The 56,162-nt window shown below is 67.2% G+C and carries 58 protein-coding genes (2 of these 58 running past the window's edge); 39 read left to right on the top strand and 19 right to left on the bottom strand.

From position 1 onward, the window contains the following. From sufS to sufU, 3 genes are all read left to right on the top strand, one after another. Positions 1-447 carry the final stretch of a bifunctional cysteine desulfurase/selenocysteine lyase SufS gene (gene sufS / locus C458_RS14050; protein ID WP_008576645.1) on the top strand. 828 nt of this gene lie to the left of the window's left edge, so 447 of the gene's 1,275 nt are visible here — the last part of the coding sequence; its start codon lies beyond the left edge, outside the window; the stop codon is at positions 445-447. A gap of 74 nt (positions 448-521) precedes the next feature. Continuing rightward, positions 522-1,109, top strand: a complete 588-nt coding sequence (locus C458_RS14045; protein ID WP_008576643.1) for a mechanosensitive ion channel domain-containing protein — start codon at positions 522-524, stop codon at positions 1,107-1,109. Between the two features lie 72 nt (positions 1,110-1,181). Continuing rightward, complete coding sequence (gene sufU, locus C458_RS14040) at positions 1,182-1,610, top strand: Fe-S cluster assembly sulfur transfer protein SufU (RefSeq protein WP_004968864.1); 429 nt, start codon at positions 1,182-1,184, stop codon at positions 1,608-1,610. A 58-nt stretch (positions 1,611-1,668) separates the two neighbouring features. Here sufU and C458_RS14035 read toward each other — a convergent pair whose 3' ends face one another. From C458_RS14035 to htpX, 5 genes are all read right to left on the bottom strand, one after another. Next, positions 1,669-2,082 (bottom strand): DUF1641 domain-containing protein, encoded by a 414-nt coding sequence (locus C458_RS14035; protein WP_008576642.1) that lies wholly within the window; start codon positions 2,080-2,082, stop codon positions 1,669-1,671. A 10-nt stretch (positions 2,083-2,092) separates the two neighbouring features. Next, the gene (locus C458_RS14030; RefSeq protein ID WP_008579799.1) at positions 2,093-3,238 is read right to left on the bottom strand and encodes an NAD(P)/FAD-dependent oxidoreductase; all 1,146 of its coding nucleotides are present in this window, start codon (positions 3,236-3,238) and stop codon (positions 2,093-2,095) included. Between the two features lie 225 nt (positions 3,239-3,463). Continuing rightward, positions 3,464-4,495: a DNA repair and recombination protein RadA gene (gene radA / locus C458_RS14025; RefSeq protein ID WP_008576631.1), complete on the bottom strand. Its 1,032-nt coding sequence runs from the start codon at positions 4,493-4,495 to the stop codon at positions 3,464-3,466. 260 nt (positions 4,496-4,755) lie between these two features. Further along, on the bottom strand, positions 4,756-5,361 hold the full coding sequence (locus tag C458_RS14020) for a hypothetical protein (RefSeq protein WP_008576630.1): 606 nt from the start codon (positions 5,359-5,361) through the stop codon (positions 4,756-4,758). A 6-nt stretch (positions 5,362-5,367) separates the two neighbouring features. Next, the gene (htpX, locus tag C458_RS14015; RefSeq protein ID WP_008576628.1) at positions 5,368-6,246 is read right to left on the bottom strand and encodes a zinc metalloprotease HtpX; all 879 of its coding nucleotides are present in this window, start codon (positions 6,244-6,246) and stop codon (positions 5,368-5,370) included. A 124-nt stretch (positions 6,247-6,370) separates the two neighbouring features. Here htpX and C458_RS14010 point away from each other — a divergent pair, with 124 nt between their 5' ends. Further along, positions 6,371-7,012 (top strand): phosphoribosyltransferase, encoded by a 642-nt coding sequence (locus tag C458_RS14010; protein ID WP_008576626.1) that lies wholly within the window; start codon positions 6,371-6,373, stop codon positions 7,010-7,012. Between the two features lie 37 nt (positions 7,013-7,049). Beyond that, positions 7,050-8,177, top strand: a complete 1,128-nt coding sequence (locus C458_RS14005; RefSeq protein ID WP_008576625.1) for a 60S ribosomal export protein NMD3 — start codon at positions 7,050-7,052, stop codon at positions 8,175-8,177. Between the two features lie 136 nt (positions 8,178-8,313). On the opposite strand, the gene C458_RS14000 is transcribed toward C458_RS14005, so the two are convergent. The 3 genes from C458_RS14000 to C458_RS13990 all read right to left on the bottom strand — a co-directional run bounded on the left by C458_RS14000 (position 8,314) and on the right by C458_RS13990 (position 11,108). Then, positions 8,314-8,508 carry a UPF0175 family protein gene (locus C458_RS14000; RefSeq protein WP_004045182.1) on the bottom strand — a complete coding sequence of 65 codons (195 nt, stop codon included), beginning with the start codon at positions 8,506-8,508 and terminating at the stop codon, positions 8,314-8,316. A gap of 404 nt (positions 8,509-8,912) precedes the next feature. Next, positions 8,913-10,823 carry a helicase C-terminal domain-containing protein gene (locus tag C458_RS13995; protein WP_008576624.1) on the bottom strand — a complete coding sequence of 637 codons (1,911 nt, stop codon included), beginning with the start codon at positions 10,821-10,823 and terminating at the stop codon, positions 8,913-8,915. A gap of 81 nt (positions 10,824-10,904) precedes the next feature. Beyond that, a complete protein-coding gene (locus tag C458_RS13990; RefSeq protein WP_004045177.1) occupies positions 10,905-11,108 on the bottom strand; it encodes a hypothetical protein in 204 nt (67 codons plus the stop codon). A gap of 117 nt (positions 11,109-11,225) precedes the next feature. Here C458_RS13990 and C458_RS13985 point away from each other — a divergent pair, with 117 nt between their 5' ends. The 3 genes from C458_RS13985 (at position 11,226) to C458_RS13975 (ending at position 13,942) form a co-directional block, all read left to right on the top strand. Next, positions 11,226-12,110 (top strand): YkgJ family cysteine cluster protein, encoded by an 885-nt coding sequence (locus C458_RS13985; protein WP_008576623.1) that lies wholly within the window; start codon positions 11,226-11,228, stop codon positions 12,108-12,110. A 109-nt stretch (positions 12,111-12,219) separates the two neighbouring features. Next, on the top strand, positions 12,220-13,152 hold the full coding sequence (locus C458_RS13980; RefSeq protein WP_008576622.1) for an NAD(P)H-binding protein: 933 nt from the start codon (positions 12,220-12,222) through the stop codon (positions 13,150-13,152). A gap of 94 nt (positions 13,153-13,246) precedes the next feature. Next, complete coding sequence (locus tag C458_RS13975; protein WP_008576620.1) at positions 13,247-13,942, top strand: hypothetical protein; 696 nt, start codon at positions 13,247-13,249, stop codon at positions 13,940-13,942. Positions 13,943-13,968: 26 nt separating this feature from the next. Here C458_RS13975 and C458_RS18520 read toward each other — a convergent pair whose 3' ends face one another. Further along, a complete protein-coding gene (locus tag C458_RS18520; RefSeq protein ID WP_004045169.1) occupies positions 13,969-14,145 on the bottom strand; it encodes a DUF5786 family protein in 177 nt (58 codons plus the stop codon). A 164-nt stretch (positions 14,146-14,309) separates the two neighbouring features. Here C458_RS18520 and C458_RS13970 point away from each other — a divergent pair, with 164 nt between their 5' ends. Beyond that, entirely contained in the window at positions 14,310-15,317 is a 1,008-nt protein-coding gene (locus tag C458_RS13970) for a DUF5784 family protein (RefSeq protein WP_008576615.1), read from the top strand. A 167-nt stretch (positions 15,318-15,484) separates the two neighbouring features. Here C458_RS13970 and C458_RS13965 read toward each other — a convergent pair whose 3' ends face one another. Then, positions 15,485-15,769: a hypothetical protein gene (locus tag C458_RS13965; protein WP_004045161.1), complete on the bottom strand. Its 285-nt coding sequence runs from the start codon at positions 15,767-15,769 to the stop codon at positions 15,485-15,487. Between the two features lie 132 nt (positions 15,770-15,901). Between C458_RS13965 and C458_RS13960 the strand changes: the two genes are divergently transcribed. Further along, complete coding sequence (locus C458_RS13960) at positions 15,902-16,696, top strand: PHP domain-containing protein (protein WP_008576613.1); 795 nt, start codon at positions 15,902-15,904, stop codon at positions 16,694-16,696. A gap of 75 nt (positions 16,697-16,771) precedes the next feature. Further along, complete coding sequence (locus C458_RS18515) at positions 16,772-16,936, top strand: DUF6757 family protein (RefSeq protein WP_004045157.1); 165 nt, start codon at positions 16,772-16,774, stop codon at positions 16,934-16,936. A gap of 80 nt (positions 16,937-17,016) precedes the next feature. Here the strand turns inward: C458_RS18515 and C458_RS13955 are convergent, their stop codons facing one another. Further along, on the bottom strand, positions 17,017-17,529 hold the full coding sequence (locus tag C458_RS13955; protein WP_008576611.1) for a DedA family protein: 513 nt from the start codon (positions 17,527-17,529) through the stop codon (positions 17,017-17,019). A gap of 105 nt (positions 17,530-17,634) precedes the next feature. On the opposite strand from C458_RS13955, the gene hemB reads away from it, so the two are divergent. The 7 genes from hemB (at position 17,635) to C458_RS13920 (ending at position 25,190) form a co-directional block, all read left to right on the top strand. Further along, positions 17,635-18,618, top strand: coding sequence for a porphobilinogen synthase (hemB, locus tag C458_RS13950; protein WP_008576609.1), 984 nt, complete (start codon positions 17,635-17,637; stop codon positions 18,616-18,618). Between the two features lie 340 nt (positions 18,619-18,958). Then, positions 18,959-20,377, top strand: a complete 1,419-nt coding sequence (locus C458_RS13945; RefSeq protein ID WP_008576607.1) for an ammonium transporter — start codon at positions 18,959-18,961, stop codon at positions 20,375-20,377. Further along, complete coding sequence (locus C458_RS13940; protein WP_004045143.1) at positions 20,374-20,733, top strand: P-II family nitrogen regulator; 360 nt, start codon at positions 20,374-20,376, stop codon at positions 20,731-20,733. Before C458_RS13945 ends, C458_RS13940 begins: the two co-directional genes overlap by 4 nt. A gap of 379 nt (positions 20,734-21,112) precedes the next feature. Further along, positions 21,113-22,486 (top strand): ammonium transporter, encoded by a 1,374-nt coding sequence (locus C458_RS13935; RefSeq protein WP_008579812.1) that lies wholly within the window; start codon positions 21,113-21,115, stop codon positions 22,484-22,486. Between the two features lie 3 nt (positions 22,487-22,489). After that, the gene (locus C458_RS18750; RefSeq protein ID WP_008576601.1) at positions 22,490-22,861 is read left to right on the top strand and encodes a P-II family nitrogen regulator; all 372 of its coding nucleotides are present in this window, start codon (positions 22,490-22,492) and stop codon (positions 22,859-22,861) included. A 192-nt stretch (positions 22,862-23,053) separates the two neighbouring features. Next, complete coding sequence (locus C458_RS13925) at positions 23,054-23,761, top strand: CPBP family intramembrane glutamic endopeptidase (protein ID WP_008576600.1); 708 nt, start codon at positions 23,054-23,056, stop codon at positions 23,759-23,761. A 91-nt stretch (positions 23,762-23,852) separates the two neighbouring features. Beyond that, complete coding sequence (locus tag C458_RS13920; RefSeq protein ID WP_008576599.1) at positions 23,853-25,190, top strand: glutamate-1-semialdehyde 2,1-aminomutase; 1,338 nt, start codon at positions 23,853-23,855, stop codon at positions 25,188-25,190. A 34-nt stretch (positions 25,191-25,224) separates the two neighbouring features. Here C458_RS13920 and C458_RS13915 read toward each other — a convergent pair whose 3' ends face one another. After that, positions 25,225-25,410, bottom strand: coding sequence for a hypothetical protein (locus C458_RS13915; protein ID WP_239638788.1), 186 nt, complete (start codon positions 25,408-25,410; stop codon positions 25,225-25,227). Between the two features lie 133 nt (positions 25,411-25,543). Next, the gene (locus C458_RS13910) at positions 25,544-25,933 is read right to left on the bottom strand and encodes a hypothetical protein (protein ID WP_008576597.1); all 390 of its coding nucleotides are present in this window, start codon (positions 25,931-25,933) and stop codon (positions 25,544-25,546) included. Between the two features lie 124 nt (positions 25,934-26,057). On the opposite strand from C458_RS13910, the gene hemC reads away from it, so the two are divergent. The 5 genes from hemC (at position 26,058) to C458_RS13885 (ending at position 31,530) form a co-directional block, all read left to right on the top strand. Next, entirely contained in the window at positions 26,058-27,131 is a 1,074-nt protein-coding gene (hemC, locus tag C458_RS13905) for a hydroxymethylbilane synthase (RefSeq protein ID WP_008576596.1), read from the top strand. Position 27,132: 1 nt separating this feature from the next. Beyond that, positions 27,133-28,017 carry a uroporphyrinogen-III C-methyltransferase gene (cobA, locus tag C458_RS13900; RefSeq protein ID WP_008576595.1) on the top strand — a complete coding sequence of 295 codons (885 nt, stop codon included), beginning with the start codon at positions 27,133-27,135 and terminating at the stop codon, positions 28,015-28,017. Beyond that, on the top strand, positions 28,014-28,757 hold the full coding sequence (locus tag C458_RS13895) for a uroporphyrinogen-III synthase (protein WP_008576592.1): 744 nt from the start codon (positions 28,014-28,016) through the stop codon (positions 28,755-28,757). The genes cobA and C458_RS13895 overlap by 4 nt, the downstream gene beginning before the upstream one ends. A gap of 24 nt (positions 28,758-28,781) precedes the next feature. Further along, positions 28,782-29,963, top strand: a complete 1,182-nt coding sequence (locus tag C458_RS13890) for an MFS transporter (protein ID WP_008576590.1) — start codon at positions 28,782-28,784, stop codon at positions 29,961-29,963. 136 nt (positions 29,964-30,099) lie between these two features. Beyond that, a complete protein-coding gene (locus C458_RS13885) occupies positions 30,100-31,530 on the top strand; it encodes a DHH family phosphoesterase (RefSeq protein ID WP_008576588.1) in 1,431 nt (476 codons plus the stop codon). Here the strand turns inward: C458_RS13885 and ppk2 are convergent. Next, positions 31,527-32,357, bottom strand: coding sequence for a polyphosphate kinase 2 (gene ppk2, locus C458_RS13880; RefSeq protein ID WP_049897087.1), 831 nt, complete (start codon positions 32,355-32,357; stop codon positions 31,527-31,529). The two genes, C458_RS13885 and ppk2, sit on opposite strands and share 4 nt — an antisense overlap. 556 nt (positions 32,358-32,913) lie before the next feature. Here ppk2 and C458_RS13875 point away from each other — a divergent pair. From C458_RS13875 to C458_RS13860, 4 genes are all read left to right on the top strand, one after another. Continuing rightward, positions 32,914-33,135, top strand: a complete 222-nt coding sequence (locus C458_RS13875; protein WP_004065778.1) for a hypothetical protein — start codon at positions 32,914-32,916, stop codon at positions 33,133-33,135. A gap of 158 nt (positions 33,136-33,293) precedes the next feature. Then, positions 33,294-33,611, top strand: coding sequence for a DUF5783 family protein (locus C458_RS13870; RefSeq protein ID WP_008576584.1), 318 nt, complete (start codon positions 33,294-33,296; stop codon positions 33,609-33,611). 44 nt (positions 33,612-33,655) lie between these two features. Next, positions 33,656-34,033 carry a NifU family protein gene (locus C458_RS13865; RefSeq protein ID WP_004045112.1) on the top strand — a complete coding sequence of 126 codons (378 nt, stop codon included), beginning with the start codon at positions 33,656-33,658 and terminating at the stop codon, positions 34,031-34,033. 78 nt (positions 34,034-34,111) lie between these two features. Next, positions 34,112-35,659: a sulfatase gene (locus C458_RS13860; RefSeq protein ID WP_008576582.1), complete on the top strand. Its 1,548-nt coding sequence runs from the start codon at positions 34,112-34,114 to the stop codon at positions 35,657-35,659. A gap of 31 nt (positions 35,660-35,690) precedes the next feature. Here C458_RS13860 and C458_RS13855 read toward each other — a convergent pair whose 3' ends face one another. Next, positions 35,691-36,587, bottom strand: coding sequence for a ketopantoate reductase family protein (locus tag C458_RS13855; protein WP_008576581.1), 897 nt, complete (start codon positions 36,585-36,587; stop codon positions 35,691-35,693). A gap of 72 nt (positions 36,588-36,659) precedes the next feature. Next, on the bottom strand, positions 36,660-36,947 hold the full coding sequence (locus C458_RS13850; RefSeq protein WP_004065787.1) for a rubredoxin-like domain-containing protein: 288 nt from the start codon (positions 36,945-36,947) through the stop codon (positions 36,660-36,662). A 174-nt stretch (positions 36,948-37,121) separates the two neighbouring features. Here C458_RS13850 and C458_RS13845 point away from each other — a divergent pair, with 174 nt between their 5' ends. Beyond that, the gene (locus C458_RS13845; RefSeq protein WP_008576580.1) at positions 37,122-38,384 is read left to right on the top strand and encodes a PQQ-binding-like beta-propeller repeat protein; all 1,263 of its coding nucleotides are present in this window, start codon (positions 37,122-37,124) and stop codon (positions 38,382-38,384) included. 59 nt (positions 38,385-38,443) lie between these two features. Here C458_RS13845 and C458_RS13840 read toward each other — a convergent pair whose 3' ends face one another. From C458_RS13840 to C458_RS18510, 3 genes are all read right to left on the bottom strand, one after another. Next, on the bottom strand, positions 38,444-43,543 hold the full coding sequence (locus C458_RS13840) for a DNA polymerase II large subunit (RefSeq protein ID WP_008576579.1): 5,100 nt from the start codon (positions 43,541-43,543) through the stop codon (positions 38,444-38,446). A gap of 2 nt (positions 43,544-43,545) precedes the next feature. Further along, positions 43,546-43,965: a PPC domain-containing DNA-binding protein gene (locus tag C458_RS13835; protein ID WP_008576578.1), complete on the bottom strand. Its 420-nt coding sequence runs from the start codon at positions 43,963-43,965 to the stop codon at positions 43,546-43,548. An 83-nt stretch (positions 43,966-44,048) separates the two neighbouring features. Continuing rightward, complete coding sequence (locus C458_RS18510; protein ID WP_004045091.1) at positions 44,049-44,216, bottom strand: hypothetical protein; 168 nt, start codon at positions 44,214-44,216, stop codon at positions 44,049-44,051. A 235-nt stretch (positions 44,217-44,451) separates the two neighbouring features. Between C458_RS18510 and C458_RS13830 the strand changes: the two genes are divergently transcribed. The 11 genes from C458_RS13830 to C458_RS13780 all read left to right on the top strand — a co-directional run. Then, the gene (locus C458_RS13830; RefSeq protein ID WP_008576577.1) at positions 44,452-46,290 is read left to right on the top strand and encodes an ABC transporter substrate-binding protein; all 1,839 of its coding nucleotides are present in this window, start codon (positions 44,452-44,454) and stop codon (positions 46,288-46,290) included. A 212-nt stretch (positions 46,291-46,502) separates the two neighbouring features. Beyond that, the gene (locus C458_RS13825) at positions 46,503-47,552 is read left to right on the top strand and encodes an ABC transporter permease (protein ID WP_004065796.1); all 1,050 of its coding nucleotides are present in this window, start codon (positions 46,503-46,505) and stop codon (positions 47,550-47,552) included. Between the two features lie 6 nt (positions 47,553-47,558). Then, entirely contained in the window at positions 47,559-48,998 is a 1,440-nt protein-coding gene (locus C458_RS13820) for an ABC transporter permease (RefSeq protein WP_008576576.1), read from the top strand. Beyond that, positions 48,995-50,074: an ABC transporter ATP-binding protein gene (locus C458_RS13815; RefSeq protein ID WP_004065800.1), complete on the top strand. Its 1,080-nt coding sequence runs from the start codon at positions 48,995-48,997 to the stop codon at positions 50,072-50,074. Before C458_RS13820 ends, C458_RS13815 begins: the two co-directional genes overlap by 4 nt. Further along, the gene (locus C458_RS13810; RefSeq protein ID WP_008576575.1) at positions 50,071-51,405 is read left to right on the top strand and encodes an ABC transporter ATP-binding protein; all 1,335 of its coding nucleotides are present in this window, start codon (positions 50,071-50,073) and stop codon (positions 51,403-51,405) included. Before C458_RS13815 ends, C458_RS13810 begins: the two co-directional genes overlap by 4 nt. Before the next feature lie 2 nt (positions 51,406-51,407). After that, complete coding sequence (locus C458_RS13805) at positions 51,408-51,863, top strand: hypothetical protein (RefSeq protein ID WP_008576574.1); 456 nt, start codon at positions 51,408-51,410, stop codon at positions 51,861-51,863. Positions 51,864-51,924: 61 nt separating this feature from the next. Beyond that, positions 51,925-52,503 carry a hypothetical protein gene (locus C458_RS13800; protein WP_008576573.1) on the top strand — a complete coding sequence of 193 codons (579 nt, stop codon included), beginning with the start codon at positions 51,925-51,927 and terminating at the stop codon, positions 52,501-52,503. 132 nt (positions 52,504-52,635) lie between these two features. Then, a complete protein-coding gene (locus C458_RS13795; protein WP_004045076.1) occupies positions 52,636-53,490 on the top strand; it encodes a CBS domain-containing protein in 855 nt (284 codons plus the stop codon). Then, positions 53,483-55,267, top strand: coding sequence for a glycine--tRNA ligase (gene glyS / locus C458_RS13790; RefSeq protein ID WP_008576572.1), 1,785 nt, complete (start codon positions 53,483-53,485; stop codon positions 55,265-55,267). Before C458_RS13795 ends, glyS begins: the two co-directional genes overlap by 8 nt. A gap of 6 nt (positions 55,268-55,273) precedes the next feature. Next, positions 55,274-55,876, top strand: coding sequence for a hypothetical protein (locus C458_RS13785; protein ID WP_008576570.1), 603 nt, complete (start codon positions 55,274-55,276; stop codon positions 55,874-55,876). A gap of 43 nt (positions 55,877-55,919) precedes the next feature. After that, a protein-coding gene (locus C458_RS13780; RefSeq protein WP_008576569.1) for a cation:proton antiporter regulatory subunit crosses the window boundary here: on the top strand, positions 55,920-56,162 show its start. Its footprint extends 243 nt past the window's final position; the window shows 243 of its 486 coding nt (coding positions 1-243); its start codon is at positions 55,920-55,922; its stop codon lies off the right edge, out of view.

Here is a 56,162-nt window from a genome sequence, read left to right as displayed (position 1 = left end):
ACCTACGAGGACTCCACGTGGGAGGACCTGCCGTGGAAGTTCGAGGCCGGCACGCCGCCCATCGCGCAGGGCGTCGGCTTCGCCGCGGCCGTCGACTACCTCGACGATATCGGCATGGAGAACGTCCAGGCCCACGAGGAACTGCTCGCGGAGTACGCCTACGACCGTCTCGGAGAGTTCGACGACATCGAGATTTACGGCCCGCCGGGCGACGACCGCGGCGGTCTCGTCGCGTTCAACCTCGACGGCGTCCACGCCCACGACCTCTCGAGCATCCTCAACGAGCAGGGCGTCGCCATCCGCGCCGGCGACCACTGTACCCAGCCGCTCCACGACAAACTCGGCGCGGCGGCCTCGACGCGGGCGTCGTTCTACATTTACAACACGAGAGAGGAAGTCGACGCGCTGGTCGACGCCATCGACGCCGCTCGCGAACTGTTCGCCTGAGTAGTCCGTTTTTCGCGGTATCTGGGGCGAGGTCGCCCCAATACATTTGTCCCGCTGACACGTCGTCGGAGCGTATGCTCCAGTCGCTGACCGGCTTCCTCGTCGAGACGCTCCGGGAGACCGTCGCGGAGTTCGGAACCGCGGTGCAGGACGCCGCGCCGAAGGTGCTCACGGCGGTCGTCTTCCTCGCGCTCGCCTACGTCGGCATCAAGGCGATTCTGTTCGTCGTCCGCGGCGTGCTCGACGGGCTGTACCCCGAAGAACAGGACCTCGTGGTGGAACTCGGTGTCGCCGTCGCGGGCGTGTTCCTCTGGTTCGGCGCGGCGCTCGCGCTGTTGAACATCGTCGGGATGACGGAAATCGCGGCGAGCCTCGGCACCGCGACCGGCTTCATCGCGCTGGGCGTCTCCTACGCGCTGTCGAACATGATAGCCGACACGGTGGCGGGCGTCTACCTGCTTCGAGACCCCGATTTCAACCCCGGCGACCGGGTGAAATCGGACCCGGTGACGGGGACGGTCAGCTCCATCGAACTCCGGAAGACGCGCTTCGAGAACGACGAGGGCGACACCGTCGTCGTAGCCAACCGCGACGTCGAAAAGAAGTGGACGAAGTACGACGTGAACGTGGCCGAAGACGCGTCGGCGGCCGACGCGACCTAAGCGGCGAATTCGGCCGAATCGCCGGCCCCGGAATCCTTTTACGGCGCTCGGGCGTAGCCCCGACGAACACCAATGGGCATTGGCTCAGACATGTATCGTCAGCAGATAATGGACCACTACAAGAACCCCCGGAACCACGGTCGGCTGGAGTCGCCGACGTTCACCCACACCGGGGAGAACCCCTCCTGCGGCGATACGATTACGATGGACGTGCAGCTCGCCGACGACGGCGAGACCATAGAGCGCGTCGCGTTCTCCGGCGATGGCTGCGCCATCAGTCAGGCGTCCGCGAGTATGCTCACCCAGCGACTGCCGGGCACGACGCTCTCGGAGCTGGAAGCGATGGACACCGACGACATCACCGAGATGCTCGGCGTCGACATCTCGCCGATGCGAATCAAGTGCGCCGTCCTCGCGCGACAGGTCGCACAGGACGGCGCGAAGATTCACGACGGCGAGATAGAAATCGAGCAGACGAAGACCGAAGACGGCGACGACTGAGCCGACTTCGGCCGACGGCGGCACCGACCCGAACGCGATTCGAGCTGTGCGGTTCGAGCTATTCTTCGTCCGTCCCCGCGCCGAGCGCCGCCGCCAGCGCGACGAGGTAGCCGAGCCCCGCCTTGACCTCGGGGTCGCGAGTGGCCCGCAGGAGGCCGACCGCGCCCACGGGGGACGCCTCCGCCTCCTCCGCGTCCCCGACGGCGCGGAGCAGGCGCTTCATCCCGGCGACGGTGTCGGGGTCGGAAGCGTCGTCTGCGACTTCCGCGAGCGAGGTGCCGGTCCGCGCGAGCGACCGCACCATCTCGTCGTCGAGCGCGCCGACGCCGAGTTCGAGCACGTCGATGAGGTCGTTGACGAGGCCGAGTCGCTCGACGAGGAGCGCGACCTCCTCGGGGTTGTTCTCGATGGCCCGCACGAGTTCGTCGGGCACCTGCTGTTCTGTCGTCGTGGTAGGTTCGTGGTCCTGCATTGGTCTCACCTCAGAGCATCCCCCTGGCGGTCAGCCAGTACGATTCGTTGTACGCGTGTTTCGCCCAGTGGACGGGCTTCGACGGCTGGCGCATCGTCGCGGGCGTCTCGTAGTCGAACGAGACGAACGACGCCTCGTCGAGGCCGGTCTCGACGAAGCAGACGGTCTTGCCGTCGTACCGCTTCGTCGGCGTGCGACCCCGGACTGCCGCGGCGATTCGCTCCGCGACCGCGAAGGCCTGGAAGTGCGCCGCGCTCCCGGCTTTCGGGATGGGCAGCGCCGCCGTGTCACCGATGGCGTACACGTCCTCGGCGGCGGTCGCGCGGAGGGTCCGCTGGTCCACGTCGACCCAGCCGGCGTCGCCGAGGCCGGAGTCGGTGATGAGTTCGTCACCGCGGTGCGGCGGGATGCCGACCAACAGGTCGTAGTCCACCTCCGCGCCGCTTTCCGCCGAGACGACCCGTTCGTCCGGGTCGACGGCGTCGACGACGAAGTCGGTCTCGACGCGAATGCCCCGCTCGGCCAGAATCGGGTCGGCCCACTCCGCGACCTCGGGCTTCCCGTGACTCCGCTCCATCGGGTAGGTGTAGACGAGGTCCGTGTCCTCGCGCAGCCCGCGGCTCCGGAGCCAGTCGTCCACGATGAACGTGAATTCGAGCGGCGCGGCCGGGCACATGTGGGGCGTCCCGACGACGCTCAACACGAGGCGACCGCCCTCGAACTCCGCGAGGGCGTCGCGGAGCCGTTCGGCCCCGTCGGCGCTGTAGAAGTGGTGCGCGCCCTCCCGGAAGCCGGGCACTGCGTCGGGGTCGAGCTTCGCACCGGTCGCGAGGACGAGCGTGTCGTACTCGATGACCTCGTCGCCGTCCTGACAGTAGAGGCGCGTTTCGTCGGTGTCGACCCGGCGGACGCGGTTGGTGACGATGTTCACCCGCTCGTCGACGAGTTCCCGCAGGTCGCGGACGCCGTCCTCCGGTTCCGCGACTCCGAACGGGACGTACAAGAACACCGGCTTGTAGACGTGTTTCGTATCGTCGGAAACCAGCGTTACCTCCACGTCGCCGTCGTCTATCTCCGACGCGAGTTCCTCAGCGAGACGGTTCGAAACGACCGTCCCACCCGTTCCACCGCCAACGACTACGATTCGGTTCGTCATGGAGTTCACCTACCTAAACGGTGGGCCGCCGACGGGATAGTATTGCAAGCTGTTTCCAACATTGTGGGAACCGAGGGACGGCGCGGCCGCTCGGGGCGACGGGGGAAGGGGGAGAATGTGGGTGGGAAGGAGGTGCGTGGGGGAACGGGGACCGCGGAGTCGTGTGAACCGAAGCGGCCAAGCGACCGACCGAGTGATCGAGCGGCCGACCGACCGAGCGTCGGCTTACTCGGGCTTGAGACCGGCGTCCTGCACGCGCATGATGGCCTCGCCGTCAGCGAGGTTCGGCGCGTCCACGAGGCGGACGATACGCTTGTCGCCCTTGGACTTGCGGAGGTAGATGCGGAACGTCGACGTGTGGCCGAGGATGTTGCCGCCGATGGGCTGGGTCGGGTCGCCGAAGTAGGAGTCGGGGTTCGACGCGACCTGATTCGTCACGAGGATGCCCGTGTTGAACAGGTCGCCGATGCGCATCAGGTCGTGGAGGTGCTTGTTGAGCTTCTGCTGGCGTTCTGCGAGTTCGCCGCGGCCGACGTACTCGGCGCGGAAGTGAGCGGTGAGCGAGTCGACACAGAGGAGGCGGACCGGCCACTCGGTGTCCTCGTGCTCGCCGGCGAGCTCCTTGGCCTTCTCGGCGAGGAGAATCTGATGGTTGGAGTTGAACGCCTTGGCGACGTGAATCTTGTCGAGGAAGTCGTCGACGAGCGCCTTCATGGTCTCCTCGTCGTCGATGGAGCCCTCCATCTCGCGGTCTTCGAGCGTCGCTTCGAGCGCCTCGTCTTCGAGCCCGCGGACCATGTCGTCGATACGCTCGGGGCGGAACGTGTCCTCGGAGTCGATGAAGATACAGCCGCCGCCGAGGCCGCCCTGTTCGGGCGGAAGCTGGACGTTGACCGCGAGCTGGTGGGTTATCTGGGACTTCCCGGCACCGAACTCGCCGTACACCTCGGTGATGGACTGCGTTTCGAGGCCGCCGCCGAGGAGCTCGTCTACCTCGTCGATCTGCCAGCTCAGCTTGCCGATTTGCTGGCGTCGTTCGAGGACCATGGAACCGGTCTCGAAGCCGCCCACGTCGGCCGCGTCGCGGGCCGCGTTGATGATGTCGGAGGCCGTGCTGGAGCCGATGTCGGCCTTGTTCGACAGCTCGCCGGGGCTGGCGACCGCGATGGACTGATAGCTGTCGTAACCGCTCTCGACGAGTTTGTCGGCCGTCGCCGGGCCGACGCCGGGGAGACTTTCGAGGTCGTCTTCTGCCATACCCAGTCGTTCCGCCTATACCCTCATAAACCCTCGTTAACAGCAGGGTGAAAGTGAAAACGAGGGACGTGGTGGGGTCGGCAATCGGGCCGATGCGGAGATTCAAGGGCGATATCTCGAGGACAGGGTCGGACGGGAGAGAGACTGGGTCGGCTCCGAACTCGGCTGAGAGCGCGGGCTGGCGCGGAAGTAGAATCGAACAGAAAGGGAAGGGGTCGGGGGCTGACGACGAGAGCGTCAGGCGCGACGGGCGAGCGCGGTCACTCCCACGGGTGGCCGTTCGGCGTCGACGGCCACAGCGGGTACCAGTAGCTCTCGTCGCCTTCGATTTCCAGTTCGCCGTCGAGGACGGATTCGAGTTTGAACTCCAGACTCTGGTTCCGCGTCGAGGTGCCCTGCGGGGCGAAGGGGTAGTACGCACCCCGGCGGAACGAGTAAATCCAGTAGGCGCGGTCGCCGTCGCGCTCGAAGCCGAACAGGGCGGCGAGCAGGCGCGACCCGTAGCCGCGCTCGATGAACTCGTCGGCGGCGAAGTGGACGCTCGTCACGAGGTCCTCGGGGTCGTCGTCAGCGAGGACGACCCAGTTGTAGCCGTGGCCGTCAGTGTGGCGGCTGAACTCGGTGCCGGTCTCCTCGCTCCCGGCGGTGAGGATGTCCTCCACGGCGTCGACGGTGTCCGCGAAGTCGGTGCTGTCGACGGAGGAGAAACACAGCGCCGCCTCGTCGGCCGAGTCGAATCGGAGGTCGGCTTCCATCGTCAGGTACGCCGTGCTCATCCCGAAGAGGTCCTCGGGGTCCGCCTTGGTGGTCGCGTCGGACTCGGCGCTGATGCCGAGCACGGCGCGGAATGAATCGAACAGCCCCATCGGCGCTTAGGCGGTCTCCATCTCGCGCTCCATGTCGCGGAGGCGCTCGACGCGGTTCTCGGTGGAGGGGTGAGTGCTGAACAGGCGACCGATGAAGTCGGACTTGATGGGGATGATGAAGAACGCGTTCATCTCCGAGGAGTCGCGCATGTCGCGCTTCGGGACGTTGTCCATCCGGCCCGAAATCTTGAGGAGCGCGGACGCCAGCGCCGAGGGGCGGCCGGTGATGACGGCGGCCCCGCGGTCGGCGGCGTACTCGCGGTACCGCGAGAGCGCCCGAATCAGGAGGTACGAGATAATCCAGACGACGAGCGACGCGATGATGGCGACGATGACCGGCGCGTTCTGGCGGTTGTCGTCGCCGCCGAAGAGCCAGCCCCAGCGGACGATGAGGAAGGCGATGCTGGAGAGGAACGACGCGATGGTCATGACCATCACGTCGCGGTTCTTCACGTGCGCGAGTTCGTGGGCGATGACGCCCTCCAGTTCGTCGTCGTCGAGGGTGTCCATCAGGCCGGTCGTGACGCAGACGGCCGAACTCTTCTGGGAGCGACCCGTCGCGAAGGCGTTCGGGACGCGGGTGTCTGCGATGGCGACTTTCGGCTTCGGGAGGTCCGCCTGCTGAGAGAGGCGGCCGACCATCGCGTGGAGCTTTCGGGCCTGCGGACCGTCGTCCTCGTCGACGACGGACGCGCCCATGCTGTACAGCGCGAGTTTGTCGCTGAAGAAGAACTGGGCGAAGAGGAAGATGCCCATGAAGGCGGCCCATACGCCGAGACCTCTGAATTGGAGGAGCACGGCTCCGAAGACGATGTAGAGGGCGAACAGGAGGAACATCGTGAGCGCCATCCGCCCCCGAAGTCCCCAGTCCGGTTTCCAGTTCATACCACCTGATTAGTAATCCGGCTAATAAACGCTGTTGGAGTGCGAAGCGTTCGCACGCGACCACCCGAATCGTGAAGAACCGGGATATACCGTTTTGTCGCGGGAGCGCGTAGTTCCGGGTGACATGTTCGCCGATAGGGAAGACGCGGGCCGCCGGCTGGCGGACCTGCTCGACGAGCGAGACGAGACGGCGGACCTCGTGTTGGCCATCCCGCGGGGCGGCCTCCCCGTCGGCGGGGAGGTCGCAGACCGCCTCAGAGCGCCGCTCGACGTAGTGGTCGCCTCCAAGGTCGGCGCGCCGGACAACCCCGAACTCGCCGTGGGGGCGGTCGCCGGCGACGGGAGCGCGTGGTGGAACGAGGACCTGCTTTCGTACCTCGACGTGGGCGACGACTACCTCGACCGCGAGCGCGAGCGCGAGGCCGCGGCGGCCAGAGAGAAGGTGTCGTTGTACCGCGGCGGCGACCCGCTTCCCGACGTGGCCGAAAAGCGCGTGGTCGTCGTCGACGACGGCGTCGCCACGGGCGCGACCGCCCGGGCGTGCCTGCGGCAGGTCGTCGCCGGCGGCGCTGAACGCGTCGTCCTCGCGGTCCCGGTCGGCCCGCCGAACACCCTCTCGGAACTCGAAGCCGAGTGCGACGCGGTCGTCGCGGTCGAGTCGCCGGAGGCGTTCGGGGCCGTCGGCGCGTTCTACCGCGACTTCGCGCAGGTGTCCGACGAGGAGGCCGCGACGTACCTGCGCGATGGGGGCGGCGGCGCGCCGTGACGCCGAACTTAAGCGGTCGAACGGACTAGAGCCGTCAATGAGCGAATCCCGCGACTTCTGCCCTCGGTGCGGCGACCCGGTTCCGGAGCGGCCGGAACCGCTCCCCGGGATGCCGCGCGAGCGCGACGACGTGCTCTGTGACTCGTGTTACTTCGAGGACTTCGACCTCGTGGACGCGCCCGACGAGGTGCAGGTCCGCGTCTGCGCGCAGTGCGGCGCGATTCATCGGGGCAACCGGTGGGTCGACGTCGGCGCGCGCGACTACACCGACATCGCCATCGAGGAGGTATCGAACTCTCTGGGCGTCCACCTCAACGCCGAGGAGGTCCGCTGGGGCGTCGAACCCGAGCAGGTCGACGAGAACAACATCCGGATGCACTGTCACTTCTCGGGCGTCGTCCGCGGCACGCCGCTGGAGGAGTCCGTCGTCGTCCCGGTGAGCATCGCCCGCGAGACGTGCCAGCGCTGCGGCCGCATCGCCGGCGGCTACTTCGCCAGCCTCGTGCAGGTCCGCGCCGACGACCGGACGCCGACGACCGAGGAGGCCGAGACGGCCATCGAAATCGCCGAGTCCTACATCGCGGAACGCGAGGACAAAGGCGACCGCAACGCCTTCATCACCGAGGTGAACCGGACGCCTGACGGCCCGAACATCAAGATATCGACCAACCAGATGGGAAGCGGCGTCGCGAAGCAGATTCGCGAGCGCTTCGGCGGCACCATCGAGGAGCACCCGACGCTCGTCACGGAGGACGGCGACGGAAACGAGGTCTACCGCGTCACGTTCGTCGCCCGCCTGCCGCGGTACACCGCCGGCGACGTCATCGACCCCGAGGACGGCGACGGCCCGGTGTTGGTGCGGAGCAACCGCGGGCGACTCAAGGGAACGCGCCTCACCTCCGGCGACACCTACGAGTCGGAGTTCGAGGAGGGCGAGCGACCCGAGGCCGAGGACCTCGGCTCCGTCGAGGACGCAGCAGAGACCACCGTCGTCACCGTGGAGGACGAACACGCCGTACAGGTGCTCGACCCCGAGACGTACGAGGCGAAGACCATCCCGCGGCCGGACTACTTCGACCCCGACGCGTCGATGGTGCCGGTCCTCAAGAGCCAGTCGGGACTGCACATCCTCCCCGAGGAAGTCGTCGATGACGACGAGGAGTAAGCGAGAAGCAGCGAGGAGAGAGACAGAGTACGCCGAAATCGTCGTTTTCGGTTTGTACGACTCGCGGTCCGAGCCAGCGAGAGCGCCCAGAGAGCGGTCGCTAAGAAACGGGCGATAATCGAACGACGAAGCAGAATCAGTCGGCGCTGGCCGGCCGGTCCGCCGAGAGGGACGCGGCCGGAGCGTCGTCTTCGTGCACGGGCACACCGTGGCGCTGGAGGGCGAGGAGCAGGTCGTCTTCGGAGTAGCCGGAGCGAGCGGCCGCCTGCGAGAGTGTGAGTGCCCCACTACGATACAGTGTCATCGCCGTGGCGAGTGCGTTGGTGTGCATGACCGATACTCCACCATTCAGGGGCATTGGTGTTAACTATTTCGTGAGAAAGCGTATCAAAGACAAAGTTAGTGGAAATATAGCTTTACAAACGTTGCGCTATTCCCCGACTACATCTCTTAAACAGTTAAACGCATTAACAATCATTGAGGAAACGTGGCGGAGGCGGCGACTCTCCTGGACACTATGGCGATTTTTGCCGGGGGAACGAGATGTGATGGCATGACATCGTGAGGGTGTCACCGACTGTCGGGCGGGGTTATCACTCGTGGGAATCGGTTCAGAAACGTTAATTACCGGCCGACCGACCCACGCCCATGGACAGACAGCAGTTCCTCGCGCTGACGCTCGTCGCGCTCATGATCGGGTCAACGCTGTTCTCCGCGGCCAGTGTCATTCTGTAATCACTCGCCCCACACGTCGGAAAGCGGGTGATTGCTCCGGCCGCCGTCGTCAGCGCTCCCGTCCGAGCCACCGGTCTCGCGGCTGTCGGAACCACCGGACGACGTACCGCCGGAGCCGCTCGCGCGACTCCCAGCGGACCTCGAACCGCGAGTCGAGTCGCGCCGCGAGCCAGAATCCGCACCCGACGCTCCGGCCGCCCGACTCGTCGAGCCGCCGAGATTCGCGGTCCCGCCGGTTGCGTTGCCCGCGTTGCTCCCGCGGCCGCCCGCCGCGACGGGGTCGAACTCGGGGAGGTCGGGTTTCGTCATCCGGTCGACCTGCGCCGCGAACCAGTCGGGCATGTCCGTCCGCGTCTTGTCGAACAGTTGGAGCAGACTGCTGTCGGCGACGTACGTGTCGCCGTGGTCGTCGGGCGCGCGCACGACCCGGCCGCAGGCCTGAATCACGGTTCGGAGGGCGGCGCGGCGGTACCACGCCCACTGGCCGTCTTCGAGGCGGCGGGCGACTCTGGAGTCGTTCGTGTTGAGATACGGCGCTTTGCAGAGCACCTGCCAGCGACAGAGGTCGCCGTTCAAGTCCAGCGCCTCCTCCATTTTCACCGAGAGGAACACCTCCGGGCGGTCGGTCGCCTTCCACGTCTCCAGTTCCGCGTTTCGGTCGTCGCGGTCGTGGCCGCGGACGCGGTTGCCGAGGCCCATCTCGGCGAGGCGGCGGCGAAGCTCCGCCTGAATCGCATACGAGTGGCAGTGAATCAACCCCTTCTCGTCGGGGTGTTTCGCCATCAGGCGAACGACGAGGCGGGCGATTTTGGGCAGCGTCTCGTCGCGGTGCTCGTAGGTCATCTTCCCCTGCGTCACGTCGTACAGCGGCCGGTTCTCGACGGGGAACGTGTGCTCCACGTCCACGAGCGCGACCGTCGAGGGGTCGAGGCCGACCGAGCGGCAGAACGCCGCCTTGTTGAGGATGGTCGCCGACAGGAGCGCGAACTTGTTTCCGCGGTCCCAGACGGTGTGTTTGAGGTACTTCGCGGGGTCGAGCGGCTTGATGGCGATGGGCGACCCCTCGCCGTCGTGCTGGTCGACGACCCACGTCGTCGGGCTCTGGGGGTCGCGGTAGTCCTCGACGAACCACTGCAGTTCGCCGATGAGCTCCTGTAAGCGGTCTCGGCGGGCGGCCTCCTCGGGCGTCAGTTCGGACTTCGTCAGCAACTCGTCTTTCTCGCGCTTGCAGACGCCGACGAGCGTCTCCGCGAAGCGCGAGGCGCGCTCGACGGGGTCGCCCGCGGCCGCCACGTCGGGGACGCCGATGTCGTCCCACACCGGGACGGTCCGGGGCTTCAGGTCGATGGTCGCGTACATCTCGGCCCACTCGGCCAGCCCGTGGGCCTCGTCGACGACGACCACGTCGCGCTTTCGGAACACGTCGGAGCCGGCGGTCTGCATGAAGTACGCGAGCGTCATCGCCGCGATTTGGCGGTTCGAGGCGATGGCGCGGTCGGAGAAGTACGGACACCGGTGCCGGACCGAGCAGTCGAAGCCGCGCTTGCGGGCGCAGGGGGCGCGGTCGACCGGCGTGTCTTCCTCCCCGCGGATGATGCAGTTGTAGTTGGACTTACCGCGGATTATCTTCAGGTCCGAAAGCAGGTCGTCCTCGGCCACGTCGTCCAGTTGCGACACCTGCGGGGTCGTGTAGTAGGCGTCGGTCGCCTGCGCGGGCGAGGTCTCGTCGACGGTCGCCGCCGACCCGGCGATGGCGCGGGCGAGAAGCGACTTGCCGCTCCCGGTCGGCGCGCGGACCAAGACCACGTCGTTGCCGTCGGCGAAGGCGTCGCGGATGTCGCGCAGGGCCCGCTCCTGCGCGCCGCGGAAACTGGGGGCCGGAAACGAGTCGATGATGCGCGACGGGTCCACGGTCGATGGAGTCCTCGGACGGGCCTAAATCCACCGCTCCGGGGTGCGGTCGTGTCCGAGACGGCTCGACGAAACGCGGGTCTAAAGCGCCGCCACGTCCTCGGCCGTCGGTTCGCGGTCGCCCGGGAGTCGCTCCATGCAGTCGAAACAGAGGAAGTGTTCGGAGCCGTCGACGAGTTCCAGCGTCATCCCGCCGGACGATGAGGTGGGGAAGTTCCAGAGGTCGCCGATGCCGCCGGCGATGCGGACGCCCTTCCCGCAGGCGTCGCACGGTTCGGAGGTCATGGGGGAACCGAAGAGCCGAGGCGGCAAAAGCGCCCCGCCGCGTCGGCGGAAACGTAATCGGCCGGCGCCGCCGACCCGGCGAGAGATTCTTGTCGGTTGGCGTATAACTTTCGTGGCATGCGCGTCGACTGCGAAGGCTGTGCCGGCTGCTGTATCGATTGGCGACCGGTCGCGCCGGCCGCGCTCGACCACGAGCGTCGCGGGCCGCGCGCGCCGCTCGACGACACCTACAACCTCGTCCCGCTGACCCGCGACGAGGTTCGCGACTTCGTCGAGGCCGGGTTCGGCAATGCTCTCTCCCCGCGGCTGTGGGAAGCGCCGCCGGGCGAGGGCGTCGAAATCGACGGCGTCGAACTCGCGGCCGTCGACGGGAAGCCGGCCTTTTTCGTCGGCATGCGCAAGCCGCCGAAGCCCGTCGCGCCGTTCGGACTGGAACGGACGTGGCTCCGCGCCTGCGCGTTTCTCGACCCCGAAACCCTCCAGTGCCGCATCCACGACACCGAATTCTATCCCGACGAGTGCGCGGAGTACCCCGGGCACAACCTCGTCCTCGAACAGGAGACCGAGTGCGAGCGCGTCGAGCGACACCACGGCGGCGAGCGCCTGCTCGACGGTGCGGCCCCGGACGACCTCCACGGCCTGCTCCTCGGCCCCCACGCCCTCGGTGCGAAGCTGTTCGTCCACCCCGAGCCCGAGCGGTTGGCGGGGACTATCGACCACCTCAAGAGCCGCGAACTGACGCCCGAAGACCGCGCGGAGTTCGTCGGCGTCGCGGTCGGGTCGCACCCCGGTTCGACCGAGGTGGACGACGACCGCGCCTCGCGGGCGCGTGCGAAGACGCTCGAAAGCGAGTCGTGGGCGGGCGAAGCGGTCGCCGCGTGGGACGCGGTCGCCGGTCGCCTCGGGAGCGCGGCCGACGACGCGCCCGACCCCGACGAGGTCGAAGTCGCTCGCGGCGCGCCCGAAACCCCCGGCTGGGACGCGGTTCGCGACGACGGCTGAGTCGCGGGCGGTAGGATGGCGGGGCGACGAGCGACGGACGGGCCGCGGGCAGTCGGTGGTCGGGCGGGCGGGCGATACGTTAACATCGTGAGCGGCGCTACCGTATGACATGAAAGTGCTCGTGACCGGTGCGACCGGGTTCGTCGGCCGGCACCTCGTGCCCCTCCTCCTCGACGCCGACCACGACGTGGTCGTCTTCGTCCGCGACGCGGCACGCTACGACGGTCCGCCCGGCGTGGCGGTGGTCGAGGGCGACATCTTCGAACCGGCGACGCTCGACCCCGCGATGGCGGGGGTGGACGCGGCGTACTACCTCATCCACTCGATGCACGCCGGCGGCGACTTCGAGGCGCGCGACCGGCTCGCCGCCCGCAACTTCGTGGACGCCGCCGGGTCCGCCGGCGTCGAACGACTCGTCTACCTCGGCGGCCTCGGCGAGGACCGCGACCAACTCTCGGCGCATCTGCGGTCGCGCCGCGAGGTCGAACACATTCTCGCGTCGGGCGCGCCCGCACTCACGACGCTCCGGGCGGCCATCATCGTCGGCGCGGGGAGCGCGAGCTTCGAGATGGTCCGCCAGCTCGCCACGCGCCTGCCGGTCATGGTGACGCCGCAGTGGGTCGAGACGCGGTGTCAGCCCGTCGCCATCGCGGACGTGGTCGCCTACCTCGCGGGCGTCCTCGACCACCCCGAGACGGCGGGCGAGACCTACGAAATCGGCGGTCCGGACGTGCTCACCTACCGGGAGATGCTCCAGCGCGTCGGCGCGCAGTTGGGCCACGCGCCCCGAATCGTCCCCGTGCCCGTGTTGACGCCGCGGCTCTCGTCGTACTGGATTGGCCTCGTGACCGACGTGGACACGGGCGTCGCCCGCCCGCTCATCGAGGGGCTGAAAAACCCCGTCGTCGTGGGCGACGACCGCATCCGCGACATCGTCGCGGTGGACGAGACGCCGTTCGACGCCGCGGTCGAGCGGGCGCTCCGCGAGGAGCGCGAGCAGCGGGAGAAAACCGTGGAACCGGCGTCGACGACCCCGACGTGAGCGGGACTCGAACCGCCCGCCCGCGCGCCTCGAACGCCCCGAGCGTTCCGAGCGCGGCGGCGATTGATATACCGCGGGGCCGTAGGAACGGGACATGAACGACGCCCCGGAGTACGGCGAGACGTGGGTGTACGAGAGCATCGTCGGCGCGCTCCCGGGCGTGAACATCGGAGAGGCGGGCGCTATTACCCTCCAAATCGCCGTTTTCGAGGTCGCGGTGCTCGTCTTCGCGTGGGTGTACGACCTGTGGGCCGCGGCGGTCGCGGGCACCGCGGCCATCGTCGTCGCTGCCGCGGGGAGCGTCGTGATGCTCCGCATGGGCGAGTGGACCCGCGCCGCGAGAGTGCCCGCGCCCTATCGACGCCTGCTGTTCGGGTCGAGCATCGAGGTCGTGCTGGGCGTGCTCGCGTTCGTCGCGCTCGTGACGCACCTGTTCGTCTTCGACCCGCGACAGCCGGGAACGCCGCTCATGACGACGCTGTTCGGCCCCGAGCCGCCGGTCGTGGTGGTCTACCTGACGCTGCTCGTCCTCTGGGACCTCTGTTACCGAATCGGCACGTCGTGGTGGGCGGCCGTCGTCGGCCTCTGGGGGGCCGTTCGCTACCGATTCGACGGTCCGACCGCCGAGACTGTCAGGCGAGTGAACCTCCTGAACGTCGGCTTCGCGGTCGCACAGGTGCTGTTGCTCCCGTTCGTCGCGGACCAGCCGGTGCTGTTGCTCGCGGTCGGCGGGCACGTCGTCGCCGTGACCGTCGTCTCGGTGACGGCGGCGGCGCTAACGAGGGCGTGAGGTACGCAGGAACAGGAAGGGACGGGTCAGTCGTCGGACTTCATCCGCTTGAACTGTTCGAGCAGCGCGTCGGTCGAGTCGCCGGAGTCGTACTCGACGCTGCCGTGGTACGTCTTCCGGTCGTCGTCGGTACCGGGTTCGACTTGACTCGTCATCCGCTCGCGGCGTTCGTGTTCGGCTTCGTCGTATGCCCCCATTGACATGGTTCGACTTACCATGTGGTAGAGTGCCACATATAACTATCGGAGACGTTCACAATCGTGATATTCTGGAGATAGGGGCCGGAGCGCCGAACCGAGACGGGATGAAGCCGAAATTCGGGACTGTCGCAGGAAAGCGTAAAAACAATCGCCGAACTACACCGTGTGTGGCACGCCCGCTTCGCTTTCGTTACGCCCCCGGTCGCTGGGACGAGTCGCGCATCGCCCGCGACGTTTTCCAGCCGCTCGACGCCAACCTCGGCGCTGAGATGGGTGCGCCGTGGTACGCACCGCCCGACGGCTACGAGGCCCGACGGTTCGATATGGACAACGGCGACACCGCGCTGTTCGCGTGGACCGACGACCACGCCTACTGGGTCGGCAACACCGAGACACCGAGTTCGCTGTGGCGGACCGACAAGGAGGGCTTCGACGAGGCTCCCTTCGAGGTCTCCCGGTGGGCCCAGCGCGAGCTCATCGCTGAACTGTTCGACCAGTCGCCGTGGCTGAAGCCCTATCCGCACCTCTCGTGGTTCTTCCTCCCCGTGTTCCTCTCGAAGGACGGCCGCGAGACGACCCGCGAGTTCTTCCACGACCACGCCGCGGGCTTCCCGGACGCGACCCGCGAGGAGGCCCTAGAGTTCTACGAGTCGTTTTTCGCCACGGGCGTCCTCGACGAGTACCGCGAGGTCATGGCCGGAAAGCTCGGCACCTCGGAGTACTTCGACCCGATACGGATGGCCGCGGCGATGGGCGAGTTCGACGTGGCGTACCTCCTCGACGACGCGGGCTACGACATCACGCCGGAAATCGCCGTGGCGACCGGCCACTCCATCGACTTCCGCGCCGAGAACACCCGCGCGGGCGGCGCGCTCATCGAGGTGACGCGCCCGCTGCCGCCGAACCGACGCTCCGTGAGCAACCCTGTCGCCGCCATCCGCGACACGGCTCAGACCAAGACCAACGGTGAAGGCCAACTCGCGGAACACGGCGGTGGCGTGACGCTGTTCGTCGACTGCTCGTCGTTCCCCGACGACGACTGGGCCGCCATCATGGGCGAACAGCCCGACGTTCGGCACCGACCGGCCGTCGTCTTCCGCCTCCGGCCGTCGGGAGCGGTCGAAGGCTACTCCAAGGGGTCGGTCCCGGTGGACCTGCCGTGGCTCGCTGAGTGACGGAGCGGATTCCTGTCGGCCGTCGGCTGTCGGCCGCTTCGGCCCGTGAACGGCGGTGAAACGGGCGAATCAGCGAATGAGCGAATCAACGAATCAACGAGCGAGACGCCGAGCCGACGGCTCGGGAATCGCGGGGAGAAAAAATCGGAGCGAGACGAGAGCCGACCTCAGAACGAGACCATCTCTGGTCCGTTCTCACCGAGCGGGGACGGGTCGCGGTCACTGTAGTAGCGGCGACCGATTGCCTCGTGTCCGACACCGGTCAAGAGGGCATCCCGCACGTCCTGCGGGCACGTGTACGTCTCGTCGCCGAGACGGGCCAGGATTTGTGCGACGGTCTCCTGACCGTTCTGGAGCTCGATTACCTCGTCGCCGTGACGTTGGGCGAAGTCGGTCGAGCTAATCGGGTATTCGTGGCGATCAATCGCGTCGCCGAGTCCGTTCAGGCGCATTACACCCACAACTGGACCGGCATCATTCTTAATGATTTTCCATGTATTTGATTAGTGGCATTGGAGTCCTTAATCGTCCTTAATGGTGTACTGGGCGCAACGTTTGTCTCCCCCTCGCCCCGACCACGAGACATGGACGACAGCCCGCCGGTCGCGGACCTCCATCTCCACACGACCGCCTCGGACGGCCGGCTCACCATCGACGCGCTCCCCGACGCGGCCCGCGCGGGTGGGGTGGACGTGGTGGCCGTGACGGACCACGACCGCTATCACCCCAACCTCGACGCGCCGGTGGTCGAACGCGACGGCGTGACAGTCGTCCGCGGCATCGAACTGCGCGTCGACGCCGGCGACCGCCGGGTCGACCTCCTCGGGTACGGTCTCAGGGAGCGGCCCGCTCTCGTCGAGACGGTCGAGCGACTCCAGCGGAACCGCGTCGAACGAGCGCGCGAAATCGTCGCGGCGGTCGAAGCGGAAACCGGGTTCGACCTCGACATCGACATCCACGACGGCGTCGGCCGGCCGCACGTCGCCCGCGCCGTCGACGCCAGCGAGGCACCCTACGACTACCAGGGCGCGTTCGACGAACTCATCGGCGCGGACGGTCCCTGCTACGTCGCGCGCGAACTCCCGACGTTCGACGACGGCGTGGCGGCCCTGCGAGACGCCTGCGACGTGGTCGGCCTCGCACACCCGTTTCGCTACCGCGACCCCGCCGGCGCGCTCGAACTCTGTGCCGACCTCGACGCCGTCGAACGCTACTATCCCTACGGCTTCGACGTCGACTGCGGCCTCGTTGACGAGGCGGTCGAGCGCTACGACCTGCTCGCCACGGGCGGGAGCGACGCCCACGACGAGACGCTCGGCCGCGCCGGGCCGCCGGAGACCGACTTCGCCCGGTTCGCCGCGGCGGTAGACGGTCTCTAACCGTGTTAGTCCGTGAATAACCCGGAACGTGCCGTGGGGCGTAGAGTTAAATCCTATCGGAACTGAAGGGGCGGTATGCAGTGTCACTACTGCGACCGTGAGGCCGCATACGCCGCGGAGAAAGACCACATTAAGGTCGGCCTCTGCGAGCGACACTTCCGCAAGCGGGTCGAGGAACTCGCCGAATCCGAGGAACTCGCCGCCCTGAAGGAAAAACTCGATATTAACCGAACAAAGTGACGGCGACCCCACAGCAGTCCCTCCACTAACGTCGGCCTACCGCCGCCGCGCCGGGTCGCCTCGGTCGGCGGCGCGTCCGCTCACGCGAGCACTTGGCCGCCGAACACGTACAGCGCCGCGAGCGCGCTCTCGAACGCGACAGTCCCGAGCGCCGAGAGCGCGAGGAACCGCCGTACCGACATCCCGGACAAACCGGCCGGAACGGTGAGCATCCCGCGCGTGAACAGCATCGCGTTGCTCAGCGGGACGACGACGGGACCCCAGCGGTCGAACCAGCCGTCGAACCGGTCGAGGGAGTCCTCGCTGACGCGGAACCACGGCCGCGACAGGAGATACTCGCGGCCGCCCCGCTTGGCGACGAGAAACAGTCCGACCTGACCGACGGTCGCGCCGAGCACGGCGACGGCGAGAATCGGAAGCAGCAGTCGCTCGCCGACCAGCACCAGCGCACCGGGGACGAGGAGTTCGCTCGGCGCGATGTAGAGGAGCATCGCGCCCTCCAGCACGAACACGAAAAAGAGGGCGACGAGGGCGAGGTCGGACGCGAGGAGGTCCCGGAGGAAGTCGGGGAGCTGGGCGGTGAAGGCGCTCATGTCGTATGCGTGTTTCGAGCGGCATCATGTTCATTATGGTTTGGATAACGCGGCGCGAACCGACGGGAGCGACGGCATTTTGCCGCCGCCGACCGAACCCGGCGTATGGAGTTCACCGACCGCCCCCGCAGGCTTCGAACCGACGGGATTCGACCGCTCGTCTCGGAGACGACCCTCGACGCGACCGACCTCGTCGCGCCCGTCTTCGTGGACGCGACGACCGACGAGCGCGTCCCCATCGAGTCCATGCCGGGCCACGAGCGCGTGCCGGTCGCGGAGGCGGCTGACCGCGTCGCCGAGGTGCGCGAGGCCGGCGTCGAGGCCGTCATCGTCTTCGGCATCCCCGAGTCGAAGGACCCCGAGGGGTCCCGCGCGTACGCGCGAAACGGGGTCGTACAGGAGGCCGTCCGCGCCATCACCGCGGAGACGGACGCCTACGTCATCACCGACGTTTGCCTCTGCGAGTACACCGACCACGGCCACTGCGGCGTGCTGGAGGACCGCGCCGAAGACGACCCGACGCTGACGGTCGAAAACGGGCCGACGCTGGACCTGCTCGCGGAAACGGCCGTCTCCCACGCCGAGGCGGGCGCGGACATGGTCGCCCCCTCGGCCTCGATGGACGGGATGGTCGGCGCGATTCGCACGGCGCTCGACGACGCCGGTCACGACGAGATACCAATCATGTCCTACGCCGCGAAGTACGAGAGCGCCTTCTACGGCCCCTTCCGCGACGCGGCCGACGGCGCGCCGGCGTTCGGTGACCGACGGCACTACCAGATGGACCCCGCGAACGCCCGGGAGGCGCTGCGCGAGGTCGCCCTCGACATCGAACAGGGCGCGGACGTGCTGATGGTCAAGCCGGGCCTGCCGTACCTCGACATCGTCCGCGCCATCCGCGAGGGCTACGACCACCCGGTCGCCGCCTACAACGTCTCCGGCGAGTACGCGATGCTCCACGCCGCCGCCGAGAAGGGTTGGCTCGACCTCGACGCGGTCGCCCACGAGTCGCTCCTGTCGATGAAGCGGGCGGGCGCGGACCTCATCATCACGTACTTCGCAGAGCACGTGGCGCGACAACTCGACTGAGACGAGCGGCGAATCGACCGCTCACGACCGACCGGTTCGAGACGCGCACCACGGGATACGATACCGCGGCGCGCACGGCCAAAACACACTTGTCAGGCAACATTTTCCTGAACGTTCGTCCACAGAAGCTCGAAAAATATCAACATCCTTGGACGATATACAACCTCATATGCGTAATATTCTAGCCTATTTTGTGCAGTTGTGGTATTACACCCAAGTAAATTTGACAAAGTCAACCCCACACTTTATGTACTAACTCACCATGAAGCCGAACCGTGATGAAGCACCAGAATCCACACGGATACGGAGCAAAAGTAACTGAACGGTCACCGGAGACCGCATGGGGTGGGCAGTCGTGATACCGCTCCAGGTCGACCCGAGCGTTATCGCGCAGGGGGTCAACTACGTCTGGATCCTCGTCGTCTCGTTCCTCATCTTCTTCATGCAGCCGGGCTTCGCGCTCTTAGAGGCAGGGCAGGTACGCGCGAAGAACGTGGGCAACGTGCTGATGAAGAACATGACCGACTGGGCGCTCGGCGTGCTCGTCTACTTCCTCGTCGGCGCGGGGGTCGCGACAATCGTCGGCGGCCTCACGTCGCCCGGCGGCTTCGACGTCGCCGCCGCGTTCTCGTACATCGGCGACTCCGGCGCGTGGATTGACTGGCTCTTCGGCGCCGTCTTCGCCATGACCGCCGCCACCATCGTCTCCGGCGCGGTCGCAGAACGCATGGACTTCCGCGCGTACATCGTCTTCGCGGCGACCATCACGGGGTTCATCTACCCCGTCGTGCAGGGCCTGACGTGGTCCGGCGGCCTCCTCTCGAGTGGCGGCTACATCGGTGCCGCCCTCGGCGTCGGCTACCTCGACTTCGCCGGTGCGACCGTCGTCCACATGTGCGGCGGCGTCGCCGGCCTCGTCGGCGCGAAGATGGTCGGCCCGCGTAAGGGCCGCTTCGACTCGAACGGCAACAGCCAGCCCATCCCGGGCCACTCGATGCTGCTCGCCGTCCTCGGCACGCTCATCCTCGCGTTCGGCTGGTACGGCTTCAACGTCGGCACGCAGGCGACCGTCCTCGCGGCTACCGACAGCGGCGGGCTTGAGTTCATGGGTGCCGCGCTCGGTCGCGTCGCCCTCGTGACGACCCTCGGCATGGGCGCCGGCGCGGTCGCCGCGATGATCGTCTCGACGAGCTACCAGGGCAAGCCCGACCCCCTCTGGATGGCGAACGGCCTGCTCGCCGGGCTCGTCGCAGTCACCGGCGCAGTCCCCCACGTCACGTGGTGGGGCGGCCTCGTCCTCGGCGCGCTCGGCGGCGCAATCGTCCTGCCGGCGTACCGCTGGACCGTCGACTCGCTCAAAATCGACGACGTGTGTGGCGTCTTCGCCGTCCACGGCGTCGCGGGCGCGGTCGGCACGGCGCTCATCCCGGTCTTCGCGGTGAGCGGCTTCTCCGGCACCCAGCTCGTGATGCAGGTCGTCGGCGTGGTCGTCATCGCCGCGTGGACCATCATCGCCTCGGCCGTCGTCTTCGCCATCGCGGACGCCGTCTTCGGCCTCCGCGTCTCGGAAGAAGAGGAAGAAGAGGGCCTCGACGCCGGCGAACACGGCGTCTCGGTCTATCCCGAATTCGTCGGTGACGCCGGTCCCGACGGCGCGCTCGGCTCGCCCACGGCGACCGACGGCGGCAGCGACGTCCGCACCGACGGTGGCGTCGAGCGAGACGAGACCGTCGAAGCCAACGGAGGTGACAGCCAATGAGCGACGGAGAACAGGGCATCAAGATGGTGATGGCCATCATCCGCCCCGACAAGCTCTCGGACGTGAAAACCGCGCTCGCAGAGGTTGGCGCGCCGTCGCTCACCGTCACCAACGTCTCCGGCCGCGGCTCCCAGCCCGCGAAGAAGGGGCAGTGGCGCGGCGAGGAGTACACCGTCGACCTCCACCAGAAGGTCAAAGTCGAGTGCGTCGTCGCCGACATCCCCGCCGACGACGTGGTCGATGCCATCGCCGACGCCGCCCAGACCGGCGAGAAAGGCGACGGCAAGATATTCGTGCTCCCCGTCGAGAGCGCGGTGCAGGTCCGCACCGGCAAGGAGGGCGAGACGGCGGTCTGAGCGCGCAACTGCGACCGAAGCCGACTGGAAGTCTCCTTTCGCCGCTCTCGTCGTGGTCCGCGCGAGTGCGCACCTGACCGGGGTTCGACGAACACCCCACGCCGTTCTGTTTACTTTTCCGACACTACGTTCGTAGGGTTGTGTGGCAACATTTGTCCACTGAGTTCCAACCTTACGTCCTTATACAAGACATACTTCATCTTATATCGGACATACGTCTCTCAGAACACTATTTTGTAGACGTTTGTCAACGCGAACCGTTATATGAACGTCTTGAGATAGCATCTCTCATGGTTCGCGAGACATTCGGTCGCGAATCGAGCACCAATATGAACGACTGTCCAACTTCCAAGCTCGAACCGCTCGCCGGAGGCATCGTATGTTGACACCCTTGCAGACCGACCTCGCCTCGGTCGTCGAGGGCGTGAACCTCGTGTGGGTCCTCACGGTCACGTTCCTCATCTTCTTCATGCACGCCGGCTTCGCCATGCTCGAAGCCGGGCAGGTCCGCGCGAAGAACGTCGCCAACCAACTGACCAAGAACCTGCTGACGTGGAGTATCGGCGTCATCGTGTTCTTCCTGCTCGGCGCGGCCGTGTCGTCCATCGTCGCCGCCTTCACCGGCGGCCCCGCGATATCGTCGATTTCCGGGGCGTTCATGAGCCTCTACGCGCCCGACGCCTCCGCGACGACGGCGTGGGTCGACTGGCTGTTCGGGGCCGTCTTCGCCATGACTGCCGCCACCATCGTCTCCGGTGCCGTGGCGGGCCGCGCCCGGCTCCGGGCGTACCTCACGTACACCATCCTCATCGCGGGCGTCATCTACCCCGTCGTCGTCGGCTTCACCTGGGGCGGCGGCTTCCTCGACGCCCTCGGCTTCCACGACTTCGCCGGCGGCATGATCGTCCACGGCATGGGTGGCATCGCCGGCCTCACCGCGGCGTGGATTATCGGCCCGCGCATGGACCGCTTCAAGCCCGACGGCACCGCGAACGTCATTCCCGGCCACTCCATCACGTTCGCCGTCCTCGGCACGCTCATCCTCGCGTTCGGCTGGTACGGCTTCAACGTCGGCACCGCCGCCGCGCCGCTGGCGTACGCCGACGGCGCGGTCACGCTCGGCTCGTTCGCCTACGTCGGCCGCGTCGCCCTCGTGACGACCCTCGGCATGGCCGCCGGCGCAATCGGCGCGGGCGGCGTCGCCATGTACAAGACCGGTAAGGTCGACACGCTCTACGTCGCCAACGGCGTCCTCGCCGGCCTCGTCGGCATCACCGCCATCGCCGACGACATCGTCTGGCCGGGCGCGCTGGTCGTCGGCCTCCTCGCCGGCGCGCAGCTCCCGGTCGTCTTCGAGTTCGTCGAAAAGCGCCTCCGCATCGACGACGTGTGCGCGGTCTTCCCCGTCCACGGCTCCGCGGGCGTCCTCGGGGCGCTGCTCTACCCCGTGTTCGCCGTCCCGCTGTGGCACGACGGCGCGTCGTTCGTCTCGCTGGCCGTCCCGCAGGTCATCGGCGTCGGCGTCATCGCCATCTGGACGTTCGTCGCCACCGCGGTCGTCTTCGGCGGCTTCCGCGCCGTCGGACAGGTCCGCGTCTCCTCGGACCACGAGCGCGAGGGCCTCGACACGGCCGAACACGGGGTCGACACCTACCCCGAGTTCGGCTCGCCCGACCACGACACCGGCATCCGCACCGACGGCTCCGGCGTCCCGAGCGGGGATGGATTCATGACGACGGGACGGGAGGACTAACCCATGAGTGATGCAGACGTTCCGAACGACGGCGAAATCAAGATGGTGATGGCGGTCATCCGCCCCGACAAGCTCTCGGACGTGAAGACCGCGCTGGCCGAAATCGGCGCGCCGTCGCTCACCGTCACCAACGTCTCCGGCCGCGGCTCTCAGCCCGCGAAAAAGAGCCAGTGGCGCGGCGAGGAGTACACCGTCGACCTCCACCAGAAGGTCAAAATCGAGTGCGTCGTCGCCGACATCCCCGCCGACGACGTGGTCGACGCCATCGCCGACGCCGCCCAGACCGGCGAGAAAGGCGACGGGAAGGTGTTCACCCTCCCCGTCGAGAGCGCGGTGCAGGTCCGCACCGGCAAGACCGGCCGCGACGCGGTCTGAACGCCGCCGACCGCTGTGTTCGTTCGGTTCGGTCGCGCCGAGCCGTCCCCGGCGTCGTCAGCCTGACGGGCGACGAGGTTATACGCGCTCGGCCGAACGTACCGGTGGCCCCCCACGGGGCGAGAGCCGAACCCACGCGAAACCGTTTTTCCCCTCCGCACCGAGCGTCGTGACGATGAGCGGTGGCTCCACGTGGTGACTGTCGCTGTCCTCGGCGGGCTCGCCGTCGCGCTGTTCGGGATGGCCGCCGTCGGCCTGCTCGCCGACCGATATCTCTCGGACCCCGACGATCTCCGCGCCGACCTCCTCGTCAGCGACGCGAACAAGTGGGCCGTCTTCGCCCTCCTGTGCGGCTACGTCCTCGTCGTCGAGGGACGGCCGCTGTCCTCGATGACCGGCCGCTCGCTTGCCCCCCTCGCGTTCGTCGCGGTGGTCGGCGGCGGCGTCTTCGTCCTGTTCGCCGCGAACGCGGTGACGGCGCCCGTCTTCGACCGACTCGGCGTCGGCGGCCTCGACGAGGGGATGTCCGGGTTGGGTTCGCTGTCGGTCAGACACCGACTGTTCGTGGCCGGAACCGCCGGGATTACGGAGGAAGTGCTGTTCCACGGCTACGCCATCGAGCGACTGCTCGAACTCACCGGCAGTCCGCTCCTCGCGGGCGGCGTCTCGTTCGCCGCGTTCACCGCGAGCCACGCCGTCGGCTGGGAGCGCGGCGCGGTCGCCAGAATCGCCGTCCCCGCGCTCCTGACGACGGTCATGTACCTCCTCGTGCGCGACGTGGTCGCGCTCGTCTGCATCCACGCGCTCAACGACGCGGTCGGACTGCTGTTGGCCGGGTCGGTCGAGGACGCCGGCGACGCCGACGGCGCTGACGCGGCCGCGGACGGAACGGCGCGGTAGGTCGTCGCGAAACCGGGGGGACGGTAGTTCGCCGGTGGAAGGCGCTGCCGACCCAGTAAGGTCTTTCCCGCGAGCGGCCGAACCGCCGCGCATGAACCACGACGAGTCAAGGGCGCTGTACGACCGCGCGCTGTCCGTGCTCGCGGGCGGCGTGAACTCCTCCGTCCGGGCGACGCAACCGTACCCGTTCTTCGTCGAGCGCGGCGACGGCGCGCACGTCATCGACGCCGACGGGAACCGCTACGTCGACTACGTGCTGGGCTACGGGCCGCTGCTGTACGGCCACGACGCGCCCGAACCCGTCCAGTCGGCGGTCCAGAAGCACGCCGCCGCGGGGCCGATGTACGGCGCGCCGACCGAAATCGAGGTCGAACACGCCGAGTTCGTCGCGCGCCACGTCCCCTCCGTCGAGATGCTTCGGTTCGTCAACTCCGGCACGGAGGCGACCGTCTCGGCGGTCCGCCTCGCCCGCGGCGTCACCGGCCGCGACAAAATCGTCGTCATGCAGGGCGGCTACCACGGCGCACAGGAGTCCACCCTCGTCGAGGGCGGCCCCGACGGCGCGAAGCCCTCGACGCCCGGCATCCCCTCGTCGTTCGCTGACCACACCATCCCCGTCCCGTTCAACGACGAGGAGACGGTCCGCGAGGTGTTTGCTGAACACGGCGAGGACATCGCGGCGGTGCTGACCGAGCCGATTCTGGCGAACACGGGCATCGTCCACCCGGTCGACGGCTACCTCGAAGCGCTCCGCGACGTGACCGAGGCACACGGCGCGCTCCTCATCTTCGACGAGGTCATCACCGGCTTCCGCGTCGGCGGCCTCCAGTGCGCACAGGGCAAGTTCGGCGTCACGCCCGACCTCACGACGTTCGGAAAGATTATCGGCGGCGGCTTCCCCGTCGGCGCGGTCGGCGGCAAGGCCGAACTCGTCGAGCAGTTCACCCCCGGCGGCGACGTGTTCCAGTCGGGCACGTTCTCGGGGCACCCGGTCACGATGGCCGCGGGCCACGAGTACCTGAAGTACGCCGCCGAAAACGACGTGTACGGCCACGTCGACCGCCTCGGAGAGAAGCTTCGGGCGGGCATCACGGACATCCTCGAAGACCAGGCCCCCGAGTACACCGTCGTCGGCACGGACTCGATGTTCAAGACGGTGTTCACGCGCCACGGCGCGGCCGAGCGCGCCGACGCCTGCGCCGACGGCTGTTCGCAGGTCGAGTCGTGTCCCAACTACGACGCCTGTCCGAAGACCGGCGCGGACGTGTCGAACGCCGAGACCGACCGCTGGGAGCGCGTCTTCTGGCAGGAGATGAAAGACCGGGGCGTGTTCCTCACGGCGAACCAGTTCGAATCGCAGTTCGTCTCCTACGCCCACACCGACGAGGACATCGAGAAGACGCTGGAAGCGTACAAAGCGGCGCTATAACCCGAATCGACGATTCGCCGGCCGCGCGCTGTTTTCACGACTCCGACCCGCTCGCCCGAGAGAGCCCGAAGTACACCGGCAGTCCGAAGACGGCGGCTAGTCCGGCGGTGAGAAACAGCGGGGCGACGCCGGTCGGGTCCGGCGCGAAGATGAAGCCGAGCGGGAGCGCGACGACGAACGCGACGCCGAAGGTGAGGGCGAGACGGGCGGACCTGTTCACGTCGGCGTCGTCGCCGCGGAGGCCGATAACTGTTCGGCACTTCGACACGACTGCGAGGCGGCCGAGGCGAGCGAGGACCGTCCGCCGCGGCTTCGACTCGGCCCGGCCCGGCCCGGCCCGGCCCGAACGCGCCTCACTCGACCCGCAGTCGCGCCTCGGCCGCCCGCCACAGCGGCGGGTAGGTCAGGGCGACGCCGACGCCGAGACAGACCGCCCACGAGACGAGGATGCCGACCGGGTTTCCTTGGAGTTCGAGGAAGACCAACAGCGGAATCCAGACGGCGGTCACGACGAGGCCGACACCCCAGACGCGGGCGACGAGTCGGAGGCGGAGGGGGCGCGCGAGGAGGAGCGCGAGCGCGACGAGCGCGGCCGCGACGAGGCCGGCGAACCACGGCGGTTCGACGCCGACCGACGAGAGAAACAGGTCGAGGGGCGCGACGACCGAGGTCAGGCCGAACAGGAGGAGGGCGACGACCACGAAGTCACCGACCTGTCGGACGGCCGAATCGAGGGCGGGCATCGTCCGGGTCGTCGCGCGGGGACCGTATCGGTCTTCCGTTCGGCTTCGACCCGGCGCGCGGGAGCGAACTGGAGGGCTTTTCAACGCGGGGGCCGGACTGACGCGTATGACTACAACACTTCGCTTGGCGACGCGAGGGTCGGCGCTCGCTCGCGCGCAGGCCGCGGGCGTGCAGGGGGCGCTCGCGGGCCGCCGACTCGACGTCGAACTCGTCGAAGTCGAGACCACGGGCGACCGGATTCAGGACGAACTCATCCACCGACTGGGCAAGACCGGCGCGTTCGTCCGCGCGCTCGACGAGCGCGTCCTCGACGGCGAGGTCGACGCCGCGGTCCACTCGATGAAGGACATGCCGACCGAGAAGCCCGCCGACCTCGTCGTCGCCGGCGTGCCCGAACGCGCGCCCGCGGGCGACGTGCTCGTGACGGCCGAGGGCCACGACATCGACGACCTGCCCGAGGGAGCCGTCGTCGGCACGTCGTCGCTCCGCCGGCAGGCCCAACTGCTGAACTACCGCGACGACCTCGAAGTCGAGCCGCTCCGGGGCAACGTCGACACCCGCATCGAGAAACTGCTGGCGACGCACCTCCAGCGCGAACACGAGGCCCGCGTCGAAAACGACAAAGAGCGACAGGCCAAGAAGGGCAAGACCGACCACGACGAGGCGTTCGACGAGACCGCCGACGAGTGGTTCGAGGGGCTCACCGAACTCGAACGGCAGGCGCTCGGCCGGAAGGTCGAAACCGAGTACGACGCCATCGTCCTCGCGGAGGCTGGGCTCAAGCGCAGCGGGCTCACCGAGAAGGTGAACTACGAGCGCCTGCCGCGGACGACGTTCGTCCCCGCGCCCGGACAGGGAGCCATCGCCGTGACCGCCGCGGACTCGGAGGTCGTCGACCTCATCCGCGACAAACTCGACCACCCGCGGACCCGCGTCGAGACGACCGTCGAGCGGACCATCCTCGCGGAACTCGGCGGCGGCTGTATCGCCCCCGTCGGCGTCCACGCCCTCCTGCAGGGCGAACACGTCCACGTCGACGTGCAGGTGTTGGCGACCGACGGTTCGGAGTCCATCAAGACCTCGCGCGACCTCCCCGTCGGCAACCACGCCAACGCCGCCCGCGAGTTCGCGGCGGCCCTGCGCGACCGCGGTGCCGGCCAGTTGGTCGCCGCCGCCCGCGAGGAGGCCGAGGAGTGAGATGACGGGCGACGACCAGCGCGCGGGAGCCGACGGACACTCGAACGACGACGCGACCGACGGCGACGGCCTCGGCACGGTCCACCTCGTCGGCAGCGGCCCGGGCGACCCGGAACTGCTGACGATGAAGGCCGCCCGCCTCATCGACGAGGCGGACGTGGTGCTCCACGACAAACTCCCCGGCCCAGAGATTCTCGAGATGATTCCGGCCGAAAAGCGCGAGGACGTGGGCAAGCGCGCCGGCGGCGAGTGGACCCCGCAGGAGTACACGAACAACCGACTGGTCGAACTCGCCCGCGAGGGCAAGGACGTGGTCCGCCTGAAGGGCGGCGACCCGTTCGTGTTCGGCCGCGGCGGCGAGGAGATGGAACACCTCGCAGACAACGGGATTCCCTTCGAGGTCGTGCCGGGCATCACCTCGGCGGTCGCCGGGGCCGGTTCCGCGGGCATCCCCGTCACCCACCGCGACCACGTCTCGTCGGTGTCGTTCGTCACCGGCCACGAGGACCCGACGAAAGACGAGTCCGCGGTGGACTGGGACGCGCTCGCCGCGACCGGCGGGACGCTCGTCGTCCTCATGGGCGTCGGCAAGCTCCCGCTCTACACCGCCGAACTCCGCGAGGCGGGGATGGACGGCGACACGCCGGTCGCCCTCATCGAGCGGGCGACGTGGCCAGACATGCGCGTCGCCACCGGCACCCTCGACACCATCGTCGACGTGCGCGACGAGGCCGACATCGAGCCGCCCGCAATCACCGTCATCGGTGAGGTCGCGGCGACCCGCGACCGCGTGAAGGGGTTCCTGCAGGGCGGCGGCGCGGACGCCGTCGCTGAGACGGGCGCGGACGCGAACCCGACCTCCGGAGGTTCGGGAGGGGACGAATGAGCCAGCAGGTCCGCGCGGCCGTCTTCCGCCCCGACGACGACCGCATCGAACGCGCCGTCGAGCTCCTCGACTCGCTCGGCGCGACCCCCGTCCCCGACCCGATGCTCGCAATCGAGCCGACCGGCGCGACGCCCGAGCCCGGCGCGTTCGTCGTCCTGACGAGCAAGACCGGCGTCGAACTCCTCGACGAGGCCGGTTGGAGCCCCAGCGACGCGGTGCTGTGCTGTATCGGTCCCGCGACCGCCGACGCCGCCCGCGAGGCGGGGTGGACGGTCGACCGCGTCCCCGACGAGTACACGTCGGCCGGACTGGTCGACCACCTCGCGCCCGACGTGGACGGCGCGACGGTCGAAGTCGCCCGAAGCGACCACGGCAGTCCGGTCCTCACGGACGGCCTGCGCGACGCGGGCGCGGACGTTCACGAGACGGTACTGTACCGACTCGTCCGCCCCGAGGGAGCCGGAGAGTCGGCCGAGCTGGCCGCCGCCGGCGACCTCGAAGCCGCCCTGTTTACCTCGTCGCTGACGGTCGAACACTTCCTCGACGCCGCCGCCGAGCGCGATATCCGCGAGGAAGCCATCGCCGGCCTGAACGACGCGGTCGTCGGCGCAATCGGGCCGCCGACCCGCGACACCGCGGAATCCCACGGCATCGACGTGACCGTCGTCCCCGACGAGGCGACGTTCGAAGCGCTCGCGGTCGCCGCGGTCGAGACCGCCGCGCCGACGTATCACGAGTGACGTGACGGGGAGCGAGGGAGCGGCGTGACGGGAGCCGAGGCGGGAGACGGCTCGTGGCGCGCCGTCGGCTCGGTCGCCGGCTGGCAGACCGCCGCGAGCCTCTGTTACTACGCCATCTTCGCGGCGACCGGCTTCGTCCGCGACGCGTTTTCGGTCTCCGAATCGCTGGTCGGCGTCTTTCTGACCGCCGGCCTGCTCGGCTACACGGTGTTTCTCTTTCCGAGCGGCGCGGCCGTCGACGGCTACGGCGAAAAGCCGGTCATGGTCGTCGGCCTGCTGGCGCTGTCGGTCGCGCTCGTCGGCGTCACGTTCGCGCCGCCGTCGTACCTCCTGTTGTTGGTGACGGTGGCGCTCCTCGGGGCGGCCTACTCGACCGCGATGCCGGCGTCGAACCGCGGCATCGTCGCGGCCGCGCCCGCCGGGAGCAAGAACCTCGCCATGGGACTGAAGCAGGTCGGCGTCACCGTCGGCAGCGGGGCGTCGTCGCTCCTCGTCACCGGCGTCGCCGTCGTCGCGGCGTGGCAGGTGGGCTTCTGGGCCATCGCCGTCTTCGCCGCCGGCTACGCGCTCGTCTTCGCGACGCGCTACCGCGGAAACCCCGGCACCGGCCGGCTCGAACGACCCCGACTCGCCGGCCTCGGCGGCAACCGCGCCTACGTCGCGCTCGTCGCCGCCGGACTGTTCATCGGCGCGTCCATCTTCTCGATGCTCGGCTACACCGTCCTCTACGTGCAGGACGTGGTCGGAACCGGTCCCGCGCTCGCCGGGGGCGTCCTCGCGGCGACGCAGGTGACCGGAAGCGTCGGCCGCATCGGCGCTGGAAGCCTCGCGGACCGCCTCGGCGGGCCCCGCGGCGCGGCCACCGTCGCGCTCGTCCAACTGGCCGGCGCGGTCGCGCTCTTTTCGCTCCTCGTCGGAACCGGCGGCTCGTTCGCGCTCACCATCGCCGTCTTCGTCGCGCTCGGACTCACCATCCACGGCTCGACCGGCGTCTTCTACTCCTGTCTGAGCGGCGTCGTCGACGACGGCGACATCGGCGCGGCGACCGCCGGCGGCCAGACCGCGCTCAACGTCGGCGGCCTCGTCGCTCCGCCGCTTTTCGGCTTCGTCGTGGAGTCGACGGGCTACGGGGCCGGCTGGGCGCTCGTCGCCGGTTCGACGGTGCTGGCGACCGTCCTCCTGTTCGTCGTCAGACGGCGAATCTGACGGCGGGAGACGAGTCTTCTTATACCAAACCGCGGCAACCACGCCGCATGTTCCCCGCCGAACTGGAGTGGAAACGAAGGGGTTGCGTGCCCGAACTGCCAGCGTTTATGCCGGTGAGGGCGTGAGTACCACACCAATGGACGGACCCGTCCCCGAACTCACCGAGCACGCGGCGGTCTGCGCGGCCCGCCTCCGCGACGCCGACCGGGTGCTCCTCGCCTCGCACATCGACGCCGACGGGTTGACGAGCGCCGGCATCGCCTCGACCGCGCTCGAACGCGCCGACATCCCCTTCGAGACGGTGTTCTGCCGCCAACTCGACGAGGCCGCCGTGGCCGACATCGCGGCGACCGACTACGACACCGTGCTGTTCACGGACTTCGGCAGCGGCCAACTCGACATCATCGCCGACCACGAGGCGGCGGGCGACTTCCACCCCGTCATCGCCGACCACCACCAGCCCGCCGAGGGCGTCGAGACCGACCACCACCTCAACCCGCTTCGGTTCGGTCTCAACGGCGCGAGCGAACTCTCCGGCGCGGGCGCGAGCTACGTCCTCGCGCGGGCGCTCGAAGCCGAGGGTCGAGACAACCGCGACCTCGCCGCCCTCGCCGTCGTCGGCGCGGTCGGGGACATGCAGGACACGAACGGCGAACTCCGCGGGGCCAACGCGGGCATCGTTGAGGAGGGCGTCGCGGCCGGCGTCGTCGAGGAGGGGACCGACCTCCGCATCTACGGCCGCCAGACCCGCGCGCTCCCGAAACTGCTCCAGTACGCGACCGACGTTCGCATCCCCGGCATCTCGAACAACGAGGCCGGAGCCATCGAGTTCCTCACCGAACTCGACGTGCCCTGCCGCGACGACGACGGCGAGTGGAAGCGCTGGGTCGACCTCACCGGCGACGAGCGCCAGACGCTCGCCAGCGCCCTGATTCGCCGCGCCATCGCCAGCGGCGTCCCCGCCTCCCGCATCGACGACCTCGTGGGGACGACCTACGTGCTCTCCCGGGAACAGGAGGGGACCGAACTCCGCGACGTGAGCGAGTTCTCGACGCTCCTGAACGCGACCGCGCGCTACGACCGCGCCGACGTGGGCCTCGCGGTCTGCCTCGGCGAGCGCGACGCGGCGCTGGACCGGGCGCGCAGGCTCCTGCGGAACCACCGCAAGAACCTCTCGAACGGCCTCCAGTGGGTGAAAGAACACGGCGTCCGCGTCGAGGACAACCTCCAGTGGTTCGACGCGGGCGACGAGATACGCGAGACCATCGTCGGCATCGTCGCCGGGATGGCCGTCGGCACCGACGCGACCCGAAACGGGATGCCGGTCCTCGCGTTCGCCGAGAAAGAAGACGGCGAAGTGAAAGTCTCCTCGCGCGGGTCGTACGTGATGGTCAGAGACGGGCTCGACCTCTCGGCGGTCATGCGCGAGGCGTCCCGTGCAGTCGGCGGCGACGGCGGCGGCCACGACGTGGCCGCGGGCGCGACGATTCCGAAGGGCGAAGTCGAGGTGTTCATCTCCGAGGCGGACCGCATCGTCGGCGAGCAGTTGGCCGAGGACGCGGACTAATCGTCGACCGGGTTCTCCCCGAACCGCGCGGGCACCCAGTTTTGGCTGTCGATTGGCGGCCGCTCGTACCCGGTGTCGTCCTGTCGGGACGGGAGTTCGATGGGGTCGGGCGTGAGGTCCTCGTAGTCGATTTGGTCCAGCAGGTGCGAGATGCAGTTGAGCCGCGCGTGGCGCTTCACGTCGGCGTGGACGACGTGCCACGGGGCCGCCTCGATGTCGGTGTGTTCGAACATCGCGTCTTTCGCCTTCGAGTACTCGACCCACCGAGAGCGCGCTTCGAGGTCCATCGGACTCAGCTTCCACCGCCGCTTCGGGTCGTCTGTTCGCTTCTGAAACCGCCGTTCCTGTTCCTCGTCGCTGATTGAGAACCAGTATTTGACGAGGACGATACCCGACCGGACGAGCATCCGCTCGAACTCGGGGCAGGTCCGCAGGAACTCCTCGTACTCCTCGTCGGTGCAGAAACCCATCACCCGCTCGACGCCCGCGCGGTTGTACCAACTCCGGTCGAAAAGCACCATCTCGCCCTCTGTCGGAAGCTGTTCGACGTACCGCTGGAAGTACCACTGCCCCTGTTCGCGCTCCGTGGGTTTGCCGAGCGCGACGACCCGCGCCACCCGCGGGTTGAGCCGGCGGGTGATGCGCTTGATGACGCCGCCTTTCCCCGCGGCGTCGCGCCCCTCGAAGACGACGCAGACCCGGAGGTCGCGTTCCTTTATCCAGTACTGGAGTTTCACCAGTTCCTCCTGAAGGCGGTGCAACTCCCGTTTGTACTGTTTCTTCTTCAGGACCCCCTCGTCGTTGTAGCGGGGCTCGTCGGCGGACATACGAGAACTGCGAGCGCTGTGACCAAATAGCAAGCGGGGGCGGGCGGTGCGCTCGACGCCGGCGACGACGAACGCCGCGACGGCGACGAGCGGTCTGACCATCCGCCGAAGCAACGGCCGGGCGCCAGCGCGTCGATGAGAGTTCGGCGGTCGTACATCACGGGGTGCAACCCGTGAAAGCGCCTGTCGGGGTCGTGCGGCCCGCAATCGCGGCAGACCGAGCTGTTCGACGAGTAGAAATTGATGAAGATCCACTGTCGAGAGGATTCAACTCGTGTTTGAGTGTATAGTCGCCCACTTATTTAGTGTTCGACAACCTATCGAGTATAAAATCGATTGTCCTCAAACAACCCAATCTGGCTATGACTCCCTCGATTCGGATACGGGAGCAGTTCGATATAGCGAGATTTGATTTATTATTGCCGGAGCTGGAGGAAGAAACGGCCGAGTGTAGACCGCGTTCGCGTTCGCCCTCGGGGGCGAAACCCGCGAAATCCTCATATCGGATGCTTGTGTATGTCATGGCACCGGCACGCATGCCGGAGTGGGGTGAACGATGGCGACTGCCAACTCGAACGAGGCCGAATACGACTACCCGGTCGGCTACGAACCGGAGGTACAAACAGAGACGGTCGAACTGGACCGTCGAACCGTCGAGCGACTCGACGCGCTGCGCGAGGACGACGAGTCGTACGACGAACTGATAACCGAGCTCGCGTCCATCTTCGCGGCGAGCGAACTCTCCGCCGCGCGCGTGGACAGCCCGCTCATCGAGTGACGCCCCGCGTCGCTCGATTTTCCGTATTTGAGACGCGCTAAGAGAGGAATCGCCGTTCAGAGGACGAACAGTCGATAAATGCTACGTTGCTATACAGAATTCACAATGCCGATGAACTAACCGTCCGATTTTTTGCCGGGAGCACGAAAGCTCCGAGTATGACCGAGTTCGACCCCGAGAAGTTCGAGGACAAGTACGCCAACTACTTCCCCGAACTCCAGCGCGCGTACAAGAACGCCTTCGAGACGATGAACGACGAGTTCGACTCGTCGCTCATCCACGGGGTCGACCAGCAGATTCTCAACGAGTCCGAGCCGTTCTACGAGGACGACGACTTCTCCGTGCAGCTCCCCGACGACCCCGCGGAGCGGCTGACGGCGGTCGAAATCGACGACGACGAGCTCGATACCGTCCTCGACCGCTACGTCGACGAGATAGAAAGCGAGCTTCGGCGGGTCTTCGGCGTCGAGGCGTAACCCCGAACCAAAGGCCTAAGCACGTTCACCTCGAAGCCGCGTGCATGAGCACGGAGACGCAGGACGGCGAGGACGACCTCAAAGAGCGTGTCGTGAACTTCCTCCGTCGGAACTTCCCGCAGATCCAGATGCACGGCGGCAGCGCGGCCATCCGCGACCTCGACCGCGAGACCGGTGAGGTTACCGTTCTCCTCGGCGGCGCTTGCTCCGGGTGCGGCATCTCTCCGATGACCATCCAGGCCATCAAGACCCGCATGGTCAAGGAGATTCCCGAGATCAACGAGGTCCACGCCGACACCGGCATGGGCGGCGACGGCGGGATGGGCGGCGACAGCCGCGGCGGCAGTCCGTCGTTCCCCGGCGACACCAGCGACGACACGACCGATATCGAGGACGACCAGGGCCCGCAGGCCCCGTTCTAACTCGACGGTTCGGACGTTTTCGTCGCGGCGGCGGCCGAGAACAGGAGTTTTATCGGCAACTACTCCCCACCCTCGGGTATGACTGCCGAGTCGCCCGAGAACGTCCTCTTCGTCGTCATGGACACCGTCCGAAAGGACCATCTCACGCCGTACGGCTACGACCGCCCGACGACGCCGGGCCTCGACCGGTTCGCCGACGAGGCGACCGTCTTCGAGCAGGCCGTCGCGCCCGCGCCGTGGACGTTGCCGGTCCACGCCTCGCTTTTCACCGGGATGTACCCCAGCCAGCACGGGGCCGACCAGGAGAATCCCTACCTCGAAGGCGCGACGACGCTCGCCGAGACGCTCTCGGCGGCCGGCTACGACACCGCCTGTTACTCCTCGAACGCGTGGATAACGCCCTATACGCACCTGACCGACGGCTTCGCCGAGCAGGATAACTTCTTCGAGGTCATGCCCGGGGAGTTCCTGTCGGGGCCGCTGGCGAAGGCGTGGAAGACGATGAACGACAACGACGCGCTCCGGACGCTGGCCGACAAACTCGTCAGCCTCGGCAACACCGCCCACGAGTACCTCGCCGGCGGCGAGGGCGCGGACTCGAAGACGCCCGCGGTCGTCGACCAGACCATCGACTTCATCGACGACTCCGAGGAGTTCTTCGCGTTCGTCAACCTCATGGACGCGCACCTGCCGTACCACCCGCCCGAGGAGTACAAAGAGCGCTTCGCGCCGGGCGTCGATTCGACCGACGTCTGCCAGAACTCCAAGGAGTACAACGCCGGTGCCTACGAGATTGACGACGACGAGTGGGCGGACATCCGCGGGCTCTACGACGCCGAAATCGCCCACATCGACGACCAGCTCACCCGCCTGTTCGACCACCTCAAAGAGACCGACCGCTGGGACGACACGATGGTCGTCGTCTGCGCCGACCACGGCGAACTCCACGGCGAACACGGCCTCTACGGCCACGAGTTCTGCCTGTACGACCCGCTCATCAACGTCCCGCTGATGGTCAAACACCCCGACCTCGACGCGGAGCGACGCGACGACCAGGTCGAACTGATCGACCTCTACCACACGGTGCTCGACTCGCTCGGCGTCGAGGGCGGCGACCCCGCGAACCCCGGCGACGACGCGGTCGGTCTCGACCGCACGCGCTCGCTCCCGTCGGCCGATTACCGGGAGTTCGCGCAGGCGTCGAACGACGACCCCGGTCAGCGGCGTGACGGCGAGTACGCCTTCGTCGAGTACTCACGTCCCGTGGTCGAACTCAAGCAGTTAGAAGAGAAGGCGTCGAGCGCCGGCATCACCCTGCCTGAAGACTCGCGGTTCTACTCCCGGATGCGGGCGGCGCGGCGGACCGACGCCAAGTACGTCCGAATCGACCGCATCCCCGACGAAGCCTACCGCATCGACGCCGACCCCGAGGAGACCGAGAACGTCGCCGGCGACGACACGGGCGACGAGGCCATCGCGGAGACCGAGGCCGCCCTCGCGGAGTTCGAAGACGCAATCGGCGGCGCGTGGACCGACGCGCTCGACACCGACGTGTCGGACGACTCGGTCGACCAGATGGACGACGAGGCGCAGGACCGACTCCGCGACCTCGGCTACCTCGAATAGCTCGCACACGGGCGTCTCGGGTCCGACGCGACTACCGAAGCCCTGCTCCCCGCTCCCACGCCCGGAGGAGCGCCGCGAGCGTCCGGTTCGTCGGCACCTCGAAGCCGTGGTCGGCGGCGATATCCACTACCGCACCGTTGATAGCGTCCACCTCGGTCCGCTTTTCGGCCGCCACGTCCTGCAACATCGACGAGCGGTTCGCGGCGGTCTTTTCGACCACGCGGTCGACTGCCTCGCGGGCGACGCGGTTCGGGAGCGACACGCGCTCTAATCGGGCGACACGGGCCGTTTCGCGGGCCGCTCGGTGTGCGAGTTCGCCGGCGTCGTCGCCCGCGAGCGCGCCGTTTTCGACCCGCGAAAGCGCGGTGACCGCGTTGATGCCGGCGTTGACGGCGAGTTTCTCCCAGCGCCGTCGCGGCATGTCGGTCGCGACGAGCGTGTTGAGCCCCGCGTCGCGGAACGCCTTCCCGACGCGCTCCGCGAGGGGGTCGGATCCGCCGTCGAGCGCGCCCAAGACGACCCGACCGACGCCGGTGCACTCGACGCGGCCCGGCTCGACTAATCGCGCTCCGTAGGTCGCCGTTCCCGCGAGGACCGGCGCGTCGAGGCGAGAAACGAGCGCCTCCTCGGTGAGTCCGTTCTGGAGCGACAGCACCGCGTCCACGTCGCAGTCAGCGAGCGCGTCGGCAGCGGCCGCGGTGTCGAACGACTTGACCGTGACGAGCGCGAGGTCCGCGTCGTGGCCCGTTTCGGTCGTCGTCGCGGCCGGCGAGATGTGCGCCGACTCGGCACCGACGATGTCGAGCCCGGCCGCCGACACCCGGGCTGCGTACGGGTCGCGGGCGACGAGCGTCACGTCGTGGACCGACGCGAGGAGGCCGCCGACGAGCGTGCCCAGACTGCCCGCGCCGAAGACGAGAATTCGCATGGCTACCCGTACTCGGCGGACGACAAAAATGGCGAGTTTCGCGGGTGCGGCGGTCGAATCGGGGGCGAGGCCTCAGTCTTCGGTCCAGTAGTAGAGTTGCTCCCGTTCGGCACCGCAGTTCGGGCAGGCGTCGGGCAGTTCGTCGAGGTCGCCCATCTCGCCGCAGTCGCTACACCGCCACATCAACTCGGCCTCACCGAACTCGTGGCCGGCGCGCTCGTGTTCGACGGACATCCCCGCGAGTCCCTCGCGGGTCGTCACGAAGAAGCCGTCGTCGTCGAAACCGCGGACGCTCCCGAGTTCGGTTCCGTCCGCCGCGTACACCGTCATTCCCACCGTCGGCTGTGTCTCGTCAGCCATACGCGACTAGTCGTCGCGCGAGCGGATAAAAAGGAACGGCCGAATCCGTGTCGAGGTCGAGCGAGCCCATCAATAGGTCGGCAGTGAGACCCCTATAAATAATAAATCTAATACCGCGATATAGAATCGCGTAGCTCGACAAAGCACTTACCGCCACGTCATAGATCCGACAGTATGCCCCGTCTTCGGAGCCGCCGCCGATTCCTCCGACTGCTCGGAAGCGCGTCGTTCGGTGTCGCCGGTTGTCTCGGCCGCGACGGCGGGTCGTCCGGTCCTACGACGACCGAGGCGACGACCACCACCGCCGAACCGTCTACGACTTACGGTCCGACCTCCGGGCCGGACGAACGCGTGACGGCCACGCCGCCGGGCGACCCCGCGCTCTCCCCGTCGGGGGCGTGGCCGCAGTACCGCTTCGACGCGGGAAACACCGGCTACAACCCCGACGTTTCGATTCCGACCGACGCCGAGGAGTACTGGCGGCTGAACGCCGGCGGCTCACCCGTCCTCGACGGCGACCGCCTCTACAACCTCCACGGGCGCGGGCGCGACAAGCGAGCACTCGTCCGACGCGACCCCTCGACGATGGGTGAGCGGGCGGTAACCCCGCTTGTCGGCTACGGCGTGAACTCGCCGCCCGTCGTCGCGGGCGACCGAGTCGTCGTCACGACCTTCATCGAGGTGTTCTGTCTCGCCGCCGACCGCGACGAAGTGCTCTGGCGCGGCCCCGAGATGGACGGTATCCACGGCCCGCCCGCGGTGGGCGACGGCGTCGCCGTCGTCTCAGGCGGCGGGTTCGACGGCGTCCCGACCCAGCTCCGGGCGTTCGAACTCGCGGACGGGAGCGAACGCTGGCGCTACGACCTCGAAAGCGACGCGAAGGGCGCGCCCGCCGTCGCCGACGGGGCGGTGTTCGTCGTGACGAGCGACGCCGTCCACGCCGTCGACCTCGCGACCGGCGAGCGGCGCTTCCGCGTCGAGGCGCAAGCGAGCGAGTGGACGACGCCGGTGGCAACGCCCGAGGCCGCGTATCTGTCCACCCGCGACGGAAAGCTCCTCTCGCTCGCCCCGAGCGACGGCACCGAACGATGGCGGTCGCCGGGAAGCGGCGCGCCGGTCGTCGCCGACGACGTGCTCCACGTCGCGGTCGACGGGGAGACCGCGACGCTGTCGCGCGACGACGGACGCGAGGCGGCGGCGCGCTTCTCCGGCGCTCCACACGCGCGCGCACGAGAAGCGTTATTAGTTTCCGATGAACAGGGACGACTAGCAGCGTACAACACTGATGAAGAACGTCAGTTGTGGACACACCAGACCCCGGAAGTGCAGGTGGCGGACGTGATTTCACGGGGCGTCGCCGCCGCAGTCCCCGTCGACGGCGCGGTGTACGTCGTCGCCGCCGACGGCTTCCACGGGTTAGGGGCGGCGCAAGACTGAGACGCCGAGCGGCGGAGTCGCTCGACTCGCAAAACTTGGCCGAAAAGCCGATTCCGGAACTACATGAAGTCCGCAATTCCCGACTGTTTGTTCTTGTCGTTCTCGAAGACCGATTCGAGGCTCTTTTCGAGCACTTCGAGGCGCTGTTTCGTGTAGTCGCGGCAGTCGAACTCCTCTGCCACCTGAATCGCGGTGTCCATGTACTTGTTCACGGAGCCCTGGTGGACCGTGAGGTTCACCCGGCCGCCGCACTCCCGGCAGTCGCCCGAAAGCGGCATCCGGCGGTACTTCTCGCCGCAGTCGAGACACCGCGTCTCCTGTCGGGAGAAGGCGCGGAGGTTGCCGATGAGGTCCGGCAGGAAGTGGTACTCGATGACGCGCTCGGCCACGTCCGTCTCGTCGACCGCCCGGAGCTTCCGCGCGAGGAACAACTGGGCGTCCATCTTGTCCATCATCGACCCGAGGGTCTTGTACGCAGAGAGGTCCGGGCCGGCGGCGATGTCCGTGGTGTCGTGGGTGTGGTCGAACCCGGTGTACTCGCGGTCGGTCCCGAGGTACTCCTCGGCGATGGTGACCTCGTCCTCCCAGTCGTCGGGGTCTTCCATTCGCAGCGTCGCCTCGTAGAACTCGCGGGGGTACTGCCGCACGATGTCCATGTTGTGCGCCTCGTCGTCGATCTCCGAGGGGTCGATGCGCGAGGACATGACGAGCGGCGCGTCCATCTGCCCGCCGCGCTTGTCGGGGAGATATTCTTTCGAGAAGTTGAGAAGACCGTCCATGAGCAGCATGACACAGTCTTCGTCCCCGTCGCACTGCGCGACGTGGAGGTCGTTGGCGACCAGCGAATTGGTATCTTCGACGGTCAACGAGTAGGTGTGGTCGATATCGCTTTCGAGATATTCGACCGAGACGACTTCGTCGAGCCACGTATCCCCGCCGTCCGAGAAGAGACGCTGGCTTCGGATGTCCGTGTCGTCGAGCGCGCTCGCCAGCGCCTCACTCTTTCGAGGGAGATGAAAGCCGGCTTCCTCGGCGAATCGAACCGCGTTCTCCGACGTGAGTTTGAGGACCCACGAGTCGAACGTCGGGACCTCGTCTTCGTCGTAGAACTCCGCGACTGCACCCGTCCGTGGCGTTCGGCGCTCGGAGTAGGTCTTCGCGGCGATGCCGAATCGTTTGAGGGCGGCAACGAGGTCGCGTTTGAGGTCGTCGCTCACGGTGTGCGCGCGGATCTCCACGCGGTCCGAAGACGCGCTTCCGTCGCCGGAGAAGTACGCCGACAGGAAGGACCGAAGAACCGGCTTGGGGCCGGTGAGTATCGAGTCCGGGACGCGTTTGTCCTCGGCGCGCGACCCGCATCCGATGACGTCCGCAAACAGCGACTGAACGAGTCTGCTCGAAATCGTGACCTTCCACTCGTTCTCCTCGAACGCGTCGACGCCGAGCGCTTCGCTAACGGTATCGAGGATGCGTTCTCGGGCGAGTTCGTCCGGAATACAGACCGTCGTCTGGTAGAAGTTTCCAGGCGACGCCCTCGCGAAGCCTTCGGCGGCGTAGTACCCCAGAACAGTTCCGAACGCCTCGTCGATATCGAGCACTCTCGAAACGGTCGCGGTATCGCGGCGGACCCCAAGAGAGATGTCACGCGGAAGCACGTCGACGACCGTTTCGGCGTCTCCGAAAATCTCCACGAACACCGATGCCGGAACGCTGTCGCGAGAGACCCAGTTGTAAACCGTCGAATCGCCCCGTCCGAGCCTCTCGGCGACCGGTTTTACGTAGCCGTTCGATTCCGTATGCTCGTCGAATAGCGACCGGATTCGGTCCGCACCGAGCCCCCGAATCATCAGGTCTTCGGCCGGTATCGACTCGCCGTTCAGGAACTCATCGAGCAAGTCGAACTGGGTCGGGTCCGCGTCGATGTCGACGCGCTTGGGCGACGGAAGCGCATCGCCTTCATCAAGGTCGTGCGCGGGAACCCGCGTGAACCCGCCGTCGCTGGCTCGAATCACCGTGTGGTCTGGAGTGACCGTTAGTTCTCTTCCACCGCGAGTCTCGATTCGCACGAGGTGGTCCTGTGCGACGTGCTTAGAGACGGCTTCGACCGGTTTAATCGTCTCTCGACCGCCTCTAGAGAGAGACGGAACGTACACGTCTCCGTCCAGTTCCTGAACGAGCGTCCCGAAGTCGTCGGTTTCCGGGTCATCGAGTCGTTCCTCGACAAGCGTTCGAACCTCGTCGTATCGCCAGCGGTCGGTCTCGTCTCGGAACCAGACCTTCGTCTCCGGGTGGAAGCAGTTCCGGCGCTTCGCGGCGTGAAAGTACGGGTGCGCATATCCGACTGCGGCTGTCGTAAATCCGACAACTCTGCCGACGACCGCGGCGGAGGTGTGGGGTGCCATCCCGAAGACGAGTTCGCCGATGAGGTCGTCGCGCTCGTCGATTTCGTAGAAGCGGTCGAGGCCGTAGAACTGGTCGAGGAGGTCGTCGACGAAGTCGGCGGTCTGCATCATGTGCTGGGCCGCGCCGTTCGAGAGGACGATGTCCTGGACTTTGAGTTCGACCAGTTGGTCGTCGAACCGGAGGGGTTCGCCGTCGATGTCGGTCTCGTAGCCGAGTTCGCGGAAGTGGTCGGCGGTCACGTCGAGTTCCTCGGGGCGGACCGCGGTGACGGGCAGGTCGGTCATGTCGTAGCGGACGGTGCCGTCTTTGAACGACGACACGTCGTGTTTCGCCCGCAGGACGCCCTTCTCGATTGGTTCGGGCGTCTTGTTCGCGGAGGTGAGCCCCTTCACGCCCTTGAGAATCTGGAACGACGACTCGCGCTCGCCGACGCGTTCGAGGGCGTTTCGGTACTCGGTGTTCAGGTCGATGTCCTGCCACTCGGCGCTCTCGACGTCCCACTCGCAGCGCTCGCAGTAGACGCGGCCCGACTCGTCGGGTTCGATGACGCTCCCGCAGTCGTCGCACTCGTAGTGGGGTTCGGTGTGACCGCCGCACTCCGAACATTTCGATTTGAAGCCGAACGCGCCGCAGTCGGGGCACTTGCGCTGACCGAGGCGGACCGAAATCTGGCCGCGCTTGCCGGACTCGCCGCGGTGTCTGGCGGCGTCGCCAACGTCGCGTTGGCTCCCGCCGGCCTCGCCGATGGGAAACAGCGTGTGGACCGCGGGCGAGAGGTCGCGGCGCTCGGACTTCTCCGGGCGGCCCATCCGGTTGCCGATGCGGGTGGGCGCGCGCTCGCGGACGACGAAGGGCGCGACCTCGTTGACGGCCTCGACGGCGTTATCGCCGTCGTCCCACCCGCGGGCGCGCTCGGAGAGGTCGGGGAGTTCCCACGTCCGCTCGCGGTCGTCGGTGAGACCGAGGCTCCGGGCGAGCGGTCGCCACACGGGGACGCGAAGCGTCTCGTCGGTCTGTCGGTGAGCGACGAGCAGGTGTTCGAGCGCCTCCCGAATCTCCGGCGTGTTGTCGAGGACGAGCGTCCCCTCCAGTCCGCGCTCGGGTTCGTTGTCGTGTTCGAGCGCGCCGGCCGTGCCGCCGTCGGCTTCGGCGGCGACGACATCGCCGGCCGCGACGGCGTCGGCGAGCGCGTCGAACCGCTCGACGGAGATGTCGTGCCAGAGGTAGGTGTACGTCGGATGGAGCGGGGCGTCGAACTCGGTCGCCCACGAGAGGGCCTGTTCGACCGACGGCTCTTCGAGGTCGACGGCGGGGTCGTCGCGGAGCGCCTGCACGTTGGCCTCGGTCGCCTCGAACTCCTGAATCCACCACTCGAAGACGTACGAGGCGGGCGCGAGCGGGTGGTTGTTCTCGACGAACTCCCCGAAGTTGACGAGGTACTCACCGAGGTCGAGAATCTTCTCGACGCCGTTCTGGAGTTCCTTCGCCTCCTCGGGGTCGTCGATGCGGCGCACGTCGCCGTTGGCGAGTCTGACCGTCGGCCCCTCGATGGAATCGACGGGGACGACGCCGCCGGCCTTGCCGGGACGCTCGGTTTTGATCTGCGTGCCGGTGGCGATGAAGTCGTCCACGATGTGCATCGTCGCGGGGTGGACGCCCGCGGTCGCAAAGCCGTGGTTGCGGGCGCGGCCGTAGCGCAGGCGGAAGCCGCCGGGCGCGGAGGGGTGGCCGAACACCGGGCGGCCCGCGATGAGGTCGCGGAGGAACTTGGTCGCGGGTTCGACGCGGGTCGGGCCGTCGGGGGCGTCGCTCTCGGCGTCGTCGGTCTCTGCGTCCGGGTCGGCCTCGGCCTCGTCGGCTTCGTCGCCGTCGTCTCCCGCGTCGTCGGCGTCGGCGTCGGCGTCCCCGTCGTCCTTGCCGATGGTACCGTCGATGAGGTCCTGGAGCCACGGCCAGTCGACCTCGTCGAGTTGGCGGGTGTAGCGCTGAATCTTCGGGGCCTTGAGGGCGATACCCTCGGCCATGACGAGACACATGCCGCCGCGGGCGGAGTTGGTGTCGACGCGTTCGAGGTCGCGGTAGCCCGAGACCTCCTCGTCGCCGGTGGCCTCGCCGTCGAGCATGATTGGCATGTTCTCCGCGATGAAGCGCGACTCCTTGTCCTTCGGCGAGTACTGGAGGCCGGTCTCCTTGTCGTAGAGGTTTATCTCCTCGACGTAGCGCTCGACCTCGTCGGTTCGAGCCTTGTACTCGTCGATGTCGAGCAGCGAGCGGGCGTAGTCAGCAACGAGCACGGAGAGCGCCTGTGCGGTGCCGCCCGCCGAGCGAATCGGGCCGGCGTAGTAGACGTTGACGAACTCCGTACCGTCGTCGTTTTCGAGGATTTCGACGCGGTCGATGCCCTCGATGGGGGCGGCGACGACTCCCTCGGTGAGGAGGGCGACGGCGGTGCGGACCGCGCCCTCGACTTTGCCCTCGCGGGAGTCGTAGTCGCCGACGTTGCCGTCGACGAAGTCGGTCACGAGTTCGAGCGCGGCCTCCTCGCGGGACATCTCGCCTTCGAGTTCGCGGACGCGCTCTGCGACGCCGTCGATGCCGAGGATGTTTTCGACGCGGTCGGCCATGTCCTTGGCGACCGGAATCTCGACTTCGGTCTTCGGGTCGTACCCCGTCGCCTTCGCGGCCTCCGCGAGGTCGAACGCCTCGTCGAGGCGGGCTTCGATGCGACGGAAGTACCGGGTTTCCTCCTCGCGCACGGTTACAGCCAGAGGTCGAGGTCGGTCACCGCGTCGTGATCGCGTTCGAGCGGTTCCTCGAAGGCGCGGAGGTTCAGTTCGCCCGCGAAGACGGTCGCTGAGTCGAGATGTCCCGCGAGCGCCTGGCCGCTCCGCCGAGAGAGAACCGCGTGCGTGTGTGCGAAGGGCTCGCCGTCGAGGAGCGCGACGTTACCCACGCAAGCGGCGACTTCGAGCGGCTCGTCGAACGTCACGGACTGGTACTCCTGGTCCGTCTGGTCGTAAAACCAGAGTTCGGCGTCCTGGACGGCACCCATGGCGTTGAACCACGCGGACTCGATGTCCTTGCGCGCGCAGAACTCCTCGATCTCCTCGCGCCAGTCCGCACCGTGTTCGAGACGGGCGAGGTACTCCTCGCTCACCGTCACCGCTCGAGCGTTCATGCAGCGTACCACGAGCGAGTCGGACTAAAATGTGAATGGTCTGTCCGCCGGGCGTCCGGCGGCGGGCTTACGGGCCGGTGCGATTACTGCCACTCGTCGAGCGCGAGCGCGTCGGCTACGTCAGCAGCGAGCCACGCGTCGTCGCGGGAGATATCCGCGATAATAAGACGCTGGCCCGTCTGAGAGCGATCCACCGAGGCCATGACCTCGGCGCCCGAGTCGTCGACGGAAGCCGTCGCATCCGGCGTCATGTATGATACATAGTGACACCCCTATATAAGTGGACCGAAACTGCGGGCCGAGAAGTGTCCCGTTGACTGATTCTGTCGCCTCGAAAGCGGGTTTAAAATGTGAAACGAGTTTTGTAGGGATTCTCGTGGCAGTTTTCGCCGCTTGGGTATGGAACTACCACCCTTCCACGCTACACTATATCAAACAAATCGAATACGGTAAGTTTATCCACGCGCCGGGAAAATTTCGTTCTGAATGCCAGACACTAACAAACTCTCGCGTCGCCGCTTCCTGAAGGCAACGGGTGGGGCCGCCACGGCCGCCGCTCTCGCCGGTTGTACCGGCGGTGACGGTGAAGAGACGACGACGACCGAATCCGGTGGCGAGGAGACCACCACCTCGTCGACGACCCAAGAGGACACGGGCACGGAGCTGTCCGGGTCGGTGTTCAACCGCACCCTCTCGGGGACCATCACGACGATGGACCCCGTCGCCGCGACCGACACGTCGTCGGGCATCCTCATCCAGCAGGTCTTCGACTGCTTGATGTCCTACCAGAACGCCCTCCCGACGGTCGAAAACGAGCTCGCCGCGGACTACACGGTCTCCGACGACTTCACGACCTACACGTTCGAGCTCGCGGACGCGACCTACCACAACGGCGACCAGGTCACCGCCTCGGACTTCATTTACTCGTGGGAGCGCCTCGCGGCCTCCGAGAACAGCCGTCGCGCCTACTTCATCCTCGACTCCGTCGGCGTCGAACACGAGACGGACGACGAGGGCAACTACGTGCCCGGGTCGCTCGGTCTCGAAGTCGGTGAGAGCGAGAGCGAACTCGTCGTCAACCTCTCGGAGCCGTTCCACGACACCCTCGAGATGTTCGCCTACACCTCCTTTGCCGCCCTTCCCGAGGGCGTCCTCGGCGACATCGAGGGTCACGACGGCGAGATGGAGTACACCGAGTTCGCGTCGAACAACCCCATCGGTGCGGGTCCGTTCGAGTTCGCGTTCTGGGAGCAGGGCACCGCCGCGGCCGTCTCCAAGTACGACGACTACTACGGGCAGGTCGCGCAGGTCGACAACGTCCGCTGGCAGGTCATCGAGGACGACACGGCCCGCTACAACTACGCGATGAACGAGAACGCGGACTACTTCACCCTGCCCACCGCGCAGTACGACCCCGGACTGGCTCAGGTGGAGTCGACCGACGAGTACGGTCGCGAAATCGGGACGTACGGCCCCGTCCGTAACGGGAAGACGCTCAACTACGTCGGCGTTCCGACCCTCTCCATCTACTACGTCGGCTTCAACATGAACAAGGTCCCGAAGGCGGTCCGTCAGGCGTTCGCCTACGTCCTGAACCAAGACCAGATGGTCTCGGAAGTGTTCAAGGGCCGCGGCTCCGCGGCGGAGCTCTTTACGCCGCCGACCATCTTCCCCGGCGGTGCGCAGGCCGCGAGCGACCTCGTCAGCTCCGACTACCCGTACAGCGCGGGCGAGACGGACATCGAGGCCGCCCGCCAGGTCATGGAGGAGGCCGGCTACGGTCCGGACAACCAGTTCGAGGTCCAGTGGACCCAGTACAACAACAACGCGTGGGAGGAGATGGCGAGCATCCTCCGCGACCAGCTCGCATCCGCCCACATCAACATGCAGATTCAGAAGGCCGACTTCTCGACGCTTCTCGAACGCGGCCGCAACGGTCAGCTCGAAGCGTACACCCTCGGCTGGATTGCCGACTGGCCGGCCCCGGACAACTTCCTGCAGCTCCTGAACCCGCCGCAGACTGATACGTCCGAACAGGGCCCCATCTCGTACGTCAACTGGACGGCCGAAAACGGCGACGCCGCCCAGCAGGCGACCGAGGCCTATCAGCAGGTCGTCAACAACCCCGCGCCGACCGACGAGGCCCAGCAGGTCCGCGACGAGGCCTACGTCGACATCGAGATGGCCAACTGGGAAGACGTCGCGATGCTGCCGGTCTACAACCAGAAGGAAGAGACGTTCTGGTACGACACCGTCGACATCGAACCGTTCGGTGGAATGGGTCCGAGCCGCCAGAAGCTCAACACCGTCACCCTCAACCGATAAAACCGAGGAACACGGGAACGCTTTCGCGTCCCGTCTCAATCGAAACGGCCGAATATTTTTGACAAGCGTACAATTAGTGGCCACCATATGAAATAATCTGGCAGCAGAGTTGCTGAAACTGCGATATTTGGACCTCAAAGCGCAAGACATATCCATACCACTCAGTAAAAACTTACAACAATGTCCGCTCGAACGGTCTGCGAGGTGATGCCATGAGTCGATGGCAGTACTTCCTCCGCAGGGTACTGATGTCGATTCCTGTCGTCATCTTCGGGACGACGATTACGTTTGCCCTCATCCGCCTGGGGCCACTCGACCCCGTTTCAGCGATTCTGGGGACGCAATACAACCCACAGGCGGCAGAACAGATTCGAACGAACCTCGGGTTGAACCAGCCGCTATGGAGTCAGTACCTCGACTTCATGTACGACCTGTTCACCTTCCAACTCGGCCAGTCGTGGGTCATCGCGCCCGGGACGACCGCGTACGAACTCATCGAAATCTACGCGCCCCGGACGATTTGGCTCGGGTTCTGGTCGGTCGTCATCGCGCTGTTCGTCGGGATTCCGCTCGGCTTCTACGCCGGGCTGAACCCGAACACGCCCTCCGACTACGCCGCTTCCTTCGGCGGAATCGTCTGGCGCGCGATGCCGAACTTCTGGCTGGCCATCATGCTCGTCACGGCGCTCTCACAGCTCGGGTCGTGGACGAACGGCCTGTTCACGTGGCAGACGTGGATTGTTAGGACGAACGTCGTCACGCCGCCGGCGCTCGGCTTCTTCCAGTCGCCGGTCGAACAGTTCCTCGCTGACCCCGGCGGGTGGATAGAGTCATTCGTCCGGGCGACGAAGCAGATAGCCCCCGCGGCGCTGGTCCTCGGCTCGGCGTCGATGGGCAACGAGATGCGTATCGGCCGTACCGCCGTCCTCGAAACCATCAATTCGAACTACGTCGAGACCGCCCGCGCGAAGGGCGTCTCCGGGCGCTCGCTCGTCTGGAAGCACATCTTCCGGAACGCGCTCATCCCGCTCGTGCCCATCATCACGGGCGAGGCGTTCCTGCTTCTCGGCGGGTCGGTGTTCGTCGAGACGGTTTTCGCCATCAACGGCCTCGGCTGGCTGTTCTTCAACGCCGCCATCAACGGGGACCTGCCGCTCATCGGGACGCTGATGTTCATCTTCATCCTCATCCTGGTCGGCACGAACATCCTTCAGGACTTCCTGTACACGATTATCGACCCGCGCGTCGGGTACGACGGGTGAATCACAGTGAGCACGACAACCGAAACCGAAATTCCGCTCCGACAACGAGTCGCTGAGAATCCCCAGCCCGCGCTGATTTGGGCCGCCGTCGGTGCAGTCCTCGTCGGCGTCGAACTGGGCGCTATCCTCCAAGTCGTCGGTGCCGTCGCCGGCGTGGTCGTCAACCTCCTTCCCGGTGACCCGGGCGCGTCCGCCGTCCAGTCGTTGCAGGCGGCGTTCGACGCGGTTCCGACGCTCGTCTCCCGCGACGTGATTCCGAACCAGGGCTACTGGAACGGGACTAGCTACCAGAACACCTTCCTCGGGCTCTCACCCGCGGTCGCGTGGGCCATCCGCGTCGTGTTCGTCTACGCGTACGCCTTCGCGGTGCTGGCGTGGGCGTGGAACGGCTACAACCGGTTCCGCCGCCACTACCGCCGCGTCGACTGGACGCCGCGGGACGACGTGGTCAACCGCTTCCGGAATCACTCCTGGGGCAAGTTCGGGCTCATTATCGTCATCACGTTTGTGGTCATGGCGGTATTCGCGCCCGCGCTCGGTCCGACCACGATGGAGCGGAACATCCTCCAGCCGTACGACTACGAGGTCAGCTACTGGAGCGAAGACACCCAGAGCGTCGAGACCGTCCTCGTCGGCGAGGCCAACATCGGCTCCGGGTCGCAGGGGGCGGGCGACGAGAACGTCGCGCCGCTGACGTACGACGACTTCGGCAGGTTCCATCCGTTCGGCACGGCGACAAACGGGAAGGACTTGTTCACACAGGTGGTGTTCGGGGCCAGGATATCCCTGACAATCGCCGTCGTCGCCATGGGTATCGCCGGCCTCATCGGACTCGGCTTAGCCATGATAACGGCGTACTACAAGGGACTGGCCGACTTGGCGACGGTGTTAGTCTCAGACTCGATACAGGCGTTGCCGGTCATCATGGTCCTCATCTTGATGCTCGTCATCTTCCAGAACACCTGGGTGAGGGAGTTGTACGACGGCGCGGTGCTCATCATCCTCATCTTCAGTATCGTCTACTGGCCGTTCATCTGGCGGTCGATACGTGGCCCGGCGCTCCAGGTCTCCGAGGAGGACTGGATCGACGCCGCGAAATCATTCGGACAGACGCCGACGCAGGTCATGCGCAAGCACATGGCACCCTACGTGTTCAGCTACATGCTCATCTACGCCTCGCTCAGTCTCGGTGGTATCATCATCAGCGTCGCCGGGCTCTCCTACCTCGGGCTCGGCATCACCGCGCCGACCCCCGAGTGGGGCCGGCTCATCGCGAACGGACAGCAGTACGTCGCGAGCCCCTCGTGGCACATCTCGCTGCTTCCCGGCCTCCTCATCACGCTCGTCGTGACCGGCCTGAACGCCTTCGGCGACGGCATCCGCGACGCCATCGACCCGCAGGCGGACACCGGTGACGAGGCCGCGGCCACCGGAGGTGGCGCATGAGCACCGAACAGGCGCGCTCGGCCCGCACCGAGGGCGAGCCGCTGCTCTCCGTCGAGAACCTCCGAACGTCGTTCTACACCGACAAGGAGGTCATCCGCGCGGTCGACGGCATCTCGTTCGACATCTTCCGCGGCGAGACCGTGGGCATCGTCGGCGAGTCCGGGTCGGGCAAGTCCGTCACGGCCCGCTCCATCATGCGGCTGGTCGAAAAGCCCGGCCGCATCGAAAACGGCCGCATCATGTACGACGGCGAGGACCTCCTCGACAAGTCGGCAAAGCAGATGCGCTCCATCCGCGGCGGCAGCATCGCGATGGTGTTCCAGGACCCGCTGACGAGTCTGAACCCCGTCTACACCGTCGGCAACCAGATTAAGGAGGCGCTTCGCCTCCACCGCGGACTGAGCGGGTCGGCGGCGACGAAAGAGGCAATCGAGCTGCTCGAAGCGGTCGGGATTCCGGACGCCCACCGCCGCGTCCGCGAGTACCCCCACCAGTTCTCCGGCGGGATGCGCCAGCGCGCCGTCATCGCGATGGCGCTCGCGTGCGACCCCGAACTGCTCATCTGCGACGAGCCGACGACCGCGCTCGACGTGACTATCCAGGCGCAGATTCTGGAGCTCCTCGAAGAACTGCAAGAGGAACGCGACCTCGGCATCATGTTCATCACCCACGACATGGGCGTCATCGCCGAAATCGCCGACCGCGTCAACGTGATGTACGCGGGCGAAATCGTCGAGAGCGCACCCGTCGTCGAACTGTTCGAGTCACCGAAACACCCCTACACGCAGGGGCTTCTCAACTCCATCCCCGGACAGGGGCTCGACGAGGACGAACAGCTCGCGACCATCGAGGGCGACGTGCCGACGCCGAACGAGGACCCGACCTACTGTCGGTTCGCCCCCCGGTGTCCGAAGGCGTTCACCGAGTGCGACACGGTCCACCCAGAGCCCGTCGAAGTCGGGGACGGCACGGGCCGACACCGCGCGTCGTGCCTGCTGTACCCCGACGACCTCCCCACGGAGGAGGCGGTCGCCGTCCACCGCGAGGGCGGACAGCGCGGAGGTGACACGCGATGAGTACGACATCCACGGAAGAAGAACAGACTGCGAAGCCGCGCGGAGACACGCTCTTGGAGGTCAACGACCTCAAGACCTACTACGAGGACGGCGGCATCCTCGGGAGCAACCCCGTGAAGGCGGTCGACGGCGTCTCGTTCGACATCCAGCGCGGCGAGACGCTCGGGCTCGTCGGTGAGTCCGGCTGCGGGAAGTCCACACTCGGTCGCACGCTGATGCGCCTCGAAGAGGCCACCGCGGGCGAGGTCAAGCTCAACGGCACGGACATCACCACGCTGTCCGGCTCCGACCTCAAGCAGTTCCGCGAGGACGTGCAGATGGTGTTCCAGGACCCCGATTCGAGCCTCAACGAGCGGATGACCGTCGGCGAAATCGTCCGCGAGCCGCTCGACGTTCACGACTGGAAGACGCCGTCAGAGCGCCGCGAACGCGTCCGCGAACTGCTCGAAACCGTCGGGTTGCAGGAACAGCACTACTACCGCTACCCGCACCAGTTCTCCGGCGGCCAGCGCCAGCGCATCGGCATCGCCCGGGCGCTCGCGCTCGAACCGGAGTTCATCATCCTCGACGAACCGGTGTCGGCGCTCGACGTGTCCGTGCAGGCGAAGATTCTCAACCTGCTCGAAGACCTGCAAAACGAGTTCGGGCTGACGTACCTGTTTATCGCCCACGACCTCGCGGTCGTCCGCCACATCTGCGACCGCGTCGCCGTGATGTACCTCGGCAACATGATGGAAATCGGCCCGGCAGACGAGCTGTTCGACGAGCCGGCGAACCCGTACACTCACGCGCTGTTGTCGTCGATTCCGGAGCCGGACCCGACCGTCGAGCGCGACCGCATCACCCTCCGCGGGACGCCGCCCAGCCCGCGGGACCCGCCGTCTGGCTGTCCGTTCTCGACGCGCTGCCCGGTGAAGATTCGCCCGGCGGCGTACAGGGAGATGGACCCCGACCTCTGGGAGCGCATCGAAATCTTCCGCGAGGTCCTGCGCGAGCGCTCTCGCGCCGACCCCTCGCTGAGCGACCGCGTCCGGAAACTGCTCGGCCGCGAGACCCACCGCGCCGGGATGGACGAAATCATCCCCGAACTGTTCGGCGACTTCGACGCGCCCTCGGGCGTGATGACCCACATCCGCGAGGCCGCCGACTACGCCGAAAACGACGACGAGGACGCCGCACGGGCCTACCTCCGCGAGGAGTTCGGCAGCGTCTGTGACCACGAGCGACCCGAACAGCTCGCGGTCGGCAACCGGGGACGACTGAGCCTCTGTCACCGCCACGAGGCCGAGTACGAGGAACCGGCGACCGTCTTCGAGACGCTCGTCCAATAGCCATGGAGTTCGACCCACGCCGATTCGGCGTCAAGGCCATCGACGCCGTGGTCTACGCCGTCTCCCTCACCGGCGTGGTGTTCGTCGTGACCGCCGTCGTGAGCACGCTCGCCGGCAACGGACTGCCCGGCGCGAAGTGGCTCATGTTCTTTCTCGGGTTCGCCATGTTCGGCTACGCGTCGCTCAAAGTCCGCCCGAAGGCGGCGTGGAAACACGGGGACGAGAACGACGGTAACGGCGGCAGCGGCAGCAGCGACGGCGGCCTGTTCTCGGGGCGCGACGAACCGATCGGCGTCGAAAAGCTCGTCGGGGACGCGCTCGACGCGATACTCCCGCCGCGACTGCGACCGGCGAACAGCGACGAGCGGCCGTCGAGCGGGGTGAAGCTCCTCCTCGCGTCGGTCTGTATCCTCGCGACTTCGTACGCGATGGAAGTCGTCTTCGAACTCAACTACTGACCGGCTCGGGGCCACCCGTGACCTTCGATGCCTTTTACCATATACGTCGTCCAGAACGGGTATGGCCGAGCTCGGAGACGACGAGACGCCCGAGGCCGAACGGATCGCGAGCGATGCGGACCGTCGCCGCGAGGCGTGGGGCGCGACGCTCGACGACATGACAGCGATGGCCGACGAGTTCGAGGACGAGGGGTGGGAGACGGTCCGCATCCCGGCGGGCGACAGCGGCCCGTTCGGCCCCTCCAGCGGCAAAGGCGACGAGGGGGCGTTCGGCCTCGCGTACGTCATCCCCGGCGACAAGGCCGAGACCGTCGCCGACCTGTTCGAAGCGACCTCGTTCCCCGAGTACGAGGTGTACCGCGCGGAGAACGACGGCCGCGTCTACATCGTGACGGCGCTGTTCTCGCCGGAGACCGAGACCGCGGTCTTCATCGCGGGCGCGTGGGACCTCCGCGAGGCGCTTGAGTGTGCGACCGTCGCCGTCGAGGAGGGGCGGATGTACTCCTACCTCCAGAAGCTCGACGGCACCGTCGTCGGCGTCGTCGAACACGACGACCCCGAGAAGTTCTTCCCCAACCTCGACGCGATTCGGCGGTACGCGCCGAACAGCGACGACGAGGGCGAAGGCGGCGAGAACTGAGCCGAGGACCGTTCTGCTTCTGCGCCGCGTGCGCACCGTCTGTCCTCCGACCCTCGCGAGCGGCGGCGGACGCCTGTCAGCGAGGCGAAAGCGTTCGCAGAGTACATTAGGCGGGGGGAAGAAAGCGGGTGTATGAAAGTAGCCGACGCGATGACCCGCGGTGAGGAGGTCGTGACGGTGTCCCTGCCGGGCACGCGCGACGACGTGCTGGAATACCTCCAAGAGCGTGGGTTCTCTTCTGTTCCTGTGGTGAAAGAGACCGACGAGGGGACGAAGTACCGAGGGCTCATCTCTCGGGAGGACCTCATCGAACACCCCGACGAGGACCAGCTGGCGGTGCTCGTCCGCGAGGTGCCGACCGCGAGCGCCGACGACGACCTCGAAGCGGTGGCCGCGACGATGGTCTCGGAGGGCGCGCGCCGAATCCCCGTCGTCGACGGCGACGCCATCGAGGGCATCCTCACCGTCACCGACGTGGTCCGGGCCATCGCCCGCGGCGATATCGACGGCGAGACCGAGGTCGGTGACGTCGCCGCCCGAGACGTGAACACCACGTACGTCGACGTACCGCTCCACATCGTCGAACGCGAGATATTCTACGCGAACGTTCCCTACGCGGTCGTACTCGACGACGAGGCCTCGCTGGCCGGCATCGTGACCGAAGTCGACATCATCGAGGTCGCCCGCGTCGTCGAAGGCGAGGCCGGCACCGGCGACTCGGTCGCCAATCAGGACGACGAGTGGATGTGGGAGGGCATCAAGGCGGTCGGCAACCGCTACATCCCGACCCGGAACGTCGAGATACCGGCCGAACCGGTGTCGAAGTTCATGACCGACGACCTCGTGAGCGTCGCCACGCGCGCCACCGCCAAGGACGCCGCCCAGACGATGATTCGCGAGGACATCGAGCAGATTCCGCTGGTGTCCGGCGACGAACTCATCGGCGTCGTCCGCGATATCAACCTGCTGGAGGCGCTGTATGAGTGAGGGCGACGAGTCCGCCGCGCTCACCGAACTCGCCAAGCGCCGGGGCTTTTTCTTCGGCTCCTCGGAGGCCTACGGCGGCGTCGGCGGCTTCTACACCTACGGCCCGCAGGGCGCGGCGCTGAAATCCAACGTCGAGGAGGCGTGGCGCGAGCGCTTCGCCGTCCAGGAGGGTAACCTCGAAATCGAAGCGCCGACCATCATGCCCGAGCCCGTCTTCGAGGCGTCGGGCCACCTCGACGGCTTCGACGACATGCTCGTCGAGTGCGCCGAGTGCGGCGAGTCCCACCGCGCGGACCACCTCATCGAGGACAACTCCGAACTGGAGGACGCCGAGACGCTGTCGCCCGAGGCGGCCGCGGAGAAAATCGCCGACCTCGGCCTCGTCTGTCCGACCTGCGGCGCGGACCTCGCCGGCCAGTCGGTCGAGGACTTCAACCTCATGTTCGAGACGAACATCGGCCCCGGTTCCTCGACGCCGGGCTACCTCCGCCCCGAGACGGCACAGGGCATCTTCGTGGAGTTCCCGCGCATCAAGGAGTACGCGCGCAACAGCCTCCCGTTCGGCGTGACGCAGGTCGGCCGCGCCTACCGCAACGAGATTTCGCCGCGGAAGAGCATCGTCCGCACCCGCGAGTTCACGCAGGCCGAACTGGAGCACTTCATCGACCCCGAGCGCGACGAGGCCGACCTCTCGGCCGTCGAGGACGTGGAGGTGCTTCTGTACCCCGCGACCGAACAGGAAGCCGACGACGGCGACTACGTCGAGACGACCATCGGCGAGGCCGTCGAGGACGGCATCATCGGCAACGCGTGGCTCGGCTACTTCCTCGGCATCGCCCAGGAGTGGTACGAGACGGTCGGCGTCGACATGGACCGCTTCCGCTTCCGCCAGCACCTCGCGGGCGAGCGCGCCCACTACTCTGCGGACTGCTGGGACGCCGAGAGCGAGGTCGACGGCGACTGGATAGAAATCGCGGGCTTCTCGTACCGCAGCGACTACGACCTCTCGAAGCACGGCGAGTACGGCGACGACGACTTCACCGTCTTCCAGCAGTACGACGAGCCGAAGACGGTCGAGCGCGCCGTCGTCGACCCCGACATGGCGACGCTCGGTCCCGAGTTCGGCGCGCAGGCCGCCGACGTGGCCGAGGCGCTGGAGACGCTCGCCGAACGCGACCCCGACGCCTTCGACGCCGACCAGGTGACGCTCGATGTCGACGGCGAGGAAATCACCGTCGACGCCGAGGTGGCGAACTTCTCGGTCGAGACGCAGACCGAAGCGGGCGAGCACGTCACGCCCCACGTGGTCGAGCCGTCGTTCGGTATCGACCGCACGGTGTACACGCTCCTCGCACACGCGTACGAGACCGACGAAGTCGACGGCGAGGCGCGGAGCTACCTCTCGCTTTCGCCGTCGGTCGCGCCGACGAACGTCGGCGTCTTCCCGCTCGTGAGCAACGTCGACGAACTGGTCGACCTCGCCGACGACGTGGCCGAAGAACTCCGCGCGGCCGGCTTCGCGGTCGTCTACGACGACTCCGGCAGCATCGGTCGGCGCTACCGCCGACAGGACGAGGTCGGCACGCCGTTCTGCATCACCATCGACCGCGACGGGCTCGAAGGCGACGGCGCGAACACCGTCACTATTCGCGAGCGCGACAGCGGCAAGCAGGTCCGGCTGCCCGTCGACGACCTCGTCGGAACGCTCGTCGGCCTGCGCGCCGGCACCGCCTCGTTCGACGACGTGCTCGACGACAACGAGGTCGTCGAGGCGTAACCCGCCGTGGGGCGACCGAGCACCGCCGAGGTGAAGCGGCGACTGGTCCACGCGAGCGGCTCGGGGATGCCGCTTTTGTACCTCCTCGGGCTGGTCGAGTGGCGTACCCTCGGGTATCTGTTCGTCTTCCTCGCGGCGGTCGTCAGCGTCCTCGAACTGCTCCGCCTGTTCGGCGGCCTCGAGTGGGCCGTCTACGACGAACTCACCCGCGAGTACGAACAGGACAACGTCGCCGGCTACGCGCTGTACGTCTACAGCCAGACGGCCGTCGCGCTGGTGTTCGGCCCCCACATCGCGGTTCCGGGGATGCTCATGCTCACCATCGGTGACCCGATAAGCGGCCTGATGGGCTCCGCGCCAGTGGGCGAACTGAAGTCGGCGCGGACGCTCGCGGCGATGTTCGCGGTCTGTTTCGCCCTCGCCGCGCCGTTCGTGATTCCGGTCTCGGGGGTCGTCGCGGGCGGCCTCGCCGCGGCTGCCGGAGCCGCCGGCGCGACGCTGGCCGACGGCGCGAAGCCGGTCGTCGCCGGCTACGTCATCGACGACAACCTCTCGATTCCGCCGGTCGCCTGTACCGCCATCGCGGTGACGCTCTGGTTGGTCGCCTGAGCGGAAGGCGGCTTTATTTTGTCCGCTCGCCAATCGTCGGGACATGACCGTCTACGAGAGCGACCTTCCGGGCGTCGGGAAGAAACACGAGGTGGACCTCGGCGACGGCTCCCGGCTGGTCATCGTGACGCACAACACCGGCAAGCGGGAGGTGTTCCGGCGCGCGAGCGCCGACAGCGACTCCGAGAAGCTGTTCGAACTCACCGACAAGCTCGCCCGACAGGTGGGGACGCTCCTCGAAGGCGCGTACTTCCAGCCGGTCCAGACGGAGAGCATCGAGACGCTG

Source organism: Haloferax sp. ATCC BAA-644 (assembly GCF_000336975.1).
In the GTDB taxonomy this organism is placed as follows: domain Archaea; phylum Halobacteriota; class Halobacteria; order Halobacteriales; family Haloferacaceae; genus Haloferax; species Haloferax volcanii.
The sequence above is the reverse complement of the archived record's forward strand: the minus strand, read 5'-3'. Positions and strand labels throughout refer to the sequence as shown.

What these genes read in the sequence shown, in the direction of transcription:
- C458_RS14045 (WP_008576643.1), top strand. Translation starts at nt 522, where the DNA reads ATGCTCCAGTCGCTGACCGGCTTCCTCGTCGAGACGCTCCGGGAGACC.
- sufU (WP_004968864.1), top strand. Translation starts at nt 1,182, where the DNA reads ATGGGCATTGGCTCAGACATGTATCGTCAGCAGATAATGGACCACTAC.
- C458_RS14035 (WP_008576642.1), bottom strand. Translation starts at nt 2,082, where the DNA reads ATGCAGGACCACGAACCTACCACGACGACAGAACAGCAGGTGCCCGAC.
- C458_RS14030 (WP_008579799.1), bottom strand. Translation starts at nt 3,238, where the DNA reads ATGACGAACCGAATCGTAGTCGTTGGCGGTGGAACGGGTGGGACGGTC.
- radA (WP_008576631.1), bottom strand. Translation starts at nt 4,495, where the DNA reads ATGGCAGAAGACGACCTCGAAAGTCTCCCCGGCGTCGGCCCGGCGACG.
- C458_RS14020 (WP_008576630.1), bottom strand. Translation starts at nt 5,361, where the DNA reads ATGGGGCTGTTCGATTCATTCCGCGCCGTGCTCGGCATCAGCGCCGAG.
- htpX (WP_008576628.1), bottom strand. Translation starts at nt 6,246, where the DNA reads ATGAACTGGAAACCGGACTGGGGACTTCGGGGGCGGATGGCGCTCACG.
- C458_RS14010 (WP_008576626.1), top strand. Translation starts at nt 6,371, where the DNA reads ATGTTCGCCGATAGGGAAGACGCGGGCCGCCGGCTGGCGGACCTGCTC.
- C458_RS14005 (WP_008576625.1), top strand. Translation starts at nt 7,050, where the DNA reads ATGAGCGAATCCCGCGACTTCTGCCCTCGGTGCGGCGACCCGGTTCCG.
- C458_RS14000 (WP_004045182.1), bottom strand. Translation starts at nt 8,508, where the DNA reads ATGCACACCAACGCACTCGCCACGGCGATGACACTGTATCGTAGTGGG.
- C458_RS13990 (WP_004045177.1), bottom strand. Translation starts at nt 11,108, where the DNA reads ATGACCTCCGAACCGTGCGACGCCTGCGGGAAGGGCGTCCGCATCGCC.
- C458_RS13985 (WP_008576623.1), top strand. Translation starts at nt 11,226, where the DNA reads ATGCGCGTCGACTGCGAAGGCTGTGCCGGCTGCTGTATCGATTGGCGA.
- C458_RS13980 (WP_008576622.1), top strand. Translation starts at nt 12,220, where the DNA reads ATGAAAGTGCTCGTGACCGGTGCGACCGGGTTCGTCGGCCGGCACCTC.
- C458_RS13975 (WP_008576620.1), top strand. Translation starts at nt 13,247, where the DNA reads ATGAACGACGCCCCGGAGTACGGCGAGACGTGGGTGTACGAGAGCATC.
- C458_RS18520 (WP_004045169.1), bottom strand. Translation starts at nt 14,145, where the DNA reads ATGTCAATGGGGGCATACGACGAAGCCGAACACGAACGCCGCGAGCGG.
- C458_RS13965 (WP_004045161.1), bottom strand. Translation starts at nt 15,769, where the DNA reads ATGCGCCTGAACGGACTCGGCGACGCGATTGATCGCCACGAATACCCG.
- C458_RS13960 (WP_008576613.1), top strand. Translation starts at nt 15,902, where the DNA reads ATGGACGACAGCCCGCCGGTCGCGGACCTCCATCTCCACACGACCGCC.
- C458_RS18515 (WP_004045157.1), top strand. Translation starts at nt 16,772, where the DNA reads ATGCAGTGTCACTACTGCGACCGTGAGGCCGCATACGCCGCGGAGAAA.
- C458_RS13955 (WP_008576611.1), bottom strand. Translation starts at nt 17,529, where the DNA reads ATGAGCGCCTTCACCGCCCAGCTCCCCGACTTCCTCCGGGACCTCCTC.
- hemB (WP_008576609.1), top strand. Translation starts at nt 17,635, where the DNA reads ATGGAGTTCACCGACCGCCCCCGCAGGCTTCGAACCGACGGGATTCGA.
- C458_RS13945 (WP_008576607.1), top strand. Translation starts at nt 18,959, where the DNA reads ATGGGGTGGGCAGTCGTGATACCGCTCCAGGTCGACCCGAGCGTTATC.
- C458_RS13940 (WP_004045143.1), top strand. Translation starts at nt 20,374, where the DNA reads ATGAGCGACGGAGAACAGGGCATCAAGATGGTGATGGCCATCATCCGC.
- C458_RS13935 (WP_008579812.1), top strand. Translation starts at nt 21,113, where the DNA reads ATGTTGACACCCTTGCAGACCGACCTCGCCTCGGTCGTCGAGGGCGTG.
- C458_RS18750 (WP_008576601.1), top strand. Translation starts at nt 22,490, where the DNA reads ATGAGTGATGCAGACGTTCCGAACGACGGCGAAATCAAGATGGTGATG.
- C458_RS13920 (WP_008576599.1), top strand. Translation starts at nt 23,853, where the DNA reads ATGAACCACGACGAGTCAAGGGCGCTGTACGACCGCGCGCTGTCCGTG.
- C458_RS13910 (WP_008576597.1), bottom strand. Translation starts at nt 25,933, where the DNA reads ATGCCCGCCCTCGATTCGGCCGTCCGACAGGTCGGTGACTTCGTGGTC.
- cobA (WP_008576595.1), top strand. Translation starts at nt 27,133, where the DNA reads ATGACGGGCGACGACCAGCGCGCGGGAGCCGACGGACACTCGAACGAC.
- C458_RS13895 (WP_008576592.1), top strand. Translation starts at nt 28,014, where the DNA reads ATGAGCCAGCAGGTCCGCGCGGCCGTCTTCCGCCCCGACGACGACCGC.
- C458_RS13885 (WP_008576588.1), top strand. Translation starts at nt 30,100, where the DNA reads ATGGACGGACCCGTCCCCGAACTCACCGAGCACGCGGCGGTCTGCGCG.
- ppk2 (WP_049897087.1), bottom strand. Translation starts at nt 32,357, where the DNA reads ATGTCCGCCGACGAGCCCCGCTACAACGACGAGGGGGTCCTGAAGAAG.
- C458_RS13875 (WP_004065778.1), top strand. Translation starts at nt 32,914, where the DNA reads ATGGCGACTGCCAACTCGAACGAGGCCGAATACGACTACCCGGTCGGC.
- C458_RS13870 (WP_008576584.1), top strand. Translation starts at nt 33,294, where the DNA reads ATGACCGAGTTCGACCCCGAGAAGTTCGAGGACAAGTACGCCAACTAC.
- C458_RS13865 (WP_004045112.1), top strand. Translation starts at nt 33,656, where the DNA reads ATGAGCACGGAGACGCAGGACGGCGAGGACGACCTCAAAGAGCGTGTC.
- C458_RS13860 (WP_008576582.1), top strand. Translation starts at nt 34,112, where the DNA reads ATGACTGCCGAGTCGCCCGAGAACGTCCTCTTCGTCGTCATGGACACC.
- C458_RS13855 (WP_008576581.1), bottom strand. Translation starts at nt 36,587, where the DNA reads ATGCGAATTCTCGTCTTCGGCGCGGGCAGTCTGGGCACGCTCGTCGGC.
- C458_RS13850 (WP_004065787.1), bottom strand. Translation starts at nt 36,947, where the DNA reads ATGGCTGACGAGACACAGCCGACGGTGGGAATGACGGTGTACGCGGCG.
- C458_RS13845 (WP_008576580.1), top strand. Translation starts at nt 37,122, where the DNA reads ATGCCCCGTCTTCGGAGCCGCCGCCGATTCCTCCGACTGCTCGGAAGC.
- C458_RS13835 (WP_008576578.1), bottom strand. Translation starts at nt 43,965, where the DNA reads ATGAACGCTCGAGCGGTGACGGTGAGCGAGGAGTACCTCGCCCGTCTC.
- C458_RS18510 (WP_004045091.1), bottom strand. Translation starts at nt 44,216, where the DNA reads ATGACGCCGGATGCGACGGCTTCCGTCGACGACTCGGGCGCCGAGGTC.
- C458_RS13830 (WP_008576577.1), top strand. Translation starts at nt 44,452, where the DNA reads ATGCCAGACACTAACAAACTCTCGCGTCGCCGCTTCCTGAAGGCAACG.
- C458_RS13825 (WP_004065796.1), top strand. Translation starts at nt 46,503, where the DNA reads ATGAGTCGATGGCAGTACTTCCTCCGCAGGGTACTGATGTCGATTCCT.
- C458_RS13815 (WP_004065800.1), top strand. Translation starts at nt 48,995, where the DNA reads ATGAGCACCGAACAGGCGCGCTCGGCCCGCACCGAGGGCGAGCCGCTG.
- C458_RS13810 (WP_008576575.1), top strand. Translation starts at nt 50,071, where the DNA reads ATGAGTACGACATCCACGGAAGAAGAACAGACTGCGAAGCCGCGCGGA.
- C458_RS13805 (WP_008576574.1), top strand. Translation starts at nt 51,408, where the DNA reads ATGGAGTTCGACCCACGCCGATTCGGCGTCAAGGCCATCGACGCCGTG.
- C458_RS13800 (WP_008576573.1), top strand. Translation starts at nt 51,925, where the DNA reads ATGGCCGAGCTCGGAGACGACGAGACGCCCGAGGCCGAACGGATCGCG.
- C458_RS13795 (WP_004045076.1), top strand. Translation starts at nt 52,636, where the DNA reads ATGAAAGTAGCCGACGCGATGACCCGCGGTGAGGAGGTCGTGACGGTG.
- glyS (WP_008576572.1), top strand. Translation starts at nt 53,483, where the DNA reads ATGAGTGAGGGCGACGAGTCCGCCGCGCTCACCGAACTCGCCAAGCGC.